Raw genomic sequence first — 57,671 nt, forward strand, 5'->3', positions numbered from 1 at the left:
CAATTAAAAGTTTTGTTGAAACCCTTTACTAGAAAGTGTTTCGTGCTCATTGAATTCTGATTTTGATTCTTTCGAATCGAATTGACTGTGCTGAAACAAGTAAACTTGTTTCCGTTGGTCACTCAGTTTCTCCGAAGAGAAAATCAATTGAGACTCTAAATTTTTTGCTCGCTTCAATCTAAGAAAGAAGTTTCGCTGTTAGAACTCAATCTGTACGAGTGCCCACACAGATGATTGCTTCATATTTTTAAAGAACAGTTCCTGTTTAAAACAGGGCGATGATTAAGCGCTTTGCTTTATCTCGCTAGGGCTGCGCATGTTACGCTTTCCTATTTTTTTGTCAACACTTAACTTTAAAAATTTTTAAAATTAAGTTTTACTCGACGCTGACTGCGTTTTGCTTTGCTAAATTAGCGTAGCGCTCCGTGTCAGTGGGGTCGCATTATAGGGAGATGCAGAAAAAGCGCAAGCCTTTATTTTCAGAAAAGTGATAAAAACAATGAGTTCGAGCGAATATCATTCGAAAAGCACATTTTTAATACATTAAAAAAAAACCAGCATGTTTTACGTACAAAATAGCGCCGCTTTTAAGTTTACTTTTCAATTTCGAACTTAGATTAAAGTAGCATGTATTGGCCTTAATCAATTCTCATACCATTAAAGTTAATTCGCTTTCCTGCAAACTAACTCATTAAACTGCTTAAATAACCTCAGGTTTGGATAAGGGTTTTGGAATAGAAAATGTTTTGCAAACAAACTTACGTACAATCAAATGATGATATTTTGTTCAATATCAAGGCGTTTTTATTCAGTAATAGCGGGCTATTACAAATGAAAGCAACGCCGAGAGTGAGAAAAATAGCTTTATTGGGCAAATTCGCTTATCCAGAGCTGAGGTTAAATACATTATTTCATAACGGAACAATGGTGTGCTTTTCTCCTATGAGATATTCGTCGTTCAAATAAAGGATGGACAATCTGCTTTAACTGACGACGATCTTTAAATTTACGCTCTTCTAGCAATGCTTCAAGCTGCTCTATAAAAATAATCGGTTTCATAAAGACACCCCACAATGTACTGTAAAGATAAAAATAGCTCAGCTAAGCACTTTTGCAATATTAGCAATTAAGTTTTCATCTCTAAAAGAGCAATGCACTATAATACATCGACTTTTAAATTAAATGCATTCTAATAACCACATCGGAATAGGCTGTTCGTAAATCATACAATACAGATAAAAGCATATTTTTTGACCATTTATTTTACAATTTATTATCAGGTTTATATACATATAAGGAATACATCAAAGAAGATAAGGATACAACATGAAATCAATACTATGCTTTTCAGTCCTCACATTACCCATAATGGGGTTTGTTCAAGCGCAAGGACAACATCACGAAGCAAAAGCGCTTAGCTCAAAACACTCTGCGCGAATTCAAGCAATCACACACTCAGTAATAGCCATAGATCAGAGTGAATTTGTATATAACAACGAATTGCAAAACGAAGACTGGGATGCCTTTTTCTATAGTAATGCACCACATCTATTAGAATGGAAAACAACCTTACTACATTGGGCTGGACACGCTAGCATTAATCCCAAACTTTTATTGGCATTAATGGAGCTACAGAGCAGCGTACTAAGCAAGCCAACTAAATCGAATGTATTGTCGCCTTTTGGCACATTAAGCGACAAAGTAGGTTTTGCTGCTCAAATCCAAGATTTAGCACTAATACTGAATCAACGCTTTTACCAATTCGAGCAAGAAGTTGAGAAAAAGCCGTTTCAAAGCCGTACAAACTCAGCTACTGCAAGTTTGCTCAGCGTGCTAATGAGCGCACAGGTCGTACCCTATAACTCTTTACATGAGTTAGTTAGTATATATAACACTCTCAGTAATACTTCTCTCTTACTTTCACAAAACCAAACAGCTAAAATACAGGTTGATCCAAGCAATATCTTTTATATGAATTTTCCATGGCCTTCAGGCTACGCATGGTATAGCGGCGGTGCCCATTCAAATACGGGTTCAGGCTACCCTTACTCTTCTTTAGATTTTAATAATGGCTCTGGTGGTTGGGGGAGTAACACTCCTTGGGTGCAAGCTGCCCACGGTGGTACGGTAACTCGATACTCGTCATGTAACATACGCGTAACTCACTCTAGTGGTTACGCCACACAATATTATCATATGAGTAATTTACGCTACCAAACAGGGGATGTAATTAATTCTGGTGCGTGGCTAGGTCGTTATGCCAATAGAAAAGACCAAGCACTATGTCAAGGCGGGCAATCTAGTGGACCGCATGTACATTTTTCTTTGCTAAGTAATGGGCGCTTCACATCACTGCATAACTGGTACATCAGCAACTATAGAATAGATGTTGGTAACAGTAATTATGATGACAATTGCCGAAATTTTTATTTTGAGAAAAATGGATATAGAACGTGTGCTTGGAGGGCGCTCTATAAATAGTACAACGTATAAAGGGCTGTTCAAATACAGCCCTTTATTTTAGTTCTTAATTTAGAGCGCGTTCTACTTGATCAAAATGCGCAATCACTTCAACAATTTCAAGCTCCGCATCTTGATAAGCTGTATCAGATTTAAAGCCAAGCTTAGCAATCGCTTGAACTGTTGCTGGGTGCACTAATAAATCTTTTGCATGATAACAAACGGGGTCATCAAACTTCGGGAGTTTACCATCGGCATGATATCCCGTTTCAATTTCTTCTAATGGCAGTGTCGGGATCACATCTGCTGCAGCATCTAGTGCCCCTAAATATGTTTGGCACTGAGGGTATTTCAAGGTAAATTCCGAAATTAATTTACGAGAAGTTTTGACTAAGTTAGCTGAGCTTTGCTCTAATTCTTGAGCCGTATTTTGAGTTCTAATATCTGCTAACAAGGATTTAGCCTGACTCTTATATGCCTGAAGCGTAGTTTCAGCTTTTTCAACAGGTGCCGACTGTACCTGTGCGACTTCTTCCTTTTCTGAACATGCAGTCAAACTGGCTGCAGCTAGCAAAATTACCAACTGTTTATACATAAGAACCTCAAAGTATGATTGAAAACGATTCTCATTATACTCATGTGTCATTTTATTGAAACAAAAAAAGCCACACTAAGTGTGGCTTTTTCAGTATCGATATTAGCGTCTATGGCATAGCGTCTAAATCAGCACCCTCTTTCTCAACTTCAACAGGAATAAGGTCTTCTTTACTCACTCCCATGGCCACTGCAACTGAACTGGCAACATATACCGAAGAATAAGTACCAATAAAAACACCAAACAATAGTGCAGTCGCAAAGCCGTGAATTGTTTGACCACCCCAAACAAACAAGGCTACAAGCACAAGAATGGTTGTAATTGAAGTAACTAACGTACGGTTAAGTGTCTGCGTCAATGAAATATTAATTATTTCTAATGTGTCATCAATACGTACTTTACGGAAGTTTTCACGGATACGATCTGAGACAACAATCGTATCATTGAGTGAGTAACCTATCACCGCAAGAATGGCCGCTAGTATGGTTAAGTCAAACTCTAAATCTAGAAGCGAGAATAGCCCCATTGTTAAGATCACATCATGGAACAGTGCAGCAACAGCACCAACCGCAAATCGCCACTCAAATCTAAATGCAACATACAGCAAGATACAAATTAAAGCGGTTAGCATCGCTAAACCACCTTGCTCTTTAAGATCTTCACCAACACTTGGACCTACAAATTCAATACGGCGCATTTCAACACTGCTATCAGCTTGTTGTAAGGCTGCAACTAGCTGATTACCAATTTCTTCAGCTTTAACATCATCACCACGTGGTGCCAATCGAACCAAAACTTCTTGGCTGGTACCAAATAGTTGTACTGACGCATCAGCAAAACCATTTTCAGCTAATACCGAACGAATTTTCTTTAGATCAGCGGGCTGAGAAAAGCCAACTTCCACTGCGGTTCCACCAGTAAAGTCCAGACCAAAGTTCAAACCTCGTATTGCCATAGACGCAATCGATGCAACAATCAGCAATGCGGAAAATGCCATCGTTAACTTGCGTGCCGACATAAAACGAATGGTGTCTTTCAATTTTAATAACTGCATTTCGTTCCCCTAAATTGAAAGCTTATCGATACGTTTACCACCGATGAAGAAATTTATCACCGCACGTGTGCCAATAATGGCTGTAAACATAGACGTTAAAATACCAATCGCGAGTGTCACTGCGAAACCGGCAATAGGACCTGTACCTACTGAGAACAAAATCACAGCTGCGATTAACGTCGTAATATTTGCATCAAATATAGTACTAAATGCACTATCATACCCTTGATGTACCGCCTGCTGCGGACTACGTCCATCGGCTAATTCTTCACGTATACGTTCAAATATCAATACATTGGCATCAACCGCCATACCAACAGTCAGTACAATACCAGCGATACCTGGTAACGTAAGAGTAGCGCCAGGGATCATAGACATTACGCCAATGATCAAGACTAAATTTGCAGCTAGTGCCAAATTAGCAACCAAGCCAAAACCTTTGTAATACGCCAACATAAATGCTAATACAAATGCAAAACCTAGCACCACGGCTGTCATACCGGCCTCTATGTTCTCTTGACCGAGACTTGGGCCTACAGTGCGCTCTTCAACAATTTGGATTGGAGCAACCAATGCGCCTGCGCGTAACAGTAAACTTAAGTTATGTGCTTCAGCTGGGTTATCAATACCAGTAATTCGGAATGAGTTATTTAACCGGGACTGAATAGTTGCAACGTTAATAACTTCTTCTACCTTGATAGGCGGTAGTGCTTTACCATTTTCATCTTTTTTGCCCGATGGCTTATATTCAATGAAAACCGTCGCCATCCGTTTCCCAACAGCTCGTTTAGTAAAGGCACTCATTTTTGCACCACCTTTACTATCGAGGCTAATACTCACCTGAGGACGTTGATACTCATCAACACCTGATTGGGCACCTGTGATATGTGTACCAGCTAAAATAACGCGCTTCTTCATAACGACTGGATAGCCATCTTTATGATTAATTACTTCAGTTCCTGGAGGTACTCTACCTTGCGCTGCTGAACGCACATCTGCGTTTTCATCTACTTCACGAAACTCTAGCGTTGCCGTTGCGCCTAAGATCTCTTTTGCACGGGCTGTATCTTGTACGCCAGGTAACTGAACAATAATACGCTCAGCGCCTTGGCGTTGAACATTCGGCTCTGCAACCCCAAGTTGGTTAATACGATTACGAATAATCGTTTCATTTTGTTTGATGGCGTATTCACGAATTTCTTTAAATTTTTGCGGTGAAAGACTAGCAAAAAATGCTAAATCATTACTGCTATCATTAATAAATGTATAAAGAGGGTAACGCCCTTTCAGGAAACGCTCTGCTGCATCCCTATCTGCATCACCACGCATTACAACTTGAATACGCTCACTACCGGAAACTCGTCGAACGCTGCGATAACGCAGTTTTTCACCACGTAAATCGCTCTTAAAATCTTGCTCCATGGTTTCTAACGCATTATCTAGCGCAGTGACCATATCTACTTCCATAGTAAAATGTACACCACCACTTAAATCCAACCCGAGTTTCATTGGATTACCACCTAAGTTTTTTAACCACTCAGGTTGAGCTGGGCTCATATTTATTGCAGAAATATACTCTTCACTTAATGAGTCACGCAAAATATCTTGAGCTTTTAACTGCTCTTCGACATTTTTAAAGCGTATTAGCACTTGCCCATTTTCTAACACTGTTGATTTAACAGTGACATTGTTATCGTTAAGTGTTTTATTTACTTGATCTACTACGCTTAAATCAGCACTAGCACCTTTAGTACCAGAAACTTGTATGGCCGGATCTCGGCCATACAAGTTTGGTGAAGCATATAAAATGCCCACCGCTAACACAGCGAGAACAAGTAAGTATTTCCACATTGGATACTTGTTTAACACTGGACTATCCCTTTTTTATTGTTATGTATTATAGCGACTTCATTGTACCTTTTGGTAACACTGCCGAAATTGCTGATTTTTGAACTGTTACTTCTGCTTGATCATTTAAAGCCACAACAACAAAGTCTTTGTCATCAGATACTTTTGATATTTTCCCAACTAAACCGCCTTGTGTTAAAACCTCGTCACCTTTGCCTAACGCTCCCATCAAACTTTTATGCTCTTTTACACGCTTCGCTTGTGGACGGTAAATTAGGAAGTAGAACACCAAGCCAAATACGGCTAACATGATCAACATTTCCATACCACCACCTGCAGGTGCTGCGCCTGCCGTGCTTGCATGTGCACTCGACATAAATAAACTCATAATACTTCCTCTTTAATTTTTAAAATTTGCTATTTAATTTGTTGTAGTATCAGCCAGTGGCGGTACTGGTAAATTACGGCGTGAATAGAAATCAGCAACAAATTCATCCAATTTACCTTCACTAATTGCATTGCGCAACCCTTCCATAACACGTTGATAGTAACGTAAATTATGAATAGTATTTAAACGTGCGCCTAGAATTTCATTACATTTATCTAAGTGATGTAGGTAAGCGCGAGAGTACCCCTCACACGTATGACAATCACACTCAGGGTCTAATGGACCCGTATCTGTTTTATGTACAGCATTGCGGATTTTTATCACCCCGCCTGTAATGAATAAATGACCATTACGCGCATTTCTTGTTGGCATAACACAGTCAAACATATCAATACCGCGACGCACAGCTTCGACTAAATCTTCAGGCTTACCCACCCCCATTAAATAACGAGGTTTATCTTCAGGCATTTTATATGCACAATTGTCCAAAATACGGATCATATCTTCTTTTGGTTCGCCGACTGACAAGCCTCCGAGTGCATAACCGTCAAAGCCTATTTCTTCTAATCCTTTTTGTGATACCGCACGCAGTTCAGGGTACATGCCACCTTGAATGATCCCAAACAAAGCGGAAGGGTTATCACCATGCCCTTCTTTTGAGCGTTTAGCCCAACGCAATGATAATTCCATTGAATCACGCGCTTCTTTTTCAGTCGCTGGGTATGGCGTACATTCATCAAAAATCATAACAATGTCAGACCCTAAGTCACACTGTACCTGCATCGCTTTCTCAGGTGACAACATTATTTTCTCACCATTAACCGGCGATTGAAATAAAACGCCTTCCTCAGAGATTTTACGCATCGCCCCTAAACTAAATACTTGGAAGCCACCTGAGTCAGTAAGAATTGGTTTATCCCAATTCATAAAATCGTGTAAATCACCATGTTGCTTGATGATTTCAGTGCCCGGACGCAGCATCAAATGAAAGGTGTTACCTAAGCAAATTTCAGCGCCGGTGCCTTTTAACTCATCTGGCGTCATACCTTTTACTGTACCGTACGTACCTACAGGCATAAACGCGGGGGTTTCTACAACACCACGGTCAAAAATCAAGCGGCCACGGCGCGCTTTTCCGTCAGTACGATCTAATTCAAATTTCATTATTACCTCAAAGTCGGAAAAACAGTCCAACATAAACAGCTATTAACAGTTAGTCGTTAATAATCAGGTTAAAAAATCTGCTCGATTCTACCTTGTTTATGGGTGCAATTCTAATTATTGGGCCGAAATTTGACTTTTAAAGCAAGTGAAGACTAAAAGTGATGATTTTGTTAACAAGCCCAGTGAGGTCTGGGCTTGTTTAATTACTACTTTTGGGTTTGTTTTGTTAAAAACATTGCATCACCGTAACTGAAAAAGCGGTATTGCTCTTCAACCGCAGTGTGATATGCACTCATAATATGCGCTTGGCCAGAAAATGCGCTCACCAACATAATTAGAGTCGACTCGGGTAAATGAAAGTTAGTCACCATTGCATCCACGACTTGAAACTCATAACCTGGGTAAATAAATATGTCAGTATCACCATAAAACGCTTTTAACTCGCTGTCACTTGCTTTGGCTGCTGATTCAAGTGAGCGTACTGAGGTTGTTCCCACAGCAACAACTCTCCCCCCTTTGGCTTTTGTTCTCGCAATGGCTGCAACCACATTATCTGGCACTTCAATATATTCAGAGTGCATAACATGATCATCTATCTCATCTACACGCACCGGTTGAAAAGTCCCTGCGCCGACATGTAGCGTAATAAAAGCAGTTTCAATCCCTTTGTTTTTAATTTGTTCAAGTAGCGCTTCATCAAAGTGTAACCCAGCTGTTGGTGCTGCGACTGCACCAGGTTTCTCATTGTAGACGGTTTGATAGCGCTCTTTATCTTCATCTTCATCAGGTCTGTCGATATAAGGAGGCAACGGCATATGACCAATATCATCTAAAATAGTTAAGACGGTTTGCTCACCCGCAAATTTTAATTCAAACAGTTCCCCATGACGCGCCACCATCGTTGCCTGAGCCTTACCTTCAAGAATAAGTTCAGTGCCAGGCTTAGGTGACTTGCTAGCACGTACATGTGCCAGCACCCTATGCTCATCAAGGACCCGTTCAACCAGTACTTCTACTTTACCACCTGACGCTTTTTGTCCAAACATCCTAGCTGGGATAACTTTTGTATTATTAAACACCATCAAGTCATTCGGTTCGAGCATGTCGATAATGTCTTTAAAGGTTTTATGATCAAGCTGGCCACTATTACCGTTTAAGGTGAGTAAACGACTACTTGTTCGTTCTTTTTTAGGATGACGAGCAATTAATTCATCTGGTAATTCAAAGCTAAAATCAGCAACGCGCATGGCAACTTCTCTCAATATCTTAATTGGCGCCAAGTCTAGAGATCCTAAAAGCCTAAATCAAGTGCTTGTAACCTTGCAAAAATAGCATTAACCTAGCCTGATTGCTGGCTGCTGACAAAAAAGCGCAACGCACCAAAGGAGTTGGATATGCGAGTTACACTAGATAGCCAATTAGAAACAATTACTTGTGACATTACTATAACTAGAGGTACGGATTGTTACTAAAGACTGACATGGGTTTAAGGTTGTAACCATGGCAAGACAACTTAACTTGCTAATTGTGAACGCGAGCATTGAAGAACGCTGCGCGATAAAACAAACACTCTCTAATTTAGATGTGTTTCAATTCATTGAACGTGCAGATAGCCAAGCTGCTTTACAAGTATTAAAGAAACAAGCGGTTGATTTGATCATAACGGGGTTAGATGTCGGAAAAATAGATGGCTGGCGCTTCGCTAGGATGATCCGTTCAGGGTTACTTCAAACCCCAAAAAATACACCGATTGTTCTCATACCGCCGATTTATTGCGAGCGCATTGCCGAAACAACCGCCCGCAGCTACAGTATAGATGCAGTATTACCATTCGAACGCCAAGAGATGTTGCCTCAAGTTTTAGCTAATGTACTATCGACACATTTAGAAAAAAGTAGTCGTTTGGATCTATTATTACTCGAAAGCGATACTCAAAGAGCCAATGAAATTTGCCAACATTTGGCACTTAACTTCTCGTGTACACATGTCACAACAGCTAATGCCGCGTTATCGCAATTTTTACAACATCAATACTCCATTGTACTGCTAGATGCTACAGCCACCCGTGCAGAAGCGGCTAAAGAATTAGTTGATAGTATTTTAGAGCATAATCCCAACCAAGCAATCGTCACGATTATCGACAATAAAGACGCTGATTATGCTGAGCAGTTACTACTTCTGGGTGTCACTGACTTTGTTCGTGCACCATATGATATTTCTATGCTCGGCAAAGTATGTGATCATGCCGCTCGACGCGAAGATTTCATGGTGAGTTATGCCGAGTTTGCCGATAAGGTCTCTTTGTTAAGTCGCAGTGAACATCGCTATAAAGAACTTTTTTCAGCACATCAGCGTATCTTGTTACACTTAAACACCGTCGTTATGGAACTGGATACACAAGGCCATATACGTTTTATAAACCCAGCTTGGGAGTCTCTCTCTGGGTACCGAATAAAAGCCAGTATTGGTAAAGGGTTGTGTGATTATTTTGGAATAGAACATCAAGAGACATTACAAAAAACACTTGGTAATATCTTATCTGGTAAGTTACAACATGCTCAACTAGAGCTTAAGCTTGTTCACCAACAAGCACACAGTATATGGACAGAATGCCGCTTTCAATTGATAAAAAATAGTACCAATCGAGCTACAATCACTGCTACTTTAGACAATATTCATGAACGTAAGCAAGCTGAATTACAACTACGCCACCTTGCGCTACATGATACTTTAACAGGCTTGCATAATCGCTATTATTTCGATCAGCAATTGCAGTTGTTATGCAGTAAAGTTGAACCTGACTCGACAACCGAGCACGCCCTTTTATATATAGATTTAGATCACTTCAAAATCATCAACGATAGTAAAGGCCATCAGCAAGGAGATATCGTATTAAAAGAAGTGTCACAACTATTTGGCAGCAATATCGATGATGAACATTTAATTTTCCGTATCGGCGGTGATGAATTTGCAGTCATTTTAAAAAATATTAATTTACTTGACGCCCATTTAGCGGCAGAAAGTATCTGTGTTGCTATCGAAAAGCATATTTTTCATTCAGAAGAGCATAGCTATTCAATTAGCTGCTCTATTGGACTGACACAAATAACCCCCAGTAACCATGATGCAAATGAGTGCCTTAAACAAGCTGACATTGCACTTTACATAGCAAAAAATTTAGGTCGTAACCTAGTACATTGCTATAACAAAGAAGACGCTCAAAATAATACATTACAGACGGGACTTGAGTGGGGCCACAGTGTGAGGCAAGCACTGCAAAATAACCATATCGAACTACATTATCAAGCTATTTGGGACTTCAAAAAGAACACGGTTGCTTACTATGAAACCCTCCTGCGTCTAAAAATTAATGATGAACTCGTTTATCCAAACCACTTTATTCCCGCTTTAGAGCTGCTCAACGATACTTTCCTCATGGACAAGTGCGTAATTAAACAAGCCATTAAAGACGTTGCAGAGCATCAGGAGCTCAATCAAATTGCCATTAACCTCTCTGCACACTCTTTCTTAGATGAGCGCTTATTACCGCATATACAAGCGTGCTTGATTGAATATCAAGTGCCTGCTGAACATATTATATTTGAAATAACTGAATCAGCGAGTATTAACAACTTAAACGCAACACAAACCATGATAGCTAAGTTAAATCAACTTGGTTGCCACTTTTCGATTGATGATTTTGGTACTGGATTTAGCACTTTTAGCTACTTAAAACAGTTGCCTGCGCAGCACGTTAAAATTGACGGATCATTTGTTCGAGATATGCTTAATGACCCCATTGACCTCGCATTGGTAAAAGCGGTACATGATATAAGTCATTCATTAGATAAACGTTCTGTCGCTGAATATGTTGAAAACATTGAGATTTTTTTAGCCCTTAAAGACATTGGTGTCGATTATGGCCAAGGTTATTTCATTGCTAGACCCATGCCTATTTCAGCATTAAAAGACAATTTAGAAACTATTTTAGCCAGTAAAACAAGTTGATAAAAAATAATTGCAAGGGCCCTCTTTTCCTTGTCAAAAAATCATCTATAATTACTCTAATGTGAAGATGTCCATCTAAGTTATTGATTTATTCTTTTCTAGTGGACATTCAATGGATTGAGCTACATCGCACTATGGATATCGAGGAGTGTTATTATGCTACTACTGATTTCATTTTTATTGACGGTTCATTTTATCGTCGCGCAGCAATGCTACCGTATCTCACTAAATAAAGGTTACCCGAACAAGTTGTTTATAACACTTGCACTAATACCTTACTTCAATTTAGTGGTGTGGGTATATTTATTGTTTTTACCAAATCTCAATAGTGCTAGGAACTTTGAACAGCCACTATAAGTGATCAATTAACATTAGTTAGTCTCTTTAATGGGTGCGTGATGCACCCATTTTTTATTTTGTTTACTTACACTGTTCAGAAACAAATACACCTACTTGCTCACTGAACAGTCTAAAGTCACGAATTCGACCTGTGGTTTTTCGCCACAATAATCCAATTTCGCGATAGGCATCTGCTTGAGAAGCTTTTGCCGTCATGTTTTTTCCATCTAAAATACCCGCATTAATTGCCATTTTAGGCAAAAACGTCACACCATTTTGATACTCCACCATACTTAATAAGGTATGCAAATTTGCAGCTTCAAAGGGGTTTATACATGCACTTCGATTTAAATGGCATGCGCTAAGTGCATGGCCTGTCATACAGTGCTCCTTTTCTAGTAAAAACACACTTTGTTCTGGCAATAAATTAAAGTCTTCAACGCCATCAGCTACGAGATACTCTTTGTGATGCACCAGAGAAAAATGATCTTGCGCTAAAATTTGAGTGTGAAATTTGTCAGTATGATAGGGTAATGCAAGCATGCCCATATCAATATGACCATGCTCCAGTTTATCTAACAGGCGATCACTGGTGTCTTCGACCAAAACAAGTTGTAACTGCGGGAATTGTTGTTTACAGAATTGATATAGTGGTGCAGCAATAAAGCTCGCAATAGTAGGGATCACGCCTAAAGTAAGCTTGCCAGATAAAGGGTGTTTATAACTTTTAGTTAATTCTTTTACGCTCATCGTATCCGCAATTATTTTTTTTGCACGAACAACGACCTCTTCTCCGATATCAGTAAACATCAGACTGCGATTTTCTCGTTCTATGAGTTGACACCCCAGAGTTTCTTCCAGTGTTTGAATCGCGCTACTTAGTGTCGATTGACCGATAAAGCATGCTTCAGCAGCTCTGCCAAAATGCTGGTGTTGATGCACTGCGATTAAATATTGAAGTTGCTTGATACTAGGTAAGTTATTCACTGTATAAAACTTTGCTACGGCTTGAGATAGATAGTAGCAGTATAACCTTGATGCCAGGTAAGGAAAACAATTTGCTGATATCAATTACTTAAAGTGCAGTCCTAGATATATGGGTAACATTTTTAATATGATTAACACACTGCTATTTGAGGGTGCCAACTAGGCAAAAAATGCAAACTTGAAGAACCGTGACTTATACGCGATTAAAAAATAAAAAGACCCCAATACCTAGAGTATTGAGATCTTTTCAAGCTAAAAGTCTGTTTTATTAATTACACGCCAAATGCGGTTCTTAATATGTAGAATATAACAATAGCAAGGGCAGCGCCAACTGGCAATGTGATTACCCAAGAAACTACAATGTTTCTTACCACCGACATATTCAATGCCGCAATACCACGTGCCATACCAACCCCTAACACCGCACCAACCAATGTTTGTGTAGTAGAAATTGGAAGACCAGTTCCTGAGGCGATAACAACGGTTGAAGCAGCTGCTAATTCAGCGGCAAAGCCTCGGCTAGGAGTTAAATGTGTGATCCCTTCACCAATTGTTTTTATTACTTTTTTACCTAAAATGGCTAGACCTGCAACAATACCGAACCCGCCTAAAGGTAAAATCCACCAAGCAATTGCCGCTTTCTTAGCAATTTCCCCATTGTTTTCAACAATGTTAACAACAGCAGCAAGTGGACCAATAGCATTAGCAACATCATTTGAACCATGTGCAAATGCCATACAACAAGCCGTCAATACCATTAAGATAGCGAATACTTTCTCAACGTTATTAAATTGCATTTGTTTATCAGCTTGTGGATCCATCTTCATACGATCTATCACAAACTTACCGATAATACCGATGACAACAGCAATACCGATAGCCAAAGCATAACCTTCAAAAGTGCCTAAGTTAATGCCTATGTGCTTCAAACCCTTTTTGATCGTTACCAAAGACATAACGAAGCCGGCAAGGCCCATATAGATAGGCACAAAGCGTTTTGCATTCTTTAGTGGCTGCTCTGTGTCAAATATGAGTTTCTGCGCACTCATAAATATGAGATAAGCAATAAAACCTGATATTGCAGGAGTCACAATCCAACTGCCCACAATTCCCGCAACTTTGTCCCATTGAATCGCTTCACTACCTACCGCAACTAGGGCAAAACCAATAATGGCACCAATAATCGAATGAGTTGTTGATACAGGCCAACCCAGCACTGACGCCAGTAGTAACCATGTTCCGGCTGCAAATAGTGCTGAGATCATACCTAACACCATCAGCTCAGGAATATCCGCAAATGGCGCGGCATCAATGATCCCTTTTCGGATTGTAGACGTCACTTCTCCACCAGCCAAATACGCACCAGCGAATTCAAAGATCATAGCAATAATAATTGCTTGCTTAATAGTTAGTGCTTTAGAACCAACCGAAGTACCCATCGCATTGGCAACGTCATTCGCACCAATACCATAAGCCATAAAAAAACCCACTGCGGCAGCTAAAAGCACCAACATGGTACCGTAGGATGCAATGATATCCATTGTAAAACCTTACTTTTTTAAAACTATTATCTTTAGATTAACGCGCAAGCATTACTTCTAATCTCGAACCAACACGTTCTGCAATATCTGCAAGCTCACCAACCCATTCAATGATTTTATATAAAAACATCACATCAATTGGATTTAGTTCACTTTCAACCGCTCGTAATTCTCGGCGGATTATTATTTGCATATCATCCGTGTCTTGCTCAATTGCATCCAACTCAACTAACATTTTTTCTACCAAGGTCACTTCGCGACCTCTAAAACCGGTTTCCAATAGTTCGTCAAGTTCGTTGATTGCTTTCGATGCCTGTTTTGTAGCATCAACACAACGTTGCAAGTAGGTAAGGAAGTAAACTTGGATAGACTCAGGGATCTCCATTTCACGTCCAACAACGCGACCTGCGATGTCTTTCGCTTTATTGGCGATTTTGTCTTGGTGGGTAATTAATTCCAATAGATCTGTTCGTTCTACTGGCATAAAAAGACCACGAGGAAGCTGTAAACGTACTTCACGTTTTAAAACATCTGCTTCGCGCTCTAGATTGCGGATCTGAACTCGTAGCGCTTCCGCTTCTGTCCATTCCCCTTTGAAAACATGATTAAAAAATGGCACCAAAGACTTACTCGCCTCATGTACTATTTTAATGTGTTCTTCCACTGGCTTAATAGGAGATTTTGCAAATACTCCTAAAAACGCGTTTGTAGGCATAATTGACCCTTAAATCATATTTATATGCTTTGCAGCACGAATTTTACAGCATTAAGCGCTATTGTGAACGGATTTTTATCTATAAGATGATTAAGTCGTGCATAATCGAAATTATGCACGCCTGAAAAGATAGCTCGGTATTAAAGAGATTTTTCTATATCTTCTTGAGATGTATGACGAATATCTTTTCCATTCACAAAATAAATTACGTATTCTGCAATATTTTGACACCGATCTCCAATCCGTTCTAAAGAACGCACAGACCAAATTAAATCCATAATTTTGGGTATTGAGCGTGGATCTTCCATCATATACGTCATTATTTGACGTGTTAATGCTTCATATTCTCTATCTACCTTTGCATCTTCTTTGTGTACTTCAAACGCTTTTTGTACATCCATTCTTGCAAAAGCATCAAGTACATCATGAAGCATTCGAGAAACCTGGCGGCCCATATTATCAATATTCAGCAGCAAATCTTGTTGATCTTTCGTAAACGAGTCTAACGCTACACGTGCAATCCTTTCCGCTTCATCACCAATACGCTCTAAATCTGCGATAGTTTTAGCAATAGCAACAACCAAACGTAAATCACTCGCTGCCGGCTGACGCTTTGCAATAATACGTGTGCACTCTTCGTCAATGTTCACCTCCATTGCATTGACTTTATAGTCATTTTCACTGACTTTACGCGCCTTCTCGGCGTCGCAACTGTTCACTGCATCTAATGCAAGATTGAGCTGTTGTTCAACTAAGCCACCCATACTTAATACATGGTTACGCACATTTTCCAGCTCTTCGTTAAAACGACCTGAAATGTGTTTATTTAAATTATGTTCCACTCTCATTCTCCTAAAAACTGATGCGCTTAACCGTAACGACCTGTAATGTAATCTTCTGTTTTCTTCTTTAATGGCGTCGTGAACAAAGTATTAGTATCCGCATATTCAATCAACTCCCCCATGTACATAAAGGCAGTTTGATCAGATACACGCGCAGCCTGTTGCATATTGTGCGTTACGATGACAACCGTATACTTGTTCTTTAAATCATTGATGAGCTCTTCAATGACCAATGTTGAAATGGGATCGAGTGCTGATGTAGGTTCATCAAGTAATAATACTTCAGGTTCGATTGCAATAGAACGCGCAATCACTAAACGCTGCTGCTGACCACCAGATAAACCAAACGCGCTATCATGTAGCCTGTCTTTTACTTCATCCCAAAGTGCAGCACCTCGTAACGACTTCTCTACAACTTCATCCAATTTACGTTTATCTTTTATACCCTGTAAACGAAGGCCATACACAACATTTTCATAAATTGATTTAGGAAATGGGTTCGGTCGTTGGAATACCATGCCTACATTTCTGCGCAATGCAGCAACATCTACACGCTTATCATAAATGTTTTGCCCGTGTAAGATAATTTCGCCTTCAATGCGACATGTATCAACCAAATCATTCATACGATTAATACAGCGAAGTAACGTTGACTTACCACAGCCTGATGGCCCGATGAACGCGGTAACCTGTCCTTTTGGAATAAGCATGTTCACATTACTAAGAGCTTGCTTGTCGGCATAGTAAAGATCGAGGTTCTTGATCTCCAGTGCGGTTTGCTCTGGAGACAAGTTTGCTAGATCTAATTTCATTTGGCCATTGGCCTGATTAACTTCTGGAGCTACTGTAATCATGTTTTTTACCTACTTAAAATCTTTACTATTAATGCTCAAGTGATCTGAACTTTTCACGCAAATGGTTACGAATACCGATTGCTGTAATATTGAGTGCTATGATCACCGACACTAACAAGAATGCGGTTGCATACACTAACGGCCTTGCAGCTTCTACGTTTGGACTTTGAAAACCAACATCATATATATGGAAGCCTAAGTGCATAAACTTACGATCTAAATGTATATATGGAAAATTCCCATCCAACGGCAAGGTTGGTGCCATTTTAACAACACCTACTAACATCAATGGCGCAACCTCACCTGCAGCACGTGCTACGGCTAAAATTAACCCAGTCATAATAGCAGGGCTTGCCATTGGCACAATAATACGCCACAGGGTTTCTGCTTGTGTTGCGCCCAAAGCCAAAGAACCATGACGTACTGAGCTTGGAATTCTAGATAACCCTTCTTCAGTTGATACAATGACAACGGGTAACGTTAATATTGCCAGTGTCAATGCAGACCAAATGACACCTGGTGTACCAAACACCGGACTTGGTGCAGCTTCAGGGTAAAATAGCTGGTCTAATGAACCACCTAACACGTACACGAAAAAGCCTAAGCCAAATACCCCATAAACAATAGAAGGTACACCTGCGAGGTTTATCACCGCAATTCGAATCATTTTAGTTACTGCATTTTTCGCAGCATACTCATGTAAATAAATCGCCGCAACCACACCAAATGGCGTCACAATTACCGCCATTAGCATAACCATAAATACCGTACCGAAAATAGCAGGAAATACCCCTCCCTCGGTATTGGCTTCACGAGGGTCATCACTCACAAATTTACCAAGTTGAGACAAATAATGTACAACTTTTGCAAATGTGCCCATATCATTTGGAAACCAAACATCTAACACCTGATAAATGGGTAGTGTAACCAACTCACCGCGCATATCTCTTACAACAACTTGATCACGTTTTGCTTGATTACGCAGTTCAAATAAACGCTTTTCAAAAACCTTATACTCATCACGCAATGCAACTCGTTGCGCTTGTAAATCAGCAACTCGTTCATCGGTTAATGCGTTATCGAGCTCATAGCCTTTTTCTTTTAAACGTAACCTTTCAAGTTCATAGTTAATATGGCCAATGTCGCCATTTTGTAGGTCGAGTGCTTCATCGTTAAGGTCAACGGCTCGCTCAACTAATTCGTGAAGTTTATCAACAGACTGATTTTCGACAACTTGACCATTTTCAACGATATGATCAACGTACCCATAAAAGTTACCATTTTTACTACGCTCGAATACGGCCAACTTGGCTGGTATTGACTGCTTCATAATATCGGTAGAAAGTACCCATCTAAAATCAAGCTCTACGTACTCTCGGTTACCCGTTTTTACAAGTATACGTTCTATATCTTCAGCATCAAATGCCGATAGATCATAACCTGCCGCCTCTAATCGAGATTTTGGCACCATTTCTCTGTCATAGATTTCACCTATAACAGTTTGCTTTGCAACCGAACCATTGAGTTCTAATTCAACAACCTCTGATGGCCAGAAAAAGCTCAAGCCTTTCCATGCGATCATCGCTAATAGCCCAAGTACCGATATTAAACTGATACTAACGGCACCACCTGTCATCCAGATCCATGGAGAACCTGACTTAAACCACTGCTTTACCATGTCATGAACTCCCGTAATTACATTGAGCTGTATTTTTCACGTAACTGCTGACGAACAAACTCAGCAATCGTGTTAAATACAAAAGTAAAAATAAATAGTACAAATGCAGCTAAAAATAGAATGCGGTAATGTGAACTACCCACTTCTGATTCTGGCATTTCAACAGCAATATTGGCGGCCAATGTACGCATGCCTTGGAAGATGCTCCAATCCATAATAGGTGTATTACCGGTTGCCATTAGTACAATCATTGTTTCACCCACTGCACGACCTAGACCCATCATGACCGCTGAGAATATACCTGGACTCGCTGTCAGCAACACCACCCTAACCAACGTCTGCCACTGAGTAGCACCGAGCGCCAGTGAACCATTTGATAAGTGCTTTGGCACACTAAATACCGCATCTTCAGCAATTGAGAAAATAGTGGGAATAACAGCAAAGCCCATCGCGATACCAACTACTAACGAATTGCGCTGATCAAATGTCATTCCCAATTCATTGGTTAAATATTGGCGAACATTGCCATCGAAAACATACTCTTCTACACCACCACTTATCGTAAAAGATAACCAGCCAACCAATAACACGACCGGAATAAGTATGATTGAATGCCAGCCATCGGGTAGCAAATGACGTATATTCTCCGGTAATTTAGTCCACAAGAATGCGGTTGCTATCATCGATAGCGGTAACAAAATGAGTAATGCGACGATTGCGGGTAAGTGTATTTCTATGAGTGGCGCTAACCATAATCCTGCTAAAAATCCTAAAATAACGGTTGGTAGTGCTTCCATTATTTCAACCGTTGGCTTAACAACTCGGCGTAATTCGCTGGACATAAAATATGCGGTGTAAATAGCTGCAGATAGTGCGATAGGTACTGCGAATAACATGGCGTACATTGCCGCTTTAATCGTACCAAAAGAAATAGGCACCAAAGAAAACTTTGATTCAAAGTCATCTGAGGCAGACGTAGACTGCCACGTATAAGCTGGTTCTGGGTACCCTTCATACCATACTTCTTGCCACAATGCAGACCATGTTACTTCAGGGTGTTCGTTATGAATATCAAATATGGATAGTTTATCATCTGCAATAATCAACGCCGCATTTGATCGCGGAGATACTGCAAAAGCCTCTATTGCACCTTGGCTGACTTTGCCTTGCCACAAATGCGCTTGGCTCGTTGTATAATAAAGCCCTAAATCACCGCTATCCGTTGTTGTAAAGAAAGTACGACGATAAAATTCACTATGGATATCAACATTGCTGTTTTTGCTCGTTTCAAACGCGCGAATTTTATTAAACTGGCGACCATCATCTGTATTAATTTCAAACCATTGGGAAACTTCGCCATTATCATTTGCGAGCATTAGAGAGTTAGCACCAGCTAATAAAGTTGTGCCTACTAAATTGGCATTTTCTTCATTTGCAGCCAAAATTTGGAGCTGTTTAACATCACTAGGATCACGTGTATCAAATATGTAAACTTGATTTGCTGAACGGATGAATGTCCGTGTTGTGTCTGGTGACATAAGCAACTCATCGATGCGGCTGTCAACTGCCAACTCTGTGCGCTCAATCACCCACTCAACTTCTCCACTGAACATATTTTCTTCCGCGGTAAAAGAAGCAAATATAACGCGCTTATCACTCGTTAATGCAACCACGGCTGTTTTTTCTTCGTAATGGCTAAACGCTAAACGTTCAATTGCGTGACCTTGTTCGTCCACTAATAATTGCTGACCATCTAGCGGATAGCTCAAGCGCGGTGTAATGACCCGTTCGTTACCAGGAAAAGTTACTAAGAAAGAAGGGCGTACCAATTGAACTTGACCATTATCAAGGCCATATGCATATTGCCCCAAAAAAGGAGCACTTTTTGCGAAGCTCGTAACCTGCCCATCTAGATTCGTTGCTAGATTTTTCAATTTTTTACCTGTATTGGCACCTTTAAGCTGAAAAAAGTCCACCCCACCGGTTTTATTCAATAGGTAAGCAATTTCTGTTTGTTCTTCTACGCCAACACCAACATATTGTTCAGTATTTTGCAGTACGATGTCGACACGTTTCTCTACTTTAGCTGACTCCAAAATTGGTTGTACAACATACAATAAATAGAAGAAGATCATCAACAAAGCGATCAAAACCATTACCCCACCTGCGGTAATGCCATATTGTGCGAACCGATCTTTTAATAGACGGCTTCTATCCGTTTTAAAAGACGGTTGCTGCGGATTTGAAGACATCAAAACACCCTTTTATCTTAAAGTTGCGCGCATTATATTTCATCAAGATGACAATTATGTTACACCGTGCATGTTACATGAAGCTAGGTATAACATCATTTTTTAGGTACAGATTTTTCAACCGGAAAGTTGCATAAACTGAAGAAATAAGATTGACGTATAGCAGTTTGCATTTGTTTACATTTCAGCGTTGAATTTATTGGACAACCACAAACACTGAACTAATCTATAAATGCATTATCTACCTTAGTAGGCTATGTATAAGGATCATACCCACTTTGTTGTAGCCGCTTTTTTCAATGCCTTGTCATACTTAACAAGGCTACAATAATAAGAGATACGCATTATGAAGCAGTTAGTACTAACCATTATCGGAAAAGATCGACCAGGTCTAGTTGAAGAAATATCTTCAACATTACTTTCACACCACGGTAATTGGCTTACCAGTAATTTAAGCCATTTAGCAGGCCAATTCGCGGGCATTGTACAAGTTGAAATTGCTGAAGAGCATTTACAGGAAATTCAAGATGCTTTAAAAACGCTTGCAGGCTTAGAAATAAAAATAGAGCTAGGTGAGCTGGAAGCTGCACCTGATACACCCGAAACATTAAACCTCGTTATTACCGGCAATGATAGACCCGGTATAGTACAAGAGCTTGCTTCTGTGATCCGCCACAAAGGAGCAAACATCACACATTTAAATTCTCGAAAACAAAGCGCGCCAAATTGGGGGGTGCCTATATTCAGTGCGTTTGCAACTGTTACCTTGCCAACTGGCATGCACAAAGATAATGTCATTGATGCATTAGAATCAATAACCAGCGATTTAATTGTCGATATTGAATCGGATTAACCCCATATCGATTTCGTAAATAGTTAGCCATGACAAGCGTTAAGGCTTGTCATGAAAATGTCACACCTTGGACCTATATTACCTTTAATTTCTTCCTAAAGAATTAAAAAATGCAGGCGACCTCTCATCCTACTGAAACGATAAGTTACTTTTCAAAAGAGCTCAGTTGGCTTTCGTTCAATGAACGAGTTCTACAAGAAGCAAAAGATAACAGCAATCCCATAATAGAAAGAATGCGATTTTTAGGTATATTCTCCAATAATCTAGATGAATTTTTTCGAGTTCGTGTGGCCGATGTAAAGCGACGTGTATTATTAAATAAATTATCCGATGCGCACTTTGATGCCGATGAAGCACTACTTGCTAATATTAATAAAAAAGTACTTGAACTCGGAAAGAAATTCAACGTGGTCCACCAGCAAATATTGGCCGATTTAGAAAAGCACAATATTCATGTGGCACAGCCCCGTGATTTATCAGAACTGCACTTAGCGTGGCTTAAACAATTCTTTAAAGACCAAGTATTACCACAGATGTCGCCCATGCTATTAACTGAGAATAAAGATTACTCTAACAATATCAACGATACGATGATCTATTTTTTTGTGCAAATGCTCGGAGAAAAGCAACATCACGCATTACTTGAAATCCCCACAGATCGCATTGAACGCTTTGTTCAATTACCCCCAGAAAAAGCCAAGCGTCATAAAACAATTGTGATGCTAGACGATGTCGTTCAATATTTCATAAAGGATGTTTTTAAAGGCTTTTTCAATTTTGATAGTATCGATGGCTATGCAATAAAACTGACCCGAGATGCAGAGTACAATCTAGATAACGAAATAGAAGAAGGCCTTTTAGATAAAATGTCTAAAGGCTTAAAACAACGCTTATGTGCGGAACCCGTTAGGCTCGTATATGACCAAGCTATGCCCGAAGAAATGCTTAAAATCATGAAAAAGCGTCTCGGTGTTACCCATCAAGATGCCCTGATCCCCGGAGGCCGCTATCGTAATTTTAGAGACTTTATTTCGTTTCCAAATGTTGGACGAAAGCATTTAGAAAACGCGCCATTACAGCCATTACAAAGTGCAGCCTTCGACGCGCATGGCAGTGTATTTAAAGCGATTTCAGAGAAGGATATTCTGCTTTATTATCCCTATCATACCTTTAACCACATGTTGGAATATGTACGCCAAGCCGCTTTTGATCCCAAAGTTACACAAATAAAGGTGAATATTTATCGAGTTGCCAGTCGCTCTCGGTTAATTTCATCTTTATTAAGTGCAGCCAAAAACGGCAAGAAAATAACCGTCATGGTCGAGTTAAAAGCCCGTTTTGATGAGCAAAATAATATTGAATGGGCTAAATTGCTTTCCGAAGCTGGGATTAAGGTAATGGTCGGTATTCCTGCATTAAAAGTGCATAGTAAACTCTGCGTCATTCACCGTAAAGAGAAAGGGAGAATAGTAAAATACGCGCATATCGGCACCGGCAATTTCCACGAGAAAACAGCGAAGATTTATACTGACTTTAGTCTGTTTACAAAACACACCGATATATGTAATGAATGTGATAGCGTTTTCAAATTTATAGAAAGCAGCTATCGACCCTTTCATTTTGAACATTTGATGATTTCTCCTGTCAATGCACGAGATCGTATTCTTGATTTAATCGACCGTGAGGTACGACTGTGCGAACAAGGAAAATTAGGTAAAATCACAATAAAGATAAATAACCTAGTTGATAAGCAATTGGTAGATAAGCTGTACTTTGCAGCCCGTCACGGTGTTAAAATTCGTATTATCGTAAGAGGGATGTGTGCATTGGTCCCTGGTTTACCTCGTTTTAGTGACAATATCGAAGTTATCAGCATCGTTGATCGGTTTTTAGAGCACCCCCGTGTTATGGTATTTGAAAACGATGGTGATCCTCAGGTTTATATTTCATCTGCTGATTGGATGACTCGTAACCTTGACCACCGTGTTGAGGTAACTGCACCTATCTATGATGACGAATTAAAAAATGTCATCATAGAAATATTGGAGCTGCAATTACGTGACCGATGTAAAGCTAGGGTCATTGATAAAGAACAAAAGAACCTCTATGTTCGCAGAGGTAATAGCAAAAAGATCCGTTCACAGTTGGCAATATATGACTATCTAAAGAAATGGGAAAATAGTAAGAGCACACAATGACAGAATACCCCTCTATTGCCGCCGTTGACTTAGGCTCAAATAGCTTTCATTTATTAATTGCGAGAGAAGTCGACGGACGCTTTCAAATATTACATAAAGAAAAGCAAAGAGTGTACCTCGCTGCAGGACTAGACGATGATTTCTACCTATCATCCGAAGCAATTGAACGCGCATTGCATGCGTTAAAACAGTTTGCAACAACCTTAAAAAGCTTCTCTCATAGTCATGTACAAGTTGTTGCTACATACACATTGCGCAATAGTAAAAATATTCAACATTTTTTACACAAAGCTCAGCAATGCTTCCCATTTAAAATCAATGTTATTTCGGGGCAAGAAGAAGCACGCCTTATTTATCAAGGCGTCGCTAACTATATTCATAATGAACACAATAGATTAGTTATTGATATTGGTGGAGGTAGTAGTGAACTCATTATTGGCCGACATTTTAACCACCTCTTATTGACAAGCCGTAATATGGGTTGTGTTAACATGACGCAGCAGTTTTTCTCAGGTGGTAAGTTAACAGAAAAACGCTTTAATAAAGCACTAATCAAAGCTGAGCAAGACTTAGAAGTAATTACAGCTAGTTATTTAAACAAAGGTTGGGAAACCTGCTTAGGTACCTCAGGTACCATCAAGACACTGAGCGCAATCAATCATGCTTACTTTAATGAGTCACACCTCACTCTGAAAAGTCTAACACACATCAAAACACTCATATTTGAACAACAACAATTACAACTATTGGTGCTAAAAGGGCTTCCTATTGAACGCCGCAATAGTATTGTCGGTGGCCTCATTGTATTAATTGCGATATTTAAACAACTCAACATTCACTCTTTAGAATACTGTGATTTTGCATTACGTGAAGGACTTATGCATGAGGCCCACCAGCGTAAAGAGTTTGATATTCGTGCCCGTACTATAAATACTTTATGCGAGCACTACACTGTTGATACAGCCCATAGCGATAACATTTGTCAAACTTTACGACAATTTTTTGCCGCAACAGAACGAAGCTGGCAGCTTAATAGCTGTGATTTACAGATTTTATGCTGGGCTGCACAACTTCACGAAGTTGGTTTGACTATCAATTCATCAGGCTTACACAAGCATAGTGCTTATATTATTATGCACAGCCAACTTCCTGGTTTTACACAAGAACAACAACTATTACTCAGCACTTTAATTCGTTTTTACCGAAAGAAGATCAAACCAACTGACATTCACGCACTTTTTACTGAGCAACCAAAGAACTTTGCTAAACTATTGACCTTGCTGCGCTTAGCAATAATTTGCAACCAGAAGCGACAGTATCAACAAACAGGTAAGATAGAATTGCAAGCACAAGAAGATACACTGAGCATTAAACTCGATGCGGATTGGGCAAACAAGCACTCGATTTTATTTGCTGATTTACAGCAAGAGCAACGTTATCTAACACCACTCAATATCAATTTGGCTCTAATTTAATAAACTGATGTTAAACGTGCACCACGGCAAAAATATCATCTGCATAAGTCCGGCTTTGCATCGCTAAATCAAACAAGTGCGTTTTATTCGTCGCGGGTCGAATGGCATTCAGAATGGCTTCAGCCTCTTGCCAGTTATTATACTCAATTTCTAATGCTAAGCGCAACGCGCCCCCCATAAGTCCTTGATAATTTAACAACGCACTACTTAATGAACTATCTAAAGAAAACTCAGAAATAACCACCGACAACTCAATCTCTAATATGGCATCTAATATTGACATTAAACCGATTAAATAGCCCTGCTCAGCCATTTCATCTCCACCCGGTGCTAGAAATAGTTCAATAAACCGAGCTCGCATCAAGCCCATTTTTGTCAGCTCTGCTGGCTTATCAAGCCCGAGCTCACTCAGTGCTAATACTCGAACAAATTGGCGTATCGCATCCTCTCCCAAATACACAACAGCTTGAGCAATCGACTTCATTTCAATTTTATTATCGCCAGCTTTCGCATTTGCTAATTTTAAAATTCTTGCTGTTAAGCTTAAATCTTTCGCAACTCGCTGCTGAACTTCTTTAAAACACAAATTCGTTTTCGCTGTGCAACGTAGTAAATCGAAAATCGCAGCTTTGGAGGGTTCAATGTTGCCATGGTTTAACATTTCTGGACGAGCAAAAAAGAAGCCTTGGAAATAATCGGCCCCAGCAGCATGAATAAAATTATATTCCTCGAGCGTTTCAATCCGTTCCACAACTATTTTTACATCCGGATAGGTCCGTTTTAGCTTTTTCAGCATCATCGTTGTTTTAATGATTGGCTGCTCGACTTCTAACTTAATATAATTCATAAGTGGCAATAAGGGTGCCCAACGTGCGTCCCCGTCATAATCATCTAAAGCAAAATGATAACCCTGCTTTTTTAGTCTTACGACCGTTTCAACCAACTCGGTAATATTTTGCGAGCGTTCGACGATTTCTACAATTAGATTTTCAGGATTAAGTAACTTTGGGAGCTCATGTAATAAAGATTCGTCAGAGAGGTTAATAAATGCTCTATGTCCTGCCGCAAGCCGATCAACGCCTACAAACATTAACGAATTGAAAAACATTCGGCCCGTGGCTTGACCATCGGTCACGCCAGACGGAAAAGCATTGTTATCTGAATCTCGATACAATAATTCATACGCATAGATATTTTGAGCTTTATCAAGTATTGGCTGGCGTGCAATATATTGCACTGAAGAATTTTTAACTTTTGCGATCGTGCCACTCATCAACATCAATACCCTTGTTTTAACTAATGAAGCTCGGGAACTATCAGAATACGATATGCATGTAAGCTGAGCAATTAAAAACTCATGTTCTTATCAATAATTATCAATATACGTATAAACTTATAAATAAACTTTACACGCATCTAGTATTCCTTCACACGGTTTTGGACTAATATTGTGATATGAATGTACCAAAAAGAATAGTAACCCTTTATTTAGTGTGTGCTGTTTGGTCATCAAACGCACTCACCAAAAACCACTTAGAGTATAGCTTAAGTGGCTCAGGTAACTATTACCCTTATTACACACATGACCCAAGGGCTCCTGGCATACTTCCTGAAGCAATCCAAGCAATTTTAAAAGAAGCAAATATTACAGGGGAAGATCTCCTCTTGCCAGCAAAGCGTACCAACTATTACTTACAGCAGCAAAAAATAGACTTTGATTTAGTGAGCCCTAGCTGGCTAAAAGACACTGAGTTAAACAATCCACAATATATATTTTCCATTGCAATATTACCAATCTCAGAATACATTGTGACTCGTCTAAAAACACATGTTCCCCCCTCTCTTGAGCATATGATTGTAGGCACGGTTCGAGGTTACTATTATCATAATGATGAAGTGTTTGAACGCGTCGATTTCAATTCTGAAAAAGAGTTGATGCTTGCACTACATCGTAAACGTGTTGATCAAATCATAATCGGTAATTTGCCAGCGCTGTATTGGTCTAAGAAACTGAATATTCCATTTTTTATGGCTGCAATACACTCTCAAGGGTATATCCACATGCGCTTATTGTCTAAGCATAAAAACCTATTGCCAATCATAAATAAAGCAATTGAAGCTTTGTCAAAAAAAACCTACTTTAAGAACATTGAACGAAAGTACTTACAATCTCTAAGCACCACTAGCGAGGGTCCATAATAATCACGTATAATTCCACTTTCATCTATGTTTGTAGGAATAAATTATGAGTATCGCCGCCACTTTAGCTCAAAGAAGCAACGGACAATGTGAATTATGTAGCAATAATACAGGTCTTGACGTTTTTGAAGTACCACCTGTAAATGAAGCTCACTCAGATAAATGTGTGTATCTATGCTCAACATGCAAACCCCAAGTTGAGGGCAATGAAACGCTACAAACAAATCATTGGCATTGCCTAAATGATAGCATGTGGAGCCAAACACCAGCCGTACAAGTCGTTGCTTTTCGTTTATTAAGCCAATTGGCTGTCGAGCATAGTTGGGCACAAGATGCGTTAGATATGTTGTATTTAGAAGATGACACGCGAACTTGGGCTGCTCAGGTACTCGCAGATGAAGATGAGATTGTTCATCTGGACAGCAACGGTGTACGACTCAATGCAGGCGATACCGTAGTGCTAATTAAAGATCTAGATGTAAAAGGCAGTAGTATTGTGGCAAAAAGAGGAACCGCAGTGCGTAATATTGGCCTAACCTCTAATCCGGACCATATAGAAGGTCGAGTTGATGGTCAACGCATTGTTATATTAACTAAATTCGTCAAAAAGTAACTCGGATTCAAAGTGGTGCCGCTATATGACAATAGGGGCACCGGCTAACTTATTCTTCGACAAGCTGTTCGCTGCGGTAAAACCCATTTTCATCACTCAAGATGTCAACCAACTCAGGTAATACATCGTCCATAGCCGCTTTCAATGTCCAAGGGGGGTTAATTACTATCATACCCGAAGCTGTCATACCATGTTCTTGAGTATCGCAACTGGTTGCCAATTCAAACAGTTGAATATTGTTAATACCTGACTCCTTAAGCGTCTCTTCTAACAGGTCAATACGCTCTCTATCCACAACTGGGTACCAAATCATATAAGTACCAGAGTTAAAACGTTTATGTGCTTTAATGATCATTTTCGCAGCTTGCTGATAATCCGTTTTTATTTCATACGGAGGATCCATTAAAACACATGCACGTCTTGATGCAGGTGGTACCAATCCAAGTAACCCTTTAAATCCATCTTCACCACGGACTCTTAAAGACTTTTTATGTGACAAATTCTCTTCTAAAAGCCCCAAGTCTTTAGGGTGTAATTCAAAAAACCATCCTTTATCTTGACGTCTTAAAAATTGCTCAGCCATTTTCGGCGAACCCGGATAATATAACAAGTCTGTTTTATTAAACGATTTAACCAAAGTAACAAAATGCGCCAACGTTTCATTGCCACCATCATAGTGCCAAAGCTTTGCTATGCCGTCTAAATACTCTTGGGTCTTTTGCGCATCACTACTGTTGAGCTCAAAAAAACCAGCTCCGGAATGAGTATCAATGTAATCCAAAGGCTTATCCTTGCGAGTCATGTACTCTAATACTGTCGCAAGGACTAAATGTTTAATAATATCTGCTGGATTACCCGCATGAAATGAATGTCTGTAACTAAGCATAAAGAGACCTTGCTTCGCAATTGAGCAATTTTGCTGAACCGCTTGTGAATAAAATAGGGTATATCCGTCATTATTACCCAAAGCCATAGAAAAATCAGCATAAAGGTGCGTAATGACTAGCATCCTACGTCACTTTGTTTTACATTTGCATGACAAAAATACTGTATAAGAGCGCATTTATGAATAACGACACTCTCCCTCAACTCGAACAGCTGATCGATCAACTCATTGCTCAAAATGAGCGACTAAATAATGAAGTTTCAGGACTTAAAGAGCAAAATAGTAAACTAATCGATGAAAATGAAACTTTACAACTTGAAGTACTTGAAAGTGAAGAGAAGCAAAAAGAAACAAGTAGTACTTTAACGAATCTACTTGATAAACTGCAAAGTGCAACCCAGGCGAGCTAATGTCTGAGAAGATCAATCAAGTTGATGTGACCCTGCTTGGCAAAACCCATCAATTTGCCTGTTCTGAGGGGCAAGAAAACGTGCTCCTCGATGCCGCGAATTTACTGAATGAGCGCGTTACCCAAATGAAGCAACGCGCCACAGTTCGTAATGAACAAAATGCATTGCTCATGGCTGCGCTTTATTTGTGTCACGATTTGCAAGCTCTTGAGCAGCAGCAACAAACGCACCATCAGTCGCAACAAATACTAATTGATAAGCTAGTATCACACCTTGAGGTAGATTGAAGTCTTTATAAAAAACGTATTTTCGGTTAAATTATCGACATGAGATAGATGGGTTTTTCTAATTATGCGTTTTTTCATTTTTATATTTCTATTGTGTTTTTCATTTTTTACCTTTGCCCAAAAGTGGCATCAGATTGATCCTAATACATTTATTATTTCTCCACCAAAAAATGCAATACAGTTACAAACAAACCTTGCCATACTGACAGGTAAAAATTGCGCTGCCGTTATAAATGCACATGGTGATTTCACCGCCATTGAGCTGACCATCAAGCAAATTAAGAACCGTATAAAAGTCCCTGTTTGCTATTTAATTAGTACGAGTAGTGACATTCATGAAGTACTTGGCATTGCTTTAATGCAACGTGCATTTCCTGCAGCCTCGTGGATTGCACCTTCACATGTGAAACATAACCTAAGCAATTATCAGCATGCCTACAACGACAAAATCTCCCAGTACTTAAATAGTTATGAGGTCAGCACTCAAAGAGTGGAAAATTTTGATTTAGAAGGCAAAGCGCTTTGGAAAAATAAAATGCGACAGGCTAATCAACGGATCCAAGATTGGAAAAATATTCCTCTTCGCGCTCCCATCGAGGTCAAAAAGCAATTGCAACTAGGTAACCATTTAATTGATATCGAAACGTATTCAGCATTCAGTAAAGAAGATTTATCTGTATTCAGTCACCTCAACAATGGCATGTTTGCGGGTACCAGCATCGATCCGATCCCCTACGTCACACACTCAAAGCTCAATCAATGGCTTCAGACTTTAAGTATTATGGAAAATACATCACAGATTAAATGGCTACTTCCAAGCCATGGAAAACCCTATAAGCGTGCCGCATTAAACAAACCTATCACTTTTTTACGCACTGTGATGAAGCACAGTATACGACAAAATAATGAGCTCCCTGAAGAATTACTCAAGCGATATCCTAAAAAGGAATTACAGCCCAAACTAACATTGTTATATCAGATTGCCGTGCAGCACAACCCAAAAAATAATAACAAAACGCTATCTGTGCAAATGCCCAATACCCCGCCTCCTCAATTGTAAAAGGCGAATCCATGCGCATTTTTTATTTACTGACCATCCTTGGAACTTTAAATGGCTGTACGACAATTCAGCCACAGGAAAATAATACTCAAGCGGTATTTACAGCTCTTACAAAGACCAACAAACCTGAGCCAAAAATAGAACCAAGCTCAACCAAGCCGCCAGCTAACAATTTTAAGTTACCCGAAGAGCCCCCTTTACTGCCTCCCATAACCAACCTTTGGCAAGTGATAGTTAACCAATTAAGCTTTGATGTCGTACCTACATCTCGGCTGCATAAACGTATTGATTGGTATTTAGCACAACCAACTTATTTGGCTCAGGTCAACAAAAGGGCCGCGCCATATCTATACCATATCGTGAAACGTGTTGAACAACGCGGGTTGCCTATGGAGCTCGTTTTACTGCCGTTCGTAGAAAGTGATTTTAGGCCCACAGCTGTTTCTCAACAAAAAGCCGTTGGCGTATGGCAATTAGTTGAAGCGACAGCATACCACTTTGGCGCAATATCTGATCCTTGGTACGATGGGCGTAAAGACGTACTCTCCGCGACGGATGCTGCCCTCGACTATTTAAGCTATTTATACAAACGCTTTAATGGCAACTGGTTACATGCAATAGCCGCCTATAACACAGGGGAAGGCCGAGTAAAGAAGGCCATTGACCGTAATAGAGCAAAGGGGATCAGTACGCACTTTTGGCACTTAAAACTGCCAAAAGAAACATCTGAGTACGTACCTAAATTACTTGCATTAAGCTATTTATTACAAAAAAAGCACCCAAAATTTACTCGGCCACATCTACCTAACTACGCGCTCTCGACCGCATTAGATGTTGGTCAGCAATTTGATTTTGGCGTTCTTTCTTCCCTAGTGAATGTTCCTAAACAAACAATCCACCACTTAAATCCAGGCTTTCTTCGTCATCAAAGTTCCCCTCAAGGTCCACATAAAGTATTACTGCCAATGACTGAAAAAAAACTATTACAAAGTCAGTTCTTTAAGCGTCACTTTAGCCAAACATATACGGTAAAAAAAGGTGATACCCTTTATAGCATCGCTAAGCGTTTTAATACTAAAGTTAAAACAATCACGCTACTCAATAACAAAACGAGCTCCTTATTACATATTGGTGAAGTACTTTCTCTAAATAAAGTAACCCAATCTAATAGTTTACTCATTGATTACGAGATCAGTCCTTACCTTATTGAAAAGAAACAAACCAAGCCCGTCACAATTGAATATTTTCACCAAATCAAACCCGGTGACTCTTTATGGGAGGTCAGTCAGCTCTACAAGGTCTCGGTCAAAGACTTAATGATTTGGAATGAGATATCAGCACACAGCATGCTCAAACCAGGCAATACGCTGATTTTGCATTTACCCAAGCCACAGTTGGTATCTGAACCTGTAAACACTAAACAGTATTTGTCGGAGTTAGAGGTGCTCGTGAAACCAGAAAGCGGGCCTAGACTCTAGCTTAGTAGTACATCGTCACGTAAAATGACCGTATAAATTACTTACAGAGACTGATATGCACATTACTAAAGACACCGCTGTTGAATTCCATTACACACTCAGTGAAGGCGATCAACATATTGAAACGAGCACTACTGATGAGCCGCTTAGCTACATACACGGTAATGACAGTATGCTGCCTGGTCTTGAAAAAGCGCTTGATAATAAAACGACGGGAGATAAATTCAGCGTGACACTTTCTCCAGAAGAGTCGTATGGAGAGTTTAAAGAAGGCTTAGTACAGCGTATCCCAATTAAACACCTACAAGGCTTAGGCAACAATAAAGCTTGGAAAGCAGGTATGTCTGCCATTGTGGAGTCAAACCAGGGTAAACATCAAGTTACCATCATTAAAGTGGGGAAGTTCAACGCTGACTGTGACCTTAACCACCCATTCGCTGGCAAAACTTTAACGTTCGACGTAGAAGTGATCTCGGTACGAGAAGCCACGGCAGAAGAACTCTCGCATGGGCATGTTCACGGTGCCGGTGGTTGTGGACATTAAACTATGACAAAAGTTGCCATTGTTACCGGTGGCAGCTTTGGCATTGGCCTCGCCATTGTCGAAAAGCTGCTATCACAAGATTATCAAGTCTTTAACCTCGACATAGCCCCCAGTGAGCGCGGTCAGTTCATCCATTGTGATGTCAGTAACGTTGCACAGGTCAACGCTGCAATCGCACAAATCACAGAGAAAAACAAACGCATTGATGTCTTAGTTTCCAATGCTGGAAAACATTTAAGTGCAACGATTGAAGAGACTGATGAAAAAACTCTTGATCAGCTCTTTTCTCTGAATGTAAAAGGTGCATACGCGGCCACAAAAGCCGTATTACCAATAATGAAAGCCCAAAATAATGGGGCTATTATTTTCATTTCCTCAGATCAAGCTCTCGTCGGTAAACGCAATTCATTCGCTTATAATTTAACAAAGTCAGCACTCGCCTCAATGGCCAAAACAACAGCGCTAGATTACGCACCAAATAACATTCGCGCCAATGCAGTGTGCCCTGGCACAATAGAAACTCCACTATTCCATAGCGCTATCGATAAATATTGTGAACAAAGCAACGCAGATAAAGCCACGATAGTTGCAGAGGAGGCCGCATTGCAACCACTTGGCCGCTTAGGTAAAGCGCAAGAAGTTGCAGCATTAGTGGCATTTCTCGTCAGTGATGATGCCAGTTTCATAACCGGCAGCCTACAAACTATTGACGGGGGGTATACGGCGCAATGATTGCCATTATTGACCCTCACATTCATTTTTTTGATTTGCAAATGGGTCAATATGAATGGCTGGTGGGGGATACCCCGCCAAATTGGGCCAATTTATCTCTGATAAAACAAAACCATAACCCCAATCACTTAAAAAACCCCACTTTCTTAGTGGAAGCAGTCGTGCATATTGAAGCCGGATTTAATAATCAACATCCTCACAAAGAACTCGAATGGCTTGCGAAGGCAGCTCGGCCATTGCGGTACGGGGCTATTGCCTATATTGATATCACATTAGAGCCGATACACTTTTCTGAGCAGCTCTCTAAGTTGCTTCACGACCCTTGCCTTAGAGGTATTCGTGATATTACTGAAGGCACTGATGCAATACGTTTACTGCACCCCAATGTATTCACAAACCTCTCCACTTTGAGCTGTCACAAGTTATGCTTTGAAGCGCAGTTTGAACTAAACAATCAACAAGTTGCTAACCAAGTTGCCAACTACTGCCTATCATTACCGCACCTATCACTGTTTCTTAATCATGCAGGGTTGCTTGAACGTAATACACAATGGGATCACAGTATGGCTAAGCTATCAAGCTGTCCAAATATAGCGATCAAATTTTCGGGTTTCGAGCATCTTATATCTCCATTATCAAAAAACACATGTCTACAACTATGTCTTCAATACTTTGGAGATGAACGTATCATGTTCGCTTCAAATTACCCGGTATGTTTGATGGAAAAAAGTTATGAAGAAATATGGCTGGAGTACCGTCAACTTGTTGAAAATGAAGTGTTATGGAAAAAACTCAGTTACCACAATGCAAAACGGTTATATCGCCTTTAAGATCGTATTTGTACTAAATCATAAGCGGTTAGATCAGGCACTATTGCCTGAAGCCTAGCCTCCGTTTCATCCAAGGTATTTAAGCACTCACAATATTCTTCAGCTTTATTTTCTAGTTGTTGTGCTTTTTTTTCTAACGATTTATCAATTTCTTTCGTGATAATATCCATCCGCTGGCTCATATCAGTAATACGGTCTTCTATATTGCCCTCTCGCGATTTAAACGCATCGCCTAAAGAGACTAAAATCGCTCCTAAAGATCCATGAACAGCTGAGTGAATTTTTTGACTAATCTCTTTCGTGAAAAAATCATCTATCTTCGATAAAGACTGAGGTGCAATAAAGAAGAAATCATCCCCTCTTTTAAACTTATCCATTAAAGCACGCTCAACATACTGTAACTGTGTTTTAAGTACTTCAGGTTCTTTATCTGACATACCTTCAACAACTTGTTCAATCGCACTTAAACCCAAATTTACACCATCCGTTGCTAAACTTACCAATTCAGGAACGGTGTCTCGTATCCCTTTTGAATACTCATATAAAACTTGTGTTTCTTGTTCAGAGAGATCGATCCAATAGCCTTGAATTAAAAGTTGGGTATCATTATTAATTTGTACTCGAGTTTGCCCTTTATCAACAATACGGATCACTGAATCAGTTATAATCAAACCATGCCCAAGCTCAACCTCACACTTCCCCTGAGCAAAGCAAGTAAGTGGCAACATAGACAACAGCAAACTGCAGCGCTTTATGAATGACATAGAATCTCCTTAACATACATCGCGTCAGAATATCAAACTTTCACGCAATACCAAAACTATTTGCTGTACCGAACGAGTCGTAAAAATATATCAGATGTTTTGGCTTTAATGTTGTTTTTCCCGTCTGAAAACTGGTAAGCCCACGCATGGTCAATTTGTGTTATCGCAGTGGTACTCGTCCAATAGTTTTCATTCAGCGTTCCTGAGAAAATGGTGATATTGGCGGCAGGTTCTACACACTGGAACTCAACAATACTTGCCAACTCTTTTATGTTTGGTACATGCCAATCTTTAAACTCCCCAAGCTCATCATTCGCAGCGGCACTCAAAGCTTGCTGCCAATTAAGTTGTTGAGCTGTACCTGTGCAACTCTGATCACCCGAATTATATATTTGGCCAAAATTACACCGTTGCCACATAAGCCCAGTGAAAGAGTCTGTCACAGTGCCTTCTGTTGAGATTGAAAACCGTTCCGTCGGCGACGTACTAACAACGGTTGATATACAAGTTTGCGCTGCTAATAACGACATTGAAGTCATAGATATGCAGATTAATATAAAAATTCTCACAAATAACTCCTAAGGTGTTCTAACCAAACGCACATACGCAGTATTCTTTTTCGGGTAAGCTAAATCATTACCTGTTTGCATATCGAGAATAAAAGCTTGGGTTAAACTACGACCATCAACGCTTGTTTGAGTTGTCCAATAATACTGATGATTTAATAATGCGGCAGACGGTATATTTGGAAAGAAGATTGGATCTAATAATTGCTTCCCATCACTATGGCCAAAGTCAATAATCCCGAGTAACTCTAAGTACGTTGGAAGACGCCAATTACTGCCTCCACAAAAATTACTGGCATTAACATCATCTATTAAAGATTGAATACCACAATTGACATTACTTGGGCACGTGGAATTGGCTGGACCAATAATTGAACCATCTTGTGCACTCCCATCAGCAGATAAATACCAAGTATAATGGTTTTTACCATCCCGTATTGATGTATTGGGGACTGTGCCAGTATTGGTCTCTTTTACTTCCCAAATTAAGCCTGTTACGTTATCACGAACACAGGTAAATACGGTCTCAGAATCTGGGAGCTCATCAGCAAATTGATTCAATTTGGTAAAATCAAAGCCGATTCTACCTGTGCCTGTCTTATCAATTAAACTCGCTACGCTATCGCGCCCAACATCACCATCTTGATTGACAAATGTTGAGTCATTACAAGTAATGACAGAAGTATTGCTGAAGCAACTATCCAAGCCCGAATCATTTCGAAGACCTAAAGCTTTGGGCGTAATCGTCACTTTGACACTATCATCTTCAGATAAATTGAGCGGGTCTTTAATAATAACTTTAAAACTGACTTCAGCAGTACTATCGACATTTGGCGCGATAAACGTTGTGGTGCACGACGCAACATCATTAATTACAACAGGTAAGTTACTTCCCTGTTGACTCCAAAGGCATGTATAGCTCCCTGACACACTGACGCTTTTTGACGCATCAAGTGTTACCACATCAAACTCAGTCACTGTTTGCTCATCTCCAGCTTCTGCCAATACAGGGGTATTTGTCGCCGCCAATGTCATTGAAAATTCAGTACTCGCCTCGCCACCTTCGTCATCTTTAACCGTTAAACTAAAACGTGCGGTTTGCGTCTGTAATAGCAATGGATGTACAAATGAAATTTCACTTTGAGTTAAGTCACTCAGTGATAATGTTGGGCCTGCCAACTGCTGCCACTGATAAGACACAACCGCTCCGTTTGTATCTGGGTCTGACGATGTTGCAGCACTTAATTTAACCGTATCTGGATATTTAGCTGGTAGCACATCCGGCGCTGTTTGAGTAATAGCAGGAATCGGTAATTGATTTTCAGAGGTCACATTGATCGTGATTGTATCAGAAGCAGTTTTATCATTTGGCGCACGGTAATCCACCTGCAACATTATCACGCTATCTGTTTTCACATCTGGTGCCGTTATGGTTACTTCACTTGCCTGTTGAGGGAAACCTTCTAATGCTGGCCCGCTTATAACCTGCCAATTAAACACCCCATCAGCCGGGGAAGCTGAAGCTGCAATCGTCACGCTCGCTTTTTCAACTACGGTGATATTATTATTGACGTTAATACTGGCATTTTCTTGTGCAGGCTCTGAAGATGACGAACCACCACCGCATCCAACTAACAAACTCCCAATCAATAATGGAAGGACTAAACGGTTCAACATACTTCGCTCCTTGCCTGTTACATGTAGCTATCTTGATGAATTCTTACAAATAACTTCGTACCTACTTTACTATAATCCACTTTGTATTCTCGGCCGTCTAAAGACTGAATGAATAGCAGCCTTTTTACTTCGCCAAATATATCTGCACTCGCAATATGTACTATTTCTAAATAGCGCTCTTTCGCTTCACGGCGGTTACGAGGCAACTCATCTTTAAACGGAATAAGCCCATTTACTGTGACTTGTATTTTAGGGTGCGACTCCCCGTTAACAATAACTAAATCGAGCTTTTTCTCTTTGTGAATGATCGTGTTACGACCGCTTTTAATATAGGCTCTATCATCGCTCATGGACTGTTCCTGTTACATCTGTTCATTGGTGGCTTGCTCTTCCAACAAGTTTTTAACCACCTGAGCTGGATCTAATTTCCAGCGGTTTAATAAGTATGAAAAACGCCATATATCTCGGTCTAATACATTTGCTGGCAATAGCAAGTCATAGCCCGTCAACGTTTTCAGATTGTGCATTCGATTGGCAAACATCGCGATCAAACCGGTATAGACTTGTCCTGAATCAGAGCTATACTCATCCGATTCAATTAGCCATTCTGATGGGCAGTTGCCATTTTTGCAATGCATTTTAACAGCTTGTAAAAATATATGCCTCTGTTCAATTAATAATTTACCTGCCAATCTCGGCTTTAATGCTAATAAAAATGGATCTATCGAGACCAGTTTAATGCCAACAGCATTTAATTCCAGTAATTCAGGTGCTTCACCAGCTTTAGGTACCCCACTTGAATGCACATTATCGAATGCAATTTTCCATCGCCCAAACTTATGAATATAAACGACGCTTTGTGTACCAAGTACTATACTATAATAAGGTTGTTGGCTTTTCAAAAAACCAAGCAAAATCGAAAAGATAGCAATACTCACCAACGCCGTTTCAACAACACTGATCACACTATCGCGCAAAATCACAAACGCCATAATGATGCAAAGGCATACTGCACCAACGAGCATAAATTCAATACTGTGTTGATTCGCTTGAGCTCTTAATTTAGCTTGCATTTGTTACGCCAACCTCACATATAAAACCCAAAATAAAATACAAACATAATGATCGTCCACGCCAACAATTGTCGTATCTTTTTACATGTTTGACATTCATTGTTTTTTTTCATGTTTAAAAATCAACATTTTAGGTACAAACAAGCCGGTAATTTTAACTTTTACGGCCAACGCACAAATTAACAAGATACCCGACTCCATATTGAAGCGACATATTTTGTACACTAGAGTCATCAATCGCAGTGGTAAAATATCATGTATGCACAACAATCGGGTAAAGCCCTCTTTCCTTTTATTATTTTAGTCCTGATTTGTATAACAGGCTATTTGTATTTGCCAACTTCTCAAGGAAAACCGACAAATATTAAGCCAAATACAATCGTCGTCAGCACAATCACCGCAGAAGAACAATCTCGTATTATATCAGTTGCAGCAGTTGGTAATGCCCGAGCCAATCAGGCTATTGATATTATCAGCTCACAAGATGATTATGTTACACAGATCTATTTTGCTGATGGTGATTCAATTCAGCGAGATCAAAAATTGGTACAGCTCTTAGATGCGGAAGAGCAACTCGCCGTTGAAGAGTTGAATATTCAATTAAAAGAACAACAAAGACAGTTATCTCGACTAAATGAATTAGCAAAAACACAATCAGCTGCGCGCTCAGCTTTGGAAGAGCAACGCTCTGTCGCGGATGCTTTATTTACCCAACTGCAAAGCGCTAAAGTCAAATTAGCACAAATGACTATCAAAGCGCCATTTGACGGTGTGCTAGGTAAAAAACTTATTTCAACCGGCAGCTTTGTTGATAGCAATACCAGCATTACTACTTTGGATGATATCAGTGTTATAAAAGTGGACTTTCAAGTACCTGAAAAGTATTTGGGCCAACTGAAAAAAGGCATGACAGTCACCGCCATTAGTGATGCTTACAGACACACCTCATTTAACGGTTATGTTTCTCATATAGACCCTCGCATTAACGAAACTACCCGCAGTGTTCAAGTGACAGCCGATTTTGCCAACAATAATGCGCAACTTAGGCCCGGTATGTTATTGCAAATAACACTAGAGTTACGCGCACTTACCGCTATCATGCTGCCAGAAAAAAGCATTATCCCACGGAAAGATCAACACTTTATATACATCGTGGATGATCAAGATAAAGCACAGTTAACGAATGTTGAGCTTCACACGCGATTTAATGGCTGGGTGGCTGTTTCTAAGGGCGTAAACATTGGTCAAAAAGTTGTCACCGAGGGCACTACCAAGATACGTTCTGGTTCTTCTGTGACTGAAAAGGGATAACCTGTGAAAATAACTGATACTGCAGTCAAAAGACCCGTATTCGCCATCGTTATTAATTTACTATTACTGACTTTTGGTCTTGTCGCATTTAGTATGCTGCCGCTACGAGAGTACCCTGATATTGAAACACCCATAGTAAGTGTAAGTACCAACTACACAGGTGCATCAAGTGAGGTCGTTGAAGCAAAGATAACGCAGGTTCTGGAAAACAGAATTTCCGGCATAGAAGGCATTAAAAGTATCAATTCATCTAGTCGGAATGGTCGTTCAAACATCACTATTGAGTTCGATATCGACCGAGATATAGATGCTGCCGCGAACGATGTAAGGGAACGAGTTTCACGTGCACTCGACAGACTTCCAGAACAAGTGAGACCGCCAGAGGTTTCCAAATCTAACTCAGATGAAAGCCCAATAGCATGGTTTGTACTAAATAGTGAAAGTATGGACACTTTGCAACTGTCGGATTATGCCCAACGCTTCATTGTGGATAGATTGGCTGTGGTTGATGGAGTGTCTAATGTCCGTATTGGTGGAGAGCGCCAATATGCGATGAAGATATGGTTAAACCGACAAGCAATGGCAGCGAGAGGAATCACTACAAATGATATTGAACAGGTGCTACGTCGTGAAAACGTCGAATTACCAGCAGGTGAAATAGAATCTCTAGATCGCGATTTCGCAGTCAGAATTGCCCGCAGTTATAAAAGCCAAAGTGACTTTAATAATTTAGTAATAAAGCGCGGAGAGCAAGGTTATTTAGTTCGTCTTAATGAAGTCGCTAACGTAATACTCGAAGCGGCAGACAACGAAAGTACTTTCAGGGGGAATGGAAAAAATATGATTGGGCTCGGCATTGTAAAGCAAGCCAAAGCCAATACACTTGACGTCGTAGACAACGCACGTCAAGAACTCGAGAAAATCAAGCGAAACCTACCCGAAGGAACAACGATTCAAGACAGTTACGACTCATCTATTTTCATTCGCGAGTCCATTACGGAGGTATACCGTACGCTTGCGATTGCGATGGCTTTGGTGGTCACCGTTATATTTTTATTTTTAGGCACGGTCCGAGCCACGCTTATTCCTGCGATTACAGTGCCTGTAGCACTTATTGCAACCTTTATGTTTTTACTGTCAATGGGCTACTCAATTAATTTACTGACCCTGCTCGCACTCGTATTAGCTATCGGACTAGTGGTAGACGATGCCATTGTTATGTTAGAAAATATTCATCGTCGTATTGAAATAGGGGAACCGCCATTACTTGCAGCCTACAGAGGCGCTAAAGAAGTCGGATTTGCGATTATAGCGACAACACTGGTTCTTATTTCAGTATTCGTTCCCTTGGTATTCATGGACGGTCGTATTGGCGCACTTTTTACTGAGTTTGCTATGGCGGTCAGCGCCGCGGTTTTGTTTTCAAGTATAACAGCTCTCACTCTGGCGCCGGCGCTCAGTTCAAAAATACTAAAACCTACTAGCAGTAATAATAGATTTAGCCAATGGATGGACGCTCAGTTCTCACGTTTAGAGCGAGGGTATCGTAACGTACTAACTGCTAACCTGAAACGCCGTTATAGCCTTATTTTTACTCTTATCTTAGCAGGCTTTACCAGCTTTACTTTATTTCAACAGATCCCATCGGAACTCACTCCCAAAGAAGATCGTGGTACCTTTTTTGTGATGATGAATGGCCCCGAAGGTGCAAGCTACGAGAACAATGAACTAAATATGGCTCAAATAGAACAACGCTTACTTCCTTATGTGGAGACGGGAGAATTAAGCAGAGTGCTTGTTAGGGTTCCAGGCTGGGGTGGCCAAGGCGGCGTTGCGATCATAGGCATGCCAGATTGGGATGAGCGAAAACGTTCAACATGGGAAGTGATGGGTGAGATAAGCACTAAAATGCGCGAAGTAACTGATATTAGAGCTTTTGCTATTATGCGACGAGGAATTGGTGGTGGTGGTCAATCTCGGCCTATTGAATTTGTGTTACAAGGTAATGACTATCAAGAACTAGCACAATGGCGAGATAAGATCATTAATCGAGCTCAAAAGAACAAAGGGCTCGTTCGACTCGACCATGACTACAAAGAAACTTTTCCACAATTTTTAATTCAAATAGATAAAACAAAAGCGGCTGATTTAGGTGTGTCTATCAGTGATATAGGTAATACGCTTGAAACAATGTTGGGGCAACGCAGAGTCACCACTTTTATCGATCGGGGTGAAGAGTATGATGTCATACTAAAAGGTACAAAAGCTGACTTTGGCGGTCCCAATGATATCGCAAATATTTTTGTCAAATCACGTACTGATGAACTGATCCCTCTTGACAGCTTGATCAGCATCAATGAAGCGGCCACCGCGTCACGTCTAAATAGATACAACAGAATGCGTGCTATAACGATCACGGCAAACTTAGCGAATGGCTATACGTTGGCTGAAGCTCTGGATTTCTTAAACACTGTTGCAGCTGAAGAGAATAATATTGATGGTGCAATAGACTACAAAGGTGAATCACAACTGTTCTATGAAGGTGAATCAGCCATGACTTATGTCTTTATCTTAGCGCTAACCGTGACTTTTTTAGTACTCGCGGCACAATTCGAAAGCTTTATTCACCCACTAGTAATTATGTTAACTGTGCCACTTGGCCTCGTTGGTGCGATGTACGGACTTTACCTAACCGATAGCTCGCTCAATATATATAGCCAAATTGGTATCGTCATGTTAATTGGTTTAAGTGCCAAAAACGGCATTCTGATTGTTGAATTTGCCAATCAACTGCGTGACAAAGGTATCGCATTTGAACAAGCCATCGTAACGGCATCGGTCCAGCGCTTAAGGCCTATCATTATGACTTCACTTACGACTGTAATGAGCGCAATTCCACTCGTTATGGCTGTTGGCCCCGGCTCTGAGAGTCGAATGGTGATTGGTGTCGTGGTTTTTGCTGGGGTGAGTATATCCACATTACTCACTTTATTTGTGATCCCTTGTGCGTATAACTTATTGTCTAAAAACACACAATCACCAGAGTTTTTAGCGCTACAATTAGAGCAACAGGCTACAGCTATAAAAAAGGTTGAACATGACTAGTATAAAGAAAGCCACATTTGGTGGCGGCTGCTTTTGGTGTATTGATGCTGCATTTCGTCGCGTTAGAGGAGTTACATCGGTTCGCTCAGGCTATACAGGTGGACACACACCAGAGCCAACTTATAAAGCTATTTGCCAAGGTGACAGCGGCCACGCAGAGGTAGTGGAAATGAGCTTTGACAGCGCCATAGTTAATTACGACACTTTACTGGCTATGTTCTTTACGTTACATGATCCAACCCAGTTAAATCGCCAAGGTAATGACATTGGTACACAATATAGAAGTGTGATTTATTATCACGATGAATATCAGCATCGCACAATCAGTGATACGATCACAAACATTCAGCAACAAATATCAGCACCTATTGTTACCGAAGTCAGCGAAGCACAAACATTCTACGCGGCAGAAGACTACCATCAAGACTATTTTAATGAGAACCCTAATCAGAGGTATTGCAGTATGTTAATTGCGCCAAAAATAGCAAAGTTTGAACAACGATTTGTGAATAACATAGATTAAAACCCCCGACTAATAAATGGGATGCCATAGAAAGCTTGCTTTCGAACATCCCAAAAAACATAACCAGTTGATTTTTAATAAACAAATATCATCCACCCTCTTTTTTCGCCATCAGATATAATTTAGAAATCGACATAACACAATTATCAAGACACCGTATAGACTTTGACATTTACCTATAAAGACCTCAGACTACGCGTCAAAATAGTGAGGTGCTTAATCCTCTTGTATCGGATAAAGATAATCGGGAAATTAGTGCCGTAACCACCTTGGTTAAATAGTCTAATACTGCCCCCGCAACGGTAATGGCTGAGCAAACATGTTCACCAAAGTCCGGAGACCGGCCTCACTATATAATCCAGTTTATAATATTGCGGTGGGCAATATGGGATATATCGTGATGCTTTGGCATGACTGTATCTCTCATTGTTCACCTATTAATGAGATACTTATGCAACTTTTTATGTTTTTTGTGTTCGCTTTATTGGTCATACCCACAGTATCAAGCAAAGAGGTCGTGCCCAGTGACAGCACCAACATAGAAATTTTAGAAGTTGAACATACAGGCAGCTATTCACCCTCTTATAAAATTTTCCAGCGTCATGAGTTTATTAATAGTGCTCAAACCTTGTCCGATATTCTAAGCTCTATAAATGGCATTCAAATACGCCAAATCAGTGGACTCGGTAACCCAGTTGCAATTTCTATCCGAGGTTCAAATAGTAAGCAAGTACAATTTTATATTGATGGGCAGCTCGTCAACGACAGTCAATTTGGTGGATTCGATTTAAATCAAATCCCAACAGAGCAAATTCAGAGCATAGAAATAAGTAAAAGCCAAGCGATTGGGACTGGGGCCACTCCCATTGGCGGTGTTGTAAGGATCAATACGTACAATCCAGATAGCTCACAAAAAAAGCTATCAGCCGTCGTCGGATCTTTTGGTCATACCGAACTAAATGCTACGGTCAATACGATTTTTGATCAGCATACTTTAACGCTCGGCGCACAAACGCTAAATACCGATAATAATTACAAATACTTAGTGCCTCAAACGTTTAACAACCCTTCTATTTCTGAAAAACAGTCATTGCTTAACAATGGCTACAGTAAAAATACACTCTATATCAATGATAATATAAAATTTGAAAACAACAGAGTTAGAATTCACGGGCAATATTCAGATCAAACAAAAGAGTTACCGAATTATAGAAATAACTCACCTGAAACCACATCCAATTTAGCTACTAAAACATGGCGTCTCGGCTATTTGCATACATTACATGATATACATGCTTATGTACCCAGCATTGAGCTGGATAGCTATTATCAAGATAAGAGTGAAATTTATTTAGACGCCCCCAACGGAGTTTCTGAGCAAAGTTATCATTATAACTCTGATAAAAAACATGTGAGCGTAAAGCCAACGGTTATCTGGGACAGTTATACATTTACACCTTTTATTACCCTCACCGACCACGCCTTTCAGTCCGAACAATTCATAAATGGTCAAGCAAATCCATGTAATGGCATCAGCGAATGCGATATCAAAGCGCAATTGCAGCAAACAAGCTACGGCACACGTATCGAGTGGCAAGGAAATACACTACCTATTAATATATATGGGTTGTACAACAAGCTACACAACAAATCGAGTAATGAACCTCTCAAAAATACAACAGCGCAAACGCTATATGCTAACGACCGGTTCAATACACATGAGTTAGGAGCTACCTATCAATGGCGCGAAGTTGTTGCTGAATTCGTTTTCTCTAAAGGTGTCAGAACCCCAACATTGTTTGAACTTTATGGTAATCGTGGTGCTTTTAAAGGTAACGCAAACTTATTACCTGAGCGCTCTAATACAAGGGCTGTCAACTTTGCATATAAGCGTAAAGCTCTGGTGCTTAATGCTTCTAGCTATATAAAAAAACAAGAGAACAGCATCGTCGCTATTTTTAATTCCAGCAATGTGGGAAGCTATACAAATGTCTCTGAAGCCACTTTAAAGGGCTTAGAGTTACAAACTAATTATAAATTTAATACTCAATGGCTGTTTGCTCTACAAGGCACATTCATTCACTCAAATACACACTCAATCTTCAGCGCTTTTGACGATAAAAAGTTGCCAGGTGTTTATCATAAACAATATAGCGCAGCGCTCACTTACCAAGTGAATAACCAGTGGAGTGTAAGCCTGAATCACAAAATAGACCGTGAGCTTTACTTTAATCGCAGTAATAAATTCCAAAGTGAAAAAAATCGAGGTAATGGCACGCCAGCCGATAGAGAGGTAACCGACCTGACATTCAACTGGTCACATAGCCAACATAATTTGAATTTGACGTTCAGTAACCTGTTTAATACTGAGTATCAAGATTTAGCCAATCGCCCCGCTCATGGGCGCAGTATCCAACTTAAATATTCTTTAAAGGGCATCTAAACCATGTTTCATACGCTAGCTAAAAAAAGCTTACCTTTGAGCCTTATTGCATCCGCTTTAGTACTTACAGGCTGTGGCTCAAGTGATAAAAATAATGCACCAACACTCACAGGTAATCAATCACCAACAGTCCTAGAAAACACCACTTTAGTTGGCTCATACACGGCAAATGACGTTGATGGAGATGCATTAATATTAAGCTTGAGCGGTGAATCAAGTGCACTATTTAACCTTGAACAATCAGGAGAACTGAGCTTTAAAGACGCACCTGATTTCGAAGTGGTTGGAGACACGACATTTAGTGTAACAATAACCGCAACAGAGCAAACTAATGATAAGCTCAATGCATCATTAACAATTTCTATTTCTCTTGATGATGTCAAAGATACACCTGATTTTGCAGTTGTCCAAACCGTTTCCCCCGACTTTTTGGGCTCAGAAGTGGTTTACATCGATCCTGTCCAACAAAGTGTTGAAACCGGCTTTTATATAAAAGATGCCTCAGACTATACGCTCAGCACATACAAATCAGATATATACCATATTGGTCGCTTTAATATTGATGAAATCACAAAATACAATCGTGCGGCACCTGACGTTGCGCTTTGGTCATATTCAACACAAGACAGTCAAGACTCGGTGAGTCGAAACCCGTACTCATTAGTCTCATTAAATGACAATAAAGCTTATCTTATCCGCTATGGTTCTGGAAAAGTGTGGATAGTAAACCCGCAAGCTACACAAGCTGAAGACTTCAAAATCGGGGAGCTAGATATTTCTCACTACGCGCATAATAATGCGAATAATACCCCAACCCCATCATCAGCTGCAATACTGGATGGTAAACTGTATATTGCCATGCAACGTATTGATGACAATTGGACGCCGGGTATTGCTTATGTTGCAGTATTTGACACCTCAACTGATACAGAAATAGAAACCAATGCATTAGCTGATGATGAATTTAAAGGCATCCCGCTTGTAGGGAGAAATCCATTAGAGAATAGTGTTGTCACTGCTAATGACAAAGTATATGTCACGTCTCGAAGTTCATATTCTGGGACTGATTTATCATTAAGTCGAATTGAAGAGATCACCCCTGAGGACTATTCAGTACGAAACATTATTGACGCACAAGCCATCCCAGAAAGCGAATCAGCCGTTATCAGAGCGAGTGTTATCGTATCTGAGGAAAAAGGTTACTTTTATAGTAATCAAACCTTTTTTAGTCCAGAGTACCATGTAAAATCAACCCTACATGAGTTTAACCCAACGACAGGCGCAGTGATTGCGAGTAACATTGCCAACACTGGCGATGATGCAATAGTACAGCTAGCTTTGGATTCAGCAAACTTTTTATGGATGGGGATCAACAACCCAACAACACCTGGTGTTGATATTATCAATACTGCAGATAATACCCCTGAGGGTACACGCTTACTAACTGAACTGACTCCGTCAACGATTCGCTTTGTGGAAAAGTAACAGTTCTAATAAAAAGCCTGCAAATGCAGGCTTTTTTATAGAAAAATCAATCTCGGAAATTTTTAAATTGAAATGGTTGACCTAGCTCCCCGCTGCGCACAACCTGCATTGCTTCTTGTAAATCATCTCGCTTTTTACCCGTTACACGCACTTCTTCACCTTGAATAGAGGCTTGCACTTTAATTTTTGCATCTTTAATTACTTTGACCACTTTTTTAGCCATCTCCTTGTCAATGCCCTGCTTCAAAGCCACTTTACGAGATACATATTTCCCAGAACGCTCAATATCTTTGAGTTCTAAACTTGCGACATCGAGACCACGCTTTGATGCCTTACTGGCTAATATATCGAATAACTGCATCACTTGTGGATCCGCTTCCGCTTTTAACGTGATCGTTTCATTAGCAAGTTCAATGGAAGCATCTACACCACGAAAATCATAACGGGTTTCAAGCTCACGTTTGGCATTGTCTACTGCATTTTGTGCTTCTGTAATTTCAATTTCTGACACGATGTCAAATGATGGCATAATAATTCTCCTAATAGATATCCATCAATTATATCAATCTAAAATTAAGTTTGGACAGCTTTTTATATTCACCCAACAGCCAGTTTTCAATGATATACTGACCGCACTCTTTAACACACCAACAATCTAGGATGTTTTGTGACCAGACGTATTTATCAAATTGTTTTGCTTATCACCTTGGCCATTTGTACCGTATTGTTTGCGAGAGAAATCCAGCATTCGGGCATACAGATAGAACACCTTGATAAAATTGCTCACTTCGGCATATTTTTCATACTCGCTTTTATTATGCAGCATGCTTTTAAATGGCCTATGTGGTTACAAATTACTTTATTAGCAAGTTATGGAGTTGGCATTGAATTAATGCAAGGCATGCTACCCCATCGTCAAGCATCTTTTGCAGATTTTATCGCCGATGTACTTGGGGCTGTCAGCTATTACGCAAGCTATACTTTATGGCGTACTTGGTGCGGTAAGAAATATGGCTAATATACACATTCTGGGGGCCGGTGCTATTGGCTTATCCCTTGCTAATGCTTTTAGTCGCGCTCACCATACGACTTTGCTAGTAAGGCGCGAATACGCGACCCCATTTACTTTTTATCACGATCAAAAAAGCCATGTTCTCCCTGTTGAGCACATCAACATTTATTCACCAACACAACGCTCCCTCGTTATTAGTAACTGCTTTATTTGTGTCAAAGCATATCAATTAGCGCACGCTTTTTATTCAATATTCCCGTACTTAACAGAACAAGCAAATGTATTTATTAGCCACAATGGCATGACTAACCTCAATGAATTTAAACAACACCTAAGGCCAAAACAAGCACTTTTCTTTTTTAGTACGTCAATGGGAGGATTAAAAATAAATGATACGACGGTACAGGCAACAGGAGTCGGAGAAACCTATTTAGGTGTATCAAATGCAACAGCCTCAGAACGACTATCATACTGCTTTAGTGAATTTTTTTCTTCGCTCTTACCTCATAGCAGGATCCACCCTGATATTGAGCAACTAAGGTGGCAAAAGCTACTGGTGAATATCGCCATAAACCCTTTATCTGCAATCCACCAAATAAAAAACGGTCAACTACGCCAACCAAAATACGCCAGTACCATTTTACAATTATTGAATGAAGCATGTGCAGTCGCACAAGCAGAAAAAATAGATATAGGCCTTAATGAGGCACTGACCAGCGCGTATCAAGTAATGACTCGTACCCAAAGCAATTCGTCATCTATGGCGCAAGACGTACTGAATAATCGAAAAACTGAAATAGAGGCTATTTGTGGATATATAGTACAAAAGGGAGAGTACCACGGCATTGATACCCCTTTTAACCGTAAAAAGCTCAATCAGTTATTGGCTTCTCACAATCGATGAAAAAAAGCTGAGTATGCGTAACTCAGCTTTATCATAAGTGCACTCCCCCTATTCAGGCTTGTACACTTTTACGTTCATAAACCCATTCTCATGCAAGATAAGTGCTTGCAACTGACTCATTACGCCTTTTTTACAGTACAGATAATATTCTTTATCTTGAGGTAAATCCGCAAACTTGGTACTTAAACGGAAAAATGGTAGGTGTACAACTTCCACATTATCAACTTCAAGAGGCGATGCATCTTCCTCATCGGGCGCACGAATATCTAAGATCACGCCATTTTCGGGTAGCTGACTTACACTCTCAGCTTCTTTCACTTCTTCTTTTGCTTCAGCTTCTATCTCTCTGATATCTTTCACGGTGGCATTTTTAATGACTGTGTCTAAAACATCAAAATCGAACTTAGCTTCCTCAGCAATTATTGTCTCAAGCTTAGCTTTCACTGTGGGCTTTTTCGAGATAACACCACAATATTCAGGCATTGCTTCAGCCATTTCAATGGTACCTATATCTCTTGCTATATTGATAATCTCGGCTTTATCATGCTGAATAAGTGGGCGAATAATCAGCGTCTCCGTCACTCTATCAATGACATTCAAATTCGCAAGGGTTTGACTCGATACCTGCCCAATGCTTTCGCCAGTCACTAAAGCAGGAATATTTAATCGTTCTGCGACTTGGCTACCCGCACGCATCATCATACGTTTGAGTACCACTCCCATTTGACCGTTTTCAACATTTTCAAGGATTTCAGCAACAACAGGTTCAAAATCAACAGTAATAAATTTAACCTTATGTGTGGAACTGAAACGATTCCACAAGTAATGACTTACCTGTTTTACACCGATTTCGTGAGCTGCTCCCCCAAGATTGAAGAACAAGAAGTGCGTACGAGCGCCCTTTCTCATCATTTGATAAGTCGCCACACCTGAATCAAAACCACCGGAAATAAGTGAGAGTACATCTTCTTGGGTTGGCAATGGAAATCCTGCAATGCCGTAATGCGTATGCGTGACGATATAAGCTAATTCACCTTTAATTTCTATTTTCACAGTCACTTCGGGTTTGCTAAGCTTTACCTTTGCACCTGATACATTTTGATTTAAGCCACCGCCAACATAACGTTCAACATCAGAGGACGTAAACGCATGCTCCCCTTTTCGTTTAACTCGAACGCAAAAAGTTTTATTTTCAATACTGTGTCCGGCAAGCTCTAATGTACGTTGATAAATATCATCAAGAGTATCAAAGGATGTCTCCTGTACTTCAATAAACTGTACAATGCCAGGTACTCGTTTTAAGTTATCGATAAATAACGCGTGAATTGTTTCATCAGTACTTTGACTCTCAACTGAAATATTGTCCCAGTTATTTTTTACTCTGACATTTTCATCAAAACGACGCAAAATAATTTTGATATTTCTTTCAAGCACTTGTGTAAAGCGCTTACGAACAGATTTGCTCTTGATTGCGATCTCAGGATGCAGTTTGACGATAAGTTTAAGCATAGAAATAACTCTTTAGACTGGGCGAATGCGCGCCGGGACAACTGGCGCGCGATTATAGCAAATTTCTACACGACTAGGAAATAACCACTTGGCTAAAATGACCTAATTACGCAATACTCGGTAATGATTCATCAGCCAATTGCTGATAATGCGCTTGTAATAAACCTATTTTTTGTGTACTTAGGTCAGTACAATAAGGCTTAAATAACATCAAAACTTTAACTATCCCATTGTAAATATCTTGCTGCTCTAACACCCCTGTTAAACGACGCGCTTTCACATAAGGCGTCCAAAAACTCACTGTCATTTTCAACATATGTGCGACTTCAACAGCATCCTCATCGCTAATATCAATCACTTTGCTGGTTCTTAAGCCAATCACCACTGATCGAACTTGTTCAAACAAGTCTGCTTGAAAAGAAATGTACTCCTTTTTCAACACTTCATCCCTCGCTAAAATATCGGTTAAGTTGTCATAGAAAAAATGATAACGCCACATCAGTTCAAACAATGAATCTAAGTACTTAGTTAGTTGTTCTAGCGGTTCAAACTCCGTATTCAAAGGTTTAAAATGAGTACTTAAATGCTCTCGATATAATGTAAAAATATTACGGATAATGTCTTCTTTGTTTTTAAAGTGGTAATACAAGTTCCCCGGACTTATTCCCAAATTAGAAGCTATGTGGTTGGTGGTTATTGCTCGTTCTCCATGTAAATTAAACAAAGCAATACTGGTACGAATAATTTTTTCCTTGGTATTCATATCCTGTTCTCTCTAACACGCAATTTTTATAATGTAAGTAATATATAACCAGCTAAGTATAGCTAATTAGAATAACTGAAAATAGCATTAATCAGTTTTAGATATAAGCAAAAATGCATCTAAGCAGACCAGTGAAATATAAGCAGAACACTGGTATTATGACGCAAACTCATCGAACTCATTGATTTATGAAAGTAACTGCCCTATACCCAGGAACATTTGATCCATTAACAAATGGTCACTCTGATCTCATTAAACGAGCAGCTAAAATGTTTGACGTCGTGTTGTTGGCCATAGCCTACAATCCAAACAAAAAACCCTGTTTTACGCTCGATGAACGTGTGGCGCTGGCCGAACAGGTACTTAGTGAATATAAAAATGTGCAAGTCATTGGGTTTTCTGGTTTACTCGTCGACTTGGCACTGCAGCACAATGCCAGTGTACTTATCAGAGGTATTAGAGCGGTATCTGATTTCGACTATGAATTTCAATTAGCAAATATGAATAGACGATTGAACCCCGATTTAGAAAGTGTTTTTCTAACTCCTTCAGAACGAAACTCCTTTATCTCCTCTACTTTAGTTAAAGAAGTTGCGTTACATGGTGGAGATGTAAGTGAATTTGTCGACCCTATCGTCGCTCATGCATTAAAGGAAAAACTACACGGATGAAACATTTACCGTTAACACTCGCAGTCTGTTTATTAACCAGTACACATACCATAGCAAGCCCTTGGATCACATCGGACGAAAGCGCGCTCAAGCACTCACTCGACTTACTCGCAAGCCATGGTGTAATCAATCGACCAATTAATCAATACCCACTTTTATGGCAAGGTATTGTACAAGATCTCTCCCGCGTTGATGAAAGCACACTTAGCCCACAAGCGCATTTTGCCTTACAGCATGTTAAACATGCTTTGCAACAAGCAAAGCGAGCACAACACTCAAGCATTAAGGCGTATTTTGATGACGATCCTTCGCTGAATAATGGCTTCGGTTCACGACAAGCAGCTCAGTCAGGTATAAATACATATAGCATCATCACTGGCACTAACGTCAGCGCTAAAATACAAGTGAATTATGCTGACAAAGCAATTGATGAGAAAAAGATTAATCACTATGGTAGTCACTTAGCAATATTATATGGAAATTGGTCCCTCAGCGCGGAGCGTTTGAATTATTGGTGGGGTCCAGCCAATGACAATGCGATGATGTTGTCGAACAATGCCGCCCCAATGAAAGCAGTACGACTCAGCAGAGCCAACAGTGATTATGATGGCCCTCGTTTTCTATCATTTATCGGCCCTTGGCAAGTCACAGCGATTGCGGCTAAGCAAAAACCTCTTTTATCGCAAAAACACACTGGAGACTTTTGGGGAATAAGACTATCAACTACGCCAATTAGTGGTTTAGAGCTGGCTTTTAGTAGTACAAGTAGTGACTTTATTTTCTCTGGCCCAAGTAATTTAAAGGATACAGATAAAACAACAACGCAACGCCGACTGACCAGTTTTGATTTTAAATATTCAACCCTCATTGCCAATCGAGCATTGTCTTTTTATGGTGAAGTGATGGGCGATAACGATAAAGGTCTCGCGCCAAAAAATAGTATGCATACTTTTGGTGCCGAAACATTTTTTAGTAACGCCCACTATCGTGCCAAAGCCTATATTGAATATAGCGATAGTACAACTGACTGCAAGGCACAGCAAGCAAGCTTTCAATGCAACTTTGCTGAACCTTCACAAGGCTCCGATTACAAAAAGCGTGATCAGTGGCTAGGCGCAGCAATTGGGCCTCAAGCTAAAAGCATTACCCTTGCTGCAGATTACTATCAAATGTCTGGCATCGGTGCTTATGCCAAATTAAAACACATCGAATTTGAACATATCAAAACCAAGCGCACTTTATTGGAAGTAGGCTATCAACACGACTTGCTCGGAGGACTAGGTAAAATAAGTACTTCTGTTTGGCAGGATAAAGATGAAAATAAAAATGGGAATGATGATGTGAACAGTGCAGTAAAATTAAGTTGGGAGTTCCAGTTTTAATCTGAAGAGCATAAAAGTATGTATAGGTAAGTTTCATCAAGCTGGTCTTATACTACTTTTATATGCTCACTATGTCACCTCATGCCAGAGAGTAGATGTTTAGCACGCATATTAAGTATCAATGATACTCGAAAAAAGTAAAACCATGGATACACCTAATAATAGTACGGGCATAGTTAGCCGTGAATGATTCAAAACATAGTTATCTTCTCATTAAGCCCGCCCCGAAACACAAGCCTCTTACTAGATTTAATAAAGCAGTTATTTAACATATACAGCACTGATAAAAAATCGCACCCGGCTTTTAAATTTATATTACCAAGAAATCTCTATGTATAATTAAAGAGAGCACTACTATTAAGTCTAGTAAACTAATAGACTTGATATATAGATTAGCCAGCCACACGGGATAATAAAAAATCTCCTCTGCCACACTTACCATGTGTAAGAGCAAGAAAAGCAACCCAATCGATGCGACACATAAGATAAAGTAAAATCTTGATATTCTCCATTTTTTAGAATTAATTTCATAAATTTATAAATTAACTAAAAAATCCATTATGCAATACAAAAAACCAAGTACCCTAATAAGGATCAATAAAAAATCAGTGAATGATACTAAAAGTTGTTATTATAGGAACGAAATTGCAGAAAGCTCACAAACGCAGATTCAAGCGGGTAATGCTTTTCATCAGCTTTAAAAGCACTTAGCTCAAACATTCGCGCAAAATTCAGCAGTGTAGTGATTAAAACCATCCATAACATCAAGTTATTTATCAAATCACTCAACAATGGCAAGAAATTAATTGATGAACTAAACAACTCTAACTTATACGGTGGCTCTATTAAGGCTGTGGATATTAAAACTTTTCTTTGAAAGGGTAAGATCAGACCAACTGTAGCTAGAAAAGTAGTTATATATTATGACAATGATAATTCCCGGTTAAATCATGGAATTTCAATTACACAAAAAACCTAAAATACAAAGTATTCAATTTAAAAAGAGCATAAATATAAAAATTTATTACCTATATATTAGCTAAGAAGAAAACCTTTTCTTTATTGCAAAAAAACCAAGTAAATCCCGATTTAAAATAAGAACTGAAATCATTAAGATATCAACAGAATTCACTAAAATAGTATATAAGTGCCAAAACCACCAAGAATCTTTATTTTCAAAGAAATGGAGATCAATGAACATTATAAAGAATAATATTGAATTTATTGACAAACCTAAAAACACGTAAAAAGATGCTGTACAGAACTCTATTTTTCTTAGTTTATGAATTAAGTAAATAAGAAGTATAACGAGTAAATCATATGCTATCCATTCTAGATAAACCCAATAGCTAAAACTTAACTTTACTAAATGATTACTTATAAAATAAGAAGTCGCCATAACAGCTGAGGTAATCAGCAGAGAGAGTTGTCTATTAATTCCAGATACATAAAAGAAAAGGTTAAGTAGAAAACTCAACCCCATTCCAATAACGATAATAGTATCAAAGTGTAAAGATAACTCCGATAATGCATTACTCAGCTGGACTATAATATGTACTCTCCCAAACCTCTAATCTTTAGACTTAGGCCTCGCGCCACCGCCTCGAGCCCCAGAAACAGAGCCTAGAATTGACTTACTTATTATGACCTTACCAGAAAGCTCTCTATTCTTACTAGCACTTTTCGCTGGTTTGCTTTTTTTTGCTAACATTTCAATTGATATAAACATAATTTCCCTCAGTTCCAATATTAACTCTTTGACACTTCATGCCCGAAGTGTCAAAAAGCCATGACCATTGAAATTAGGCAAATACCAAGCCACAATGTTAAAAAAATTAACAACAAAACCAAGAGCAGCAACACAATCCCAAAAAACAAAACAAAAAACTATTGAGTATCGATTAAGAAGCCTACGCAACATACCTACACGATATAAATTTACTGGATTTATTGGTTAACATAAACTCCATTGCAACTTCATCACAATTGTCCTTTCTTAAACACAACTCACAATCCTTCATGACTTTTTCAGGTAAACTTTCTTTAGTGCAATCAATAAACCCTTGCTTTGTAAAAAAACCAGGCACCCTTGTTAACACAATGATGCGATGTAGCGCCAATTTTTTAGCTTTAGACAATAAATAGTCAACTAATTGCTGCCCCTGACCTTTGACTTCAACGCTTGGGTTAATACCTAATGAGCGAATTTCGGCCAAACCAGTATCATAAATATACAATGAAGCACATCCTGTTACATTTCCATCCACTTCTGTCACTGCAAATTCATTGATTGAATGTACCATGTCACTTTTGGCGCGCGGTAGGTTCTCTCCGACCTTAGCCCAGTATTGCACAAGCCCAGCAATTGCTTCTACATCATTTAACGTCGCATCTCTTACCGTAATTTGCCGTTTTTTTTTCGCAGTTTTAATCGCATCACTTACTTGCGGCAAAGATGTGCCGCCTATCGCTTGCCGTGCGGCAATACATGCGTCAATTTCTAATACCGGATAAACATCTTCCTCAATGGCATCACAAACAGCTTTAAACTCCTCAATCGGAAGCTGTTCGAGGTTTTTCTGCTTCGCAATTGCTACTTGAACTAGCTCACCAACAATATGATGCCCTTCTCTAAATGGGATCCCTTTGGCCACTAAATAATCAGCAAGTTCAGTGGCATTGGCGTGCCCCCCTCGCGCCGCTAATAATGTGCGTTCAGAGTTGACTTTCAGCCCGTTTAAACACGCTTGCGCCATATGAATACAGGCTAACCAAGTTGGCATTGCATCAAACAACCCTTCTTTATCCTCTTGCATGTCTTTGTTATATGCAAGTGGCAGCGCCTTTAGAGTCATCATCATGGCACTAAAAGCACCAAATACTCGCCCAGTTTTACCTCTTATTAACTCTAAGGCATCAGGGTTTTTCTTCTGAGGCATCAGTGATGAACCTGAGGTAACACTGTCGCTGAGTTCGATAAATCCAGCTTCTCCTGAATTGTAAAAAATTAAATCCTCAGCGAAGCGCGATAAATGAATCATTGAAATACTGGCACAGCTCAGTAATTCTACGACGAAATCTCTATCTGAGACTGAATCTAAGCTATTTCTTGATGCTTCAGTAAAACCGAGTGTAGACGCCAGAGCTTGCCGATCTATGGGGTAAGCTGTGCCAGCCAAGGCTCCACAACCAAGAGGGCACACATTCAAGCGTGCAATTGCATCATTGAGCCGTGACTCATCACGTTCCAGCATCTCGACATAAGCCATACACCAGTGACTAAATAGTACTGGTTGTGCACGTTGTAAATGCGTATAGCCAGGCAGGATAGTACCAAGCTCACGTTCCGCAACCGCTATAAAGGCAGCTTTCAAGCTACCAATCGCGGTCAATATTTGCTCCGCGCTTTGACGACTCCACAACCTGAAGTCTGTTGCAACTTGATCATTTCGACTGCGCCCAGTATGAAGCTTCTTCGCCAAGTCACCCACTTTGCCGATAAGCTTAGCCTCAACGTAAGAATGAATATCTTCAAACCCTGATGTGGCAACTGCAGTCGGGTTTTCCTCAACCTCAGATTGTAGCTGCTGTAACGCGTTGACCAACTCTTGATGCTCATTACCAGTTAAAACATCAACTTGCTGTAATGCGCCTGCCCATGCAATTGAACCAATTATGTCCTGCTCTGCCATTTGATAATCAAATGGCAATGAGTCATTAAATTGCTTAAATGCAGCGTCAGGGCCTGATGAAAACCGGCCACCCCATAATGCCATGTCTATTCTCCAAACTCAGTACAATTAAATCTGACTATTTTGCTTTACTATTCAATGTTGCTATTCTGCTTGATAATGAAAACAAGCGAATAAAACCTTCAGCATGAGACTGGTCATACACATCGTCATCCCCAAATGTTGCAAAATCTTCACTATATAAGCTATTCACCGATTGCTTTTGTACCGCATGAACCTGACCTTTATACAGCTTAAGCACAACTTCGCCCGTCGCCAGATCTGATAACGCTTCTGCGCCAGCTAAAATGGACACTTTTAATGGTGTAAACCAACGACCGTCATAGACCAAATGCGCAAACTCATTACCTAATGTTTCTTTCCATTTTCGACTAGATTTATCAAGTACCAGTTCATCTATCGCTTGTAATGCAGCCATCATGACTGTGCCACCTGGTGTTT

The 57,671-nt window shown here is 39.8% G+C and carries 51 protein-coding genes and 1 riboswitch (1 of these 52 running past the window's edge); of the genes, 24 read left to right on the forward strand and 27 right to left on the reverse strand.

The features are described from left to right. Nucleotides 1-906 precede the first annotated feature (906 nt). Nucleotides 907-1,059, reverse strand: a complete 153-nt coding sequence (locus tag PAUR_RS00040; RefSeq protein ID WP_192505807.1) for a hypothetical protein — start codon at nucleotides 1,057-1,059, stop codon at nucleotides 907-909. Nucleotides 1,060-1,326: 267 nt separating this feature from the next. On the opposite strand from PAUR_RS00040, the gene PAUR_RS00045 reads away from it, so the two are divergent. Continuing rightward, the gene (locus PAUR_RS00045; protein WP_192505808.1) at nucleotides 1,327-2,481 is read left to right on the forward strand and encodes a M23 family metallopeptidase; all 1,155 of its coding nucleotides are present in this window, start codon (nucleotides 1,327-1,329) and stop codon (nucleotides 2,479-2,481) included. Nucleotides 2,482-2,527: 46 nt separating this feature from the next. On the opposite strand, the gene PAUR_RS00050 is transcribed toward PAUR_RS00045, so the two are convergent. The 6 genes from PAUR_RS00050 to queA form a co-directional block, all read right to left on the reverse strand. After that, nucleotides 2,528-3,055, reverse strand: coding sequence for a hypothetical protein (locus tag PAUR_RS00050; protein ID WP_192505809.1), 528 nt, complete (start codon nucleotides 3,053-3,055; stop codon nucleotides 2,528-2,530). Nucleotides 3,056-3,164: 109 nt separating this feature from the next. After that, a complete protein-coding gene (secF, locus tag PAUR_RS00055) occupies nucleotides 3,165-4,109 on the reverse strand; it encodes a protein translocase subunit SecF (RefSeq protein WP_192505810.1) in 945 nt (314 codons plus the stop codon). 9 nt (nucleotides 4,110-4,118) lie between these two features. Then, a complete protein-coding gene (gene secD, locus PAUR_RS00060) occupies nucleotides 4,119-5,978 on the reverse strand; it encodes a protein translocase subunit SecD (protein ID WP_192505811.1) in 1,860 nt (619 codons plus the stop codon). 28 nt (nucleotides 5,979-6,006) lie between these two features. Then, nucleotides 6,007-6,345, reverse strand: coding sequence for a preprotein translocase subunit YajC (gene yajC / locus PAUR_RS00065; RefSeq protein ID WP_010364031.1), 339 nt, complete (start codon nucleotides 6,343-6,345; stop codon nucleotides 6,007-6,009). A gap of 33 nt (nucleotides 6,346-6,378) precedes the next feature. After that, nucleotides 6,379-7,509, reverse strand: coding sequence for a tRNA guanosine(34) transglycosylase Tgt (tgt, locus tag PAUR_RS00070; RefSeq protein ID WP_192505812.1), 1,131 nt, complete (start codon nucleotides 7,507-7,509; stop codon nucleotides 6,379-6,381). A gap of 206 nt (nucleotides 7,510-7,715) precedes the next feature. Continuing rightward, nucleotides 7,716-8,756: a tRNA preQ1(34) S-adenosylmethionine ribosyltransferase-isomerase QueA gene (queA, locus tag PAUR_RS00075; protein WP_192506067.1), complete on the reverse strand. Its 1,041-nt coding sequence runs from the start codon at nucleotides 8,754-8,756 to the stop codon at nucleotides 7,716-7,718. Between the two features lie 253 nt (nucleotides 8,757-9,009). Between queA and PAUR_RS00080 the strand changes: the two genes are divergently transcribed. Continuing rightward, nucleotides 9,010-11,517 carry a GGDEF/EAL domain-containing response regulator gene (locus PAUR_RS00080; RefSeq protein WP_192505813.1) on the forward strand — a complete coding sequence of 836 codons (2,508 nt, stop codon included), beginning with the start codon at nucleotides 9,010-9,012 and terminating at the stop codon, nucleotides 11,515-11,517. A gap of 156 nt (nucleotides 11,518-11,673) precedes the next feature. Then, the gene (locus PAUR_RS00085) at nucleotides 11,674-11,874 is read left to right on the forward strand and encodes a hypothetical protein (RefSeq protein WP_192505814.1); all 201 of its coding nucleotides are present in this window, start codon (nucleotides 11,674-11,676) and stop codon (nucleotides 11,872-11,874) included. A 63-nt stretch (nucleotides 11,875-11,937) separates the two neighbouring features. On the opposite strand, the gene PAUR_RS00090 is transcribed toward PAUR_RS00085, so the two are convergent. The 7 genes from PAUR_RS00090 to PAUR_RS00120 all read right to left on the reverse strand — a co-directional run bounded on the left by PAUR_RS00090 (nucleotide 11,938) and on the right by PAUR_RS00120 (nucleotide 20,725). Next, nucleotides 11,938-12,843: a hydrogen peroxide-inducible genes activator gene (locus tag PAUR_RS00090; protein ID WP_192505815.1), complete on the reverse strand. Its 906-nt coding sequence runs from the start codon at nucleotides 12,841-12,843 to the stop codon at nucleotides 11,938-11,940. Between the two features lie 272 nt (nucleotides 12,844-13,115). After that, a complete protein-coding gene (locus tag PAUR_RS00095) occupies nucleotides 13,116-14,384 on the reverse strand; it encodes an inorganic phosphate transporter (protein WP_192505816.1) in 1,269 nt (422 codons plus the stop codon). A 37-nt stretch (nucleotides 14,385-14,421) separates the two neighbouring features. Next, a complete protein-coding gene (locus PAUR_RS00100; RefSeq protein WP_192505817.1) occupies nucleotides 14,422-15,099 on the reverse strand; it encodes a TIGR00153 family protein in 678 nt (225 codons plus the stop codon). A gap of 140 nt (nucleotides 15,100-15,239) precedes the next feature. Further along, nucleotides 15,240-15,941, reverse strand: a complete 702-nt coding sequence (gene phoU / locus PAUR_RS00105) for a phosphate signaling complex protein PhoU (protein WP_192505818.1) — start codon at nucleotides 15,939-15,941, stop codon at nucleotides 15,240-15,242. 26 nt (nucleotides 15,942-15,967) lie between these two features. Then, nucleotides 15,968-16,795 carry a phosphate ABC transporter ATP-binding protein PstB gene (gene pstB, locus PAUR_RS00110; RefSeq protein WP_192505819.1) on the reverse strand — a complete coding sequence of 276 codons (828 nt, stop codon included), beginning with the start codon at nucleotides 16,793-16,795 and terminating at the stop codon, nucleotides 15,968-15,970. 28 nt (nucleotides 16,796-16,823) lie between these two features. After that, entirely contained in the window at nucleotides 16,824-18,473 is a 1,650-nt protein-coding gene (pstA, locus tag PAUR_RS00115; protein WP_192505820.1) for a phosphate ABC transporter permease PstA, read from the reverse strand. Between the two features lie 17 nt (nucleotides 18,474-18,490). Continuing rightward, nucleotides 18,491-20,725: an ABC transporter permease subunit gene (locus PAUR_RS00120; RefSeq protein ID WP_192505821.1), complete on the reverse strand. Its 2,235-nt coding sequence runs from the start codon at nucleotides 20,723-20,725 to the stop codon at nucleotides 18,491-18,493. Nucleotides 20,726-21,071: 346 nt separating this feature from the next. On the opposite strand from PAUR_RS00120, the gene PAUR_RS00125 reads away from it, so the two are divergent. The 3 genes from PAUR_RS00125 (at nucleotide 21,072) to PAUR_RS00135 (ending at nucleotide 25,251) form a co-directional block, all read left to right on the forward strand. Further along, nucleotides 21,072-21,578, forward strand: a complete 507-nt coding sequence (locus tag PAUR_RS00125) for a glycine cleavage system protein R (RefSeq protein ID WP_192505822.1) — start codon at nucleotides 21,072-21,074, stop codon at nucleotides 21,576-21,578. Between the two features lie 110 nt (nucleotides 21,579-21,688). Next, nucleotides 21,689-23,776 (forward strand): polyphosphate kinase 1, encoded by a 2,088-nt coding sequence (gene ppk1, locus PAUR_RS00130; RefSeq protein ID WP_192505823.1) that lies wholly within the window; start codon nucleotides 21,689-21,691, stop codon nucleotides 23,774-23,776. Continuing rightward, on the forward strand, nucleotides 23,773-25,251 hold the full coding sequence (locus PAUR_RS00135) for a Ppx/GppA phosphatase family protein (protein ID WP_192505824.1): 1,479 nt from the start codon (nucleotides 23,773-23,775) through the stop codon (nucleotides 25,249-25,251). Before ppk1 ends, PAUR_RS00135 begins: the two co-directional genes overlap by 4 nt. Nucleotides 25,252-25,261: 10 nt before the next feature. Here PAUR_RS00135 and PAUR_RS00140 read toward each other — a convergent pair whose 3' ends face one another. Next, nucleotides 25,262-26,530: an EAL and HDOD domain-containing protein gene (locus PAUR_RS00140; protein WP_192505825.1), complete on the reverse strand. Its 1,269-nt coding sequence runs from the start codon at nucleotides 26,528-26,530 to the stop codon at nucleotides 25,262-25,264. Between the two features lie 176 nt (nucleotides 26,531-26,706). Between PAUR_RS00140 and PAUR_RS00145 the strand changes: the two genes are divergently transcribed. Together PAUR_RS00145 and PAUR_RS00150 are read left to right on the forward strand one after the other, a co-directional pair. Beyond that, nucleotides 26,707-27,450 carry a type 2 periplasmic-binding domain-containing protein gene (locus PAUR_RS00145; protein ID WP_192505826.1) on the forward strand — a complete coding sequence of 248 codons (744 nt, stop codon included), beginning with the start codon at nucleotides 26,707-26,709 and terminating at the stop codon, nucleotides 27,448-27,450. 46 nt (nucleotides 27,451-27,496) lie between these two features. Then, a complete protein-coding gene (locus tag PAUR_RS00150) occupies nucleotides 27,497-28,063 on the forward strand; it encodes a PhnA domain-containing protein (RefSeq protein WP_192505827.1) in 567 nt (188 codons plus the stop codon). Between the two features lie 49 nt (nucleotides 28,064-28,112). Here PAUR_RS00150 and PAUR_RS00155 read toward each other — a convergent pair whose 3' ends face one another. After that, on the reverse strand, nucleotides 28,113-28,949 hold the full coding sequence (locus tag PAUR_RS00155) for a 23S rRNA (adenine(2030)-N(6))-methyltransferase RlmJ (RefSeq protein WP_192506068.1): 837 nt from the start codon (nucleotides 28,947-28,949) through the stop codon (nucleotides 28,113-28,115). 179 nt (nucleotides 28,950-29,128) lie between these two features. Here PAUR_RS00155 and zapB point away from each other — a divergent pair, with 179 nt between their 5' ends. The 7 genes from zapB to PAUR_RS00190 all read left to right on the forward strand — a co-directional run bounded on the left by zapB (nucleotide 29,129) and on the right by PAUR_RS00190 (nucleotide 34,290). Beyond that, the gene (gene zapB / locus PAUR_RS00160) at nucleotides 29,129-29,359 is read left to right on the forward strand and encodes a cell division protein ZapB (RefSeq protein WP_192505828.1); all 231 of its coding nucleotides are present in this window, start codon (nucleotides 29,129-29,131) and stop codon (nucleotides 29,357-29,359) included. Further along, the gene (locus tag PAUR_RS00165; RefSeq protein WP_192505829.1) at nucleotides 29,359-29,646 is read left to right on the forward strand and encodes a cell division protein ZapA; all 288 of its coding nucleotides are present in this window, start codon (nucleotides 29,359-29,361) and stop codon (nucleotides 29,644-29,646) included. The genes zapB and PAUR_RS00165 overlap by 1 nt, the downstream gene beginning before the upstream one ends. Nucleotides 29,647-29,710: 64 nt before the next feature. Continuing rightward, nucleotides 29,711-30,706: a hypothetical protein gene (locus PAUR_RS00170; protein WP_192505830.1), complete on the forward strand. Its 996-nt coding sequence runs from the start codon at nucleotides 29,711-29,713 to the stop codon at nucleotides 30,704-30,706. Between the two features lie 11 nt (nucleotides 30,707-30,717). Then, a complete protein-coding gene (locus PAUR_RS00175; protein ID WP_192505831.1) occupies nucleotides 30,718-32,184 on the forward strand; it encodes a LysM peptidoglycan-binding domain-containing protein in 1,467 nt (488 codons plus the stop codon). A gap of 55 nt (nucleotides 32,185-32,239) precedes the next feature. Continuing rightward, nucleotides 32,240-32,728, forward strand: a complete 489-nt coding sequence (locus PAUR_RS00180) for an FKBP-type peptidyl-prolyl cis-trans isomerase (RefSeq protein WP_192505832.1) — start codon at nucleotides 32,240-32,242, stop codon at nucleotides 32,726-32,728. 3 nt (nucleotides 32,729-32,731) lie between these two features. After that, nucleotides 32,732-33,460, forward strand: coding sequence for an SDR family NAD(P)-dependent oxidoreductase (locus tag PAUR_RS00185; RefSeq protein WP_192505833.1), 729 nt, complete (start codon nucleotides 32,732-32,734; stop codon nucleotides 33,458-33,460). Continuing rightward, on the forward strand, nucleotides 33,457-34,290 hold the full coding sequence (locus tag PAUR_RS00190) for an amidohydrolase family protein (RefSeq protein ID WP_192505834.1): 834 nt from the start codon (nucleotides 33,457-33,459) through the stop codon (nucleotides 34,288-34,290). Before PAUR_RS00185 ends, PAUR_RS00190 begins: the two co-directional genes overlap by 4 nt. Here the strand turns inward: PAUR_RS00190 and PAUR_RS00195 are convergent. Genes PAUR_RS00195 through PAUR_RS00215 form a run of 5 tightly spaced genes read right to left on the reverse strand, consistent with a single transcriptional unit; the run spans nucleotide 34,287 to nucleotide 38,370 of the window. Further along, entirely contained in the window at nucleotides 34,287-35,054 is a 768-nt protein-coding gene (locus PAUR_RS00195; protein ID WP_192505835.1) for a YggN family protein, read from the reverse strand. The genes PAUR_RS00190 and PAUR_RS00195 overlap by 4 nt on opposite strands. Nucleotides 35,055-35,110: 56 nt before the next feature. Then, entirely contained in the window at nucleotides 35,111-35,623 is a 513-nt protein-coding gene (locus tag PAUR_RS00200; RefSeq protein WP_318782589.1) for an Lcl C-terminal domain-containing protein, read from the reverse strand. Nucleotides 35,624-35,632: 9 nt separating this feature from the next. Then, nucleotides 35,633-37,297, reverse strand: a complete 1,665-nt coding sequence (locus tag PAUR_RS00205; protein ID WP_192505836.1) for an Lcl C-terminal domain-containing protein — start codon at nucleotides 37,295-37,297, stop codon at nucleotides 35,633-35,635. A 17-nt stretch (nucleotides 37,298-37,314) separates the two neighbouring features. Beyond that, nucleotides 37,315-37,647 carry a hypothetical protein gene (locus PAUR_RS00210; RefSeq protein ID WP_192505837.1) on the reverse strand — a complete coding sequence of 111 codons (333 nt, stop codon included), beginning with the start codon at nucleotides 37,645-37,647 and terminating at the stop codon, nucleotides 37,315-37,317. A 12-nt stretch (nucleotides 37,648-37,659) separates the two neighbouring features. Beyond that, nucleotides 37,660-38,370 carry a DUF2982 domain-containing protein gene (locus PAUR_RS00215; RefSeq protein ID WP_192505838.1) on the reverse strand — a complete coding sequence of 237 codons (711 nt, stop codon included), beginning with the start codon at nucleotides 38,368-38,370 and terminating at the stop codon, nucleotides 37,660-37,662. Nucleotides 38,371-38,625: 255 nt separating this feature from the next. On the opposite strand from PAUR_RS00215, the gene PAUR_RS00220 reads away from it, so the two are divergent. The 5 genes from PAUR_RS00220 (at nucleotide 38,626) to PAUR_RS00240 (ending at nucleotide 47,237) form a co-directional block, all read left to right on the forward strand. Beyond that, the gene (locus PAUR_RS00220) at nucleotides 38,626-39,681 is read left to right on the forward strand and encodes an efflux RND transporter periplasmic adaptor subunit (RefSeq protein ID WP_192505839.1); all 1,056 of its coding nucleotides are present in this window, start codon (nucleotides 38,626-38,628) and stop codon (nucleotides 39,679-39,681) included. Between the two features lie 3 nt (nucleotides 39,682-39,684). Next, nucleotides 39,685-42,786 (forward strand): efflux RND transporter permease subunit, encoded by a 3,102-nt coding sequence (locus PAUR_RS00225; protein WP_192505840.1) that lies wholly within the window; start codon nucleotides 39,685-39,687, stop codon nucleotides 42,784-42,786. Next, the gene (gene msrA / locus PAUR_RS00230; protein WP_192505841.1) at nucleotides 42,779-43,309 is read left to right on the forward strand and encodes a peptide-methionine (S)-S-oxide reductase MsrA; all 531 of its coding nucleotides are present in this window, start codon (nucleotides 42,779-42,781) and stop codon (nucleotides 43,307-43,309) included. The genes PAUR_RS00225 and msrA overlap by 8 nt, the downstream gene beginning before the upstream one ends. 193 nt (nucleotides 43,310-43,502) lie before the next feature. Continuing rightward, a riboswitch (cobalamin riboswitch) is annotated at nucleotides 43,503-43,672 on the forward strand. An 88-nt stretch (nucleotides 43,673-43,760) separates the two neighbouring features. Continuing rightward, nucleotides 43,761-45,752, forward strand: a complete 1,992-nt coding sequence (locus tag PAUR_RS00235) for a TonB-dependent receptor plug domain-containing protein (protein WP_192505842.1) — start codon at nucleotides 43,761-43,763, stop codon at nucleotides 45,750-45,752. Between the two features lie 3 nt (nucleotides 45,753-45,755). Continuing rightward, nucleotides 45,756-47,237 (forward strand): cadherin repeat domain-containing protein, encoded by a 1,482-nt coding sequence (locus tag PAUR_RS00240; RefSeq protein WP_192505843.1) that lies wholly within the window; start codon nucleotides 45,756-45,758, stop codon nucleotides 47,235-47,237. A 46-nt stretch (nucleotides 47,238-47,283) separates the two neighbouring features. On the opposite strand, the gene PAUR_RS00245 is transcribed toward PAUR_RS00240, so the two are convergent. Continuing rightward, a complete protein-coding gene (locus PAUR_RS00245; RefSeq protein ID WP_192505844.1) occupies nucleotides 47,284-47,766 on the reverse strand; it encodes a YajQ family cyclic di-GMP-binding protein in 483 nt (160 codons plus the stop codon). Nucleotides 47,767-47,904: 138 nt separating this feature from the next. Between PAUR_RS00245 and PAUR_RS00250 the strand changes: the two genes are divergently transcribed. Beyond that, the gene (locus PAUR_RS00250; protein ID WP_192505845.1) at nucleotides 47,905-48,255 is read left to right on the forward strand and encodes a VanZ family protein; all 351 of its coding nucleotides are present in this window, start codon (nucleotides 47,905-47,907) and stop codon (nucleotides 48,253-48,255) included. After that, nucleotides 48,248-49,153, forward strand: a complete 906-nt coding sequence (locus PAUR_RS00255; RefSeq protein WP_192505846.1) for a ketopantoate reductase family protein — start codon at nucleotides 48,248-48,250, stop codon at nucleotides 49,151-49,153. Before PAUR_RS00250 ends, PAUR_RS00255 begins: the two co-directional genes overlap by 8 nt. A gap of 48 nt (nucleotides 49,154-49,201) precedes the next feature. On the opposite strand, the gene thiI is transcribed toward PAUR_RS00255, so the two are convergent. Then, nucleotides 49,202-50,662: a tRNA uracil 4-sulfurtransferase ThiI gene (thiI, locus tag PAUR_RS00260; protein WP_192505847.1), complete on the reverse strand. Its 1,461-nt coding sequence runs from the start codon at nucleotides 50,660-50,662 to the stop codon at nucleotides 49,202-49,204. 106 nt (nucleotides 50,663-50,768) lie between these two features. Further along, nucleotides 50,769-51,425 carry a TetR/AcrR family transcriptional regulator gene (locus tag PAUR_RS00265; protein ID WP_192505848.1) on the reverse strand — a complete coding sequence of 219 codons (657 nt, stop codon included), beginning with the start codon at nucleotides 51,423-51,425 and terminating at the stop codon, nucleotides 50,769-50,771. Nucleotides 51,426-51,613: 188 nt separating this feature from the next. Between PAUR_RS00265 and coaD the strand changes: the two genes are divergently transcribed. Together coaD and PAUR_RS00275 are read left to right on the forward strand one after the other, a co-directional pair. Beyond that, complete coding sequence (gene coaD, locus PAUR_RS00270) at nucleotides 51,614-52,096, forward strand: pantetheine-phosphate adenylyltransferase (protein WP_192505849.1); 483 nt, start codon at nucleotides 51,614-51,616, stop codon at nucleotides 52,094-52,096. Then, nucleotides 52,093-53,478 (forward strand): capsule assembly Wzi family protein, encoded by a 1,386-nt coding sequence (locus PAUR_RS00275; RefSeq protein ID WP_192505850.1) that lies wholly within the window; start codon nucleotides 52,093-52,095, stop codon nucleotides 53,476-53,478. The genes coaD and PAUR_RS00275 overlap by 4 nt, the downstream gene beginning before the upstream one ends. Nucleotides 53,479-55,048: 1,570 nt before the next feature. Here PAUR_RS00275 and PAUR_RS00280 read toward each other — a convergent pair. The 3 genes from PAUR_RS00280 to PAUR_RS00290 form a co-directional block, all read right to left on the reverse strand. Next, complete coding sequence (locus PAUR_RS00280; RefSeq protein WP_192505851.1) at nucleotides 55,049-55,207, reverse strand: hypothetical protein; 159 nt, start codon at nucleotides 55,205-55,207, stop codon at nucleotides 55,049-55,051. Nucleotides 55,208-55,388: 181 nt separating this feature from the next. Continuing rightward, nucleotides 55,389-57,254 (reverse strand): argininosuccinate lyase, encoded by a 1,866-nt coding sequence (argH, locus tag PAUR_RS00285; RefSeq protein WP_192505852.1) that lies wholly within the window; start codon nucleotides 57,252-57,254, stop codon nucleotides 55,389-55,391. Nucleotides 57,255-57,288: 34 nt separating this feature from the next. Then, nucleotides 57,289-57,671, reverse strand: the final stretch of a protein-coding gene (locus tag PAUR_RS00290) for an argininosuccinate synthase (protein WP_192505853.1). 826 nt of this gene lie beyond the right edge of the window; only the last 383 of its 1,209 coding nucleotides appear in the window; its start codon lies off the right edge, out of view; it ends in the stop codon at nucleotides 57,289-57,291.

Origin of the sequence: Pseudoalteromonas aurantia 208 (assembly GCF_014858725.1) — a bacterium.
Lineage (GTDB): Bacteria > Pseudomonadota > Gammaproteobacteria > Enterobacterales > Alteromonadaceae > Pseudoalteromonas > Pseudoalteromonas aurantia.

Excerpts from the sequence above, each read along its gene's own strand:
- PAUR_RS00045 (WP_192505808.1), top strand. The coding sequence starts at position 1,327 with ATGAAATCAATACTATGCTTTTCAGTCCTCACATTACCCATAATGGGG.
- yajC (WP_010364031.1), bottom strand. The coding sequence starts at position 6,345 with ATGAGTTTATTTATGTCGAGTGCACATGCAAGCACGGCAGGCGCAGCA.
- PAUR_RS00155 (WP_192506068.1), bottom strand. The coding sequence starts at position 28,949 with ATGCTTAGTTACAGACATTCATTTCATGCGGGTAATCCAGCAGATATT.
- PAUR_RS00255 (WP_192505846.1), top strand. The coding sequence starts at position 48,248 with ATGGCTAATATACACATTCTGGGGGCCGGTGCTATTGGCTTATCCCTT.
- PAUR_RS00245 (WP_192505844.1), bottom strand. The coding sequence starts at position 47,766 with ATGCCATCATTTGACATCGTGTCAGAAATTGAAATTACAGAAGCACAA.
- PAUR_RS00165 (WP_192505829.1), top strand. The coding sequence starts at position 29,359 with ATGTCTGAGAAGATCAATCAAGTTGATGTGACCCTGCTTGGCAAAACC.
- queA (WP_192506067.1), bottom strand. The coding sequence starts at position 8,756 with ATGCGCGTTGCTGATTTTAGCTTTGAATTACCAGATGAATTAATTGCT.
- PAUR_RS00050 (WP_192505809.1), bottom strand. The coding sequence starts at position 3,055 with ATGTATAAACAGTTGGTAATTTTGCTAGCTGCAGCCAGTTTGACTGCA.
- PAUR_RS00125 (WP_192505822.1), top strand. The coding sequence starts at position 21,072 with ATGAAGCAGTTAGTACTAACCATTATCGGAAAAGATCGACCAGGTCTA.
- PAUR_RS00085 (WP_192505814.1), top strand. The coding sequence starts at position 11,674 with ATGCTACTACTGATTTCATTTTTATTGACGGTTCATTTTATCGTCGCG.
- PAUR_RS00190 (WP_192505834.1), top strand. The coding sequence starts at position 33,457 with ATGATTGCCATTATTGACCCTCACATTCATTTTTTTGATTTGCAAATG.
- PAUR_RS00175 (WP_192505831.1), top strand. The coding sequence starts at position 30,718 with ATGCGCATTTTTTATTTACTGACCATCCTTGGAACTTTAAATGGCTGT.
- PAUR_RS00265 (WP_192505848.1), bottom strand. The coding sequence starts at position 51,425 with ATGAATACCAAGGAAAAAATTATTCGTACCAGTATTGCTTTGTTTAAT.
- PAUR_RS00095 (WP_192505816.1), bottom strand. The coding sequence starts at position 14,384 with ATGGATATCATTGCATCCTACGGTACCATGTTGGTGCTTTTAGCTGCC.
- msrA (WP_192505841.1), top strand. The coding sequence starts at position 42,779 with ATGACTAGTATAAAGAAAGCCACATTTGGTGGCGGCTGCTTTTGGTGT.
- PAUR_RS00280 (WP_192505851.1), bottom strand. The coding sequence starts at position 55,207 with ATGTTTATATCAATTGAAATGTTAGCAAAAAAAAGCAAACCAGCGAAA.
- argH (WP_192505852.1), bottom strand. The coding sequence starts at position 57,254 with ATGGCATTATGGGGTGGCCGGTTTTCATCAGGCCCTGACGCTGCATTT.
- PAUR_RS00195 (WP_192505835.1), bottom strand. The coding sequence starts at position 35,054 with ATGTCATTCATAAAGCGCTGCAGTTTGCTGTTGTCTATGTTGCCACTT.
- coaD (WP_192505849.1), top strand. The coding sequence starts at position 51,614 with ATGAAAGTAACTGCCCTATACCCAGGAACATTTGATCCATTAACAAAT.
- PAUR_RS00205 (WP_192505836.1), bottom strand. The coding sequence starts at position 37,297 with ATGTTGAACCGTTTAGTCCTTCCATTATTGATTGGGAGTTTGTTAGTT.
- PAUR_RS00180 (WP_192505832.1), top strand. The coding sequence starts at position 32,240 with ATGCACATTACTAAAGACACCGCTGTTGAATTCCATTACACACTCAGT.
- zapB (WP_192505828.1), top strand. The coding sequence starts at position 29,129 with ATGAATAACGACACTCTCCCTCAACTCGAACAGCTGATCGATCAACTC.
- PAUR_RS00210 (WP_192505837.1), bottom strand. The coding sequence starts at position 37,647 with ATGAGCGATGATAGAGCCTATATTAAAAGCGGTCGTAACACGATCATT.
- PAUR_RS00080 (WP_192505813.1), top strand. The coding sequence starts at position 9,010 with ATGGCAAGACAACTTAACTTGCTAATTGTGAACGCGAGCATTGAAGAA.
- secF (WP_192505810.1), bottom strand. The coding sequence starts at position 4,109 with ATGCAGTTATTAAAATTGAAAGACACCATTCGTTTTATGTCGGCACGC.
- tgt (WP_192505812.1), bottom strand. The coding sequence starts at position 7,509 with ATGAAATTTGAATTAGATCGTACTGACGGAAAAGCGCGCCGTGGCCGC.
- pstB (WP_192505819.1), bottom strand. The coding sequence starts at position 16,795 with ATGATTACAGTAGCTCCAGAAGTTAATCAGGCCAATGGCCAAATGAAA.
- PAUR_RS00145 (WP_192505826.1), top strand. The coding sequence starts at position 26,707 with ATGAATGTACCAAAAAGAATAGTAACCCTTTATTTAGTGTGTGCTGTT.
- PAUR_RS00040 (WP_192505807.1), bottom strand. The coding sequence starts at position 1,059 with ATGAAACCGATTATTTTTATAGAGCAGCTTGAAGCATTGCTAGAAGAG.
- pstA (WP_192505820.1), bottom strand. The coding sequence starts at position 18,473 with ATGGTAAAGCAGTGGTTTAAGTCAGGTTCTCCATGGATCTGGATGACA.
- PAUR_RS00150 (WP_192505827.1), top strand. The coding sequence starts at position 27,497 with ATGAGTATCGCCGCCACTTTAGCTCAAAGAAGCAACGGACAATGTGAA.
- PAUR_RS00135 (WP_192505824.1), top strand. The coding sequence starts at position 23,773 with ATGACAGAATACCCCTCTATTGCCGCCGTTGACTTAGGCTCAAATAGC.
- PAUR_RS00240 (WP_192505843.1), top strand. The coding sequence starts at position 45,756 with ATGTTTCATACGCTAGCTAAAAAAAGCTTACCTTTGAGCCTTATTGCA.
- PAUR_RS00220 (WP_192505839.1), top strand. The coding sequence starts at position 38,626 with ATGTATGCACAACAATCGGGTAAAGCCCTCTTTCCTTTTATTATTTTA.
- ppk1 (WP_192505823.1), top strand. The coding sequence starts at position 21,689 with ATGCAGGCGACCTCTCATCCTACTGAAACGATAAGTTACTTTTCAAAA.
- PAUR_RS00215 (WP_192505838.1), bottom strand. The coding sequence starts at position 38,370 with ATGCAAGCTAAATTAAGAGCTCAAGCGAATCAACACAGTATTGAATTT.
- PAUR_RS00170 (WP_192505830.1), top strand. The coding sequence starts at position 29,711 with ATGCGTTTTTTCATTTTTATATTTCTATTGTGTTTTTCATTTTTTACC.
- PAUR_RS00275 (WP_192505850.1), top strand. The coding sequence starts at position 52,093 with ATGAAACATTTACCGTTAACACTCGCAGTCTGTTTATTAACCAGTACA.
- thiI (WP_192505847.1), bottom strand. The coding sequence starts at position 50,662 with ATGCTTAAACTTATCGTCAAACTGCATCCTGAGATCGCAATCAAGAGC.
- PAUR_RS00120 (WP_192505821.1), bottom strand. The coding sequence starts at position 20,725 with ATGTCTTCAAATCCGCAGCAACCGTCTTTTAAAACGGATAGAAGCCGT.
- PAUR_RS00235 (WP_192505842.1), top strand. The coding sequence starts at position 43,761 with ATGCAACTTTTTATGTTTTTTGTGTTCGCTTTATTGGTCATACCCACA.
- PAUR_RS00100 (WP_192505817.1), bottom strand. The coding sequence starts at position 15,099 with ATGCCTACAAACGCGTTTTTAGGAGTATTTGCAAAATCTCCTATTAAG.
- PAUR_RS00185 (WP_192505833.1), top strand. The coding sequence starts at position 32,732 with ATGACAAAAGTTGCCATTGTTACCGGTGGCAGCTTTGGCATTGGCCTC.
- PAUR_RS00140 (WP_192505825.1), bottom strand. The coding sequence starts at position 26,530 with ATGTTGATGAGTGGCACGATCGCAAAAGTTAAAAATTCTTCAGTGCAA.